The organism is Streptomyces sp. NPDC104581, from assembly GCF_055583685.1.
The window spans coordinates 58825-116171 of sequence record NZ_JBVJNN010000009.1 but is presented as its reverse complement, the minus strand read 5'-3'; the positions used below and the strand labels follow the sequence as shown (position 1 = coordinate 116171).

The following is a 57347-nucleotide window of genomic DNA, read 5'->3' as shown; positions in this document are numbered from 1 at the left end:
CACACGGCGTCCGGTTCGGCGACCGTGTCGCGATCATGAGCCGCACCCGGTACGAGTGGACGGTCTTCGACTTCGCGCTGTGGTCGGTCGGCGCCCACTCCGTGCCTGTCTACCCGACGTCCTCCGCCGAGCAGGTCTTCTGGATGCTGTACGACGCCGGGGTGTCGGCCTGCGTGGTCGAGCACGAGGACCACGCGATGACCGTCGGCTCGGTGATCGACCGGCTCCCCCGGCTGAAGCGGCTGTGGCAGCTCGACGCGGGCGCGGTCGCCGAACTGAACGCCGCCGGCGCCGACATCGACGACGACGTGGTGCACCGGCACCGCCGCGCGGTGACACCCGACTCGACGGCCACGGTCATCTACACCTCGGGCACCACCGGCCGCCCCAAGGGCTGTGTGATCACGCACGCGAACTTCATGTTCGAGACGGACACGATGATCGCCCGCTGGGAGCCGGTCTTCCACTCCAAGCGCGGTGACGAGGCGTCGACACTCCTCTTCCTGCCCCTGGCGCACGTCTTCGGCCGCATGGTCGAGATCGCCGCGATCCGGGGCCGGGTCAAGCTCGGCCACCAGCCGGTGATGCGGGCGGGCGAACTGCTGCCGGATCTGGCCGCGTTCCGGCCGAGCTTCATCCTGGCCGTGCCGTACATCTTCGAGAAGATCTTCCACGCCGCGCGCCGCAGGGCGGAGCGCGAGGGGAGGACGGGGCCCTTCGACAAGGCCGTCGACGTGGCGGTCAGACACGCGGAGGCGATGGAGCACAGGGCGTTCGGGATCGGTCCCGGCCCGTCGGCGGCGCTGCGGATCCAGCACCAGTTCTTCGAGAAGGCCGTGTACTCCAAGGTGCGCGCCGCGATGGGCGGCAGGGTGCGGCACGCGATGTCGGGCGGCTCGGGCATGGACCGGCGGCTCGGCCTGTTCTTCGAGGGCGCCGGTGTGACGGTCTTCGAGGGGTACGGCCTGACGGAGTCCAGCGCGGCGGCGACGGCCAACCCGCCGGAGCGCACCCGGTACGGGACGGTCGGCCTGCCCATTCCGGGGACGACGGTGCACATCGCGGAGGACGGCGAGGTGTGGCTGCGCGGCGCGCACGTCTTCGCGGGCTATCTGAACGATCCGAAGGCCACCGACACCGTCCTGCGGGAGGGCTGGCTCGCCACGGGCGATCTCGGTTCGCTCGACGAGGACGGCTATCTGACCATCACCGGGCGGAAGAAGGAGATCCTGGTGACGTCGGGCGGCAAGAGCGTGTCGCCGGCCGGCCTGGAGGAGCGCGTACGGGCCCACCCGCTGGTGGCGCAGTGCATCGTGGTCGGCAACGACCGCCCGTACATCGCCGCGCTGGTGACCGTCGACCAGGAGGCCGTGGACCACTGGCTCGCGATGCGGGGCAGGGCGCCGCTGCGGCCGGTGGACCTGGTACGCGACCCGGACCTGGAGCTGGAGGTCAGGCGCGCGGTGGTGGCGGCCAACACGCTGGTGTCGCAGGCCGAGTCGATCCGTACGTTCCGGATCCTGGCGCACCCCTTCAGCGAGGAGCACGGGCTGCTGACACCGTCTCTGAAGCTGAAGCGCAAGGCGATCGAGACGGCGTACACGGTCGAGGTGGACGCGCTCTACCGCTGACCGGGGCGCGGCCGCAATCCGTACGGACATACGGGTGGGAAGACGGGAATGCGGGCGCCCCCGCGTTCGTTGCGCCCCTGAGAGCCAACCGACGACGTAAGGATCGACCGCACGTGAGCAAGGTCCCCTCCCGCACCCTCAACAACGGCGTCGAGATGCCCCAACTGGGCTTCGGCGTCTGGCAGGTCCCCGACGACGAGGCGACACGAGCGGTGAGTACGGCCCTGGAGGCCGGTTACCGCAGCATCGACACGGCGGCTGTCTACCGGAACGAGGAGGGCACGGGCAAGGCGATCGGCGCCTCCGGGATCGCCCGCGAAGACCTCTTCGTCACCACCAAGTTGTGGAACGGCAAGAAGGAGACCTGGACGCGGGACGCGGTCCTGCGCGCGTTCGACACGTCCCTGTCGAAGCTCGGTCTCGACCATGTCGACCTGTATCTGATCCACTGGCCGCGCGCCGTGCGCGACGACTACCTCACGATCTGGCGCGCGTTCGAGGAGATCGCCGGGTCGGGCCGCGCGAGGGCGATCGGTGTGTCCAACTTCCAGCCCGCGCATCTGCGGCGGCTGCTGGCGGAGACGTCGGTCGTCCCCGCGGTCAACCAGGTGGAGCTGCACCCGCTGTTCCAGCAGGCCGGGGTCCGCGCGGCCAACGCGGAACACGGCATCGTGACGGAGGCGTGGTCGCCGCTCGGCTCCGGCAGGGGGCTGCTCGACGTCCCGACGGTGCTGGCGATCGCGCACAAGCACGGGCGGACGGCCGCGCAGGTCGTGCTGCGCTGGCACCTGGCGCTGGGCAACGTGGTGATTCCCAAGTCCGTGACACCGTCCCGGATCAGGGAGAACTTCGAGCTGTCCGGCTTCGAACTGGACGCGGAGGACCTGGCGGCGCTCGCGGCGCTGGAGTCCGGTACGCGCCTGGGCTTCGACCCGGACACCTACGACGGCTGAGACCGCGGCTCAGTCGCCGGGCGGGCCGGGCACGCGGCCCGTCCGGTGTTCCTGCGGGCTGATACCGCGTACCCGCTTGAAGGCGGCGCTCAGCGCGAACGAGCCGCCGTAGCCGACCTGCCGGGCGATCGACTCGACCGTGGCGTCCGTCTCGCGCAGCCGGTCGGCGGCCAGCGAGAGCCGCCAGTCGGTGAGATACGCCATCGGGGACTCGCCCACCAGCGCGGTGAAACGGCGGGCCAGCGCCGCGCGGGAGACCCCGCACTCGGCGGCGAGCGAGGCCACGGTCCAGGGACGGACCGGTGCGTCCTGGAGGAGCCGGAGCGCCCTGCCCACCACCGGGTCGCCCATCGCCCGGTACCAGCCGGGTGCCGCCGCGTCCGGGCGGGAGAACCATGTCCGCAGCGCGGCGATCAGCAGCAGATCGAGCACCCGGTCGAGGACGACGCTCTGACCGGGTCGTCGCGTGAGATCTCGTCGTCCAGGACCGCCGGCAGCGGGCAGTCCCAGGCGTCGGCGGGCAGCCGGAGCACCTCGGGCAGCGCGTCGAGGAGCCGCCGGCTGACCTCGCCGTCCATCCCGTAGGTGCCGACCAGCATGGTCGACGACCCGTTGGAGGCGTTGCCCCACGTCCGCACGCCCAGGTTCATGGACTCGGCGAGCGGTTCGCCGCTCAGGGTGTGGCAGGTGCCGCCGGGGCCGATGAGGGCGTGCGGTGCGCTGCCGGGGGCGTCGGTGACGGTGTACGCCCGCGGCCCCCGCACGATCGCGATGTCGCCGGGGCGCAGGACGACGGGCTCCGTGCCCGAGTCGTGGACGAGCCATGCCTCACCGCGTGTGACGCACATCAGACAGAGCGGCGCGTGGTCCTCGATCCGTACGGACCACGGCGGTTCCATCACCATGCGCAGCAGGAAGGCCCCTCGCGCACGGGGTCCGTCGAGAAGTCCGGCGAGCGCGTCCACAACGACCAGACTAAGGGCTGTCCCGTAAGCCCCGGCGGGCGCGGGGCCCGCCTCAGCTCGCGCCGTGCGTGGGCGCGATCTCCTCGACCCGGGCGGCCAGATCGAAGTCGCGGTCCGTGATCCCGCCGACGTCGTGCGAGTTCACGGCCAGGTCGACGGTGTTGTAGCCGAGGGTGAGGTCGGAGTGGTGGTTCAGCTCCTCCTGGATCCGCGCGACGTGCACGACCATCGCCGTCGCCGCGAAGTGGTCGGCGAGCCGGTAGCTGCGGGCGATCTTGCCGTCCTCGACGGACCACTCGGGCAGCGCCTTGAGCCGGTCGTCGATCTCCTGGGACGTCAGGGAGTCCTTCGCCATGGGTCACTCCTCACGGGGTCCGCCGGGGACCCTCGCCAGTTCGGGGGACGCGGTGTCGAGCGGCACGGTGTAGGAGCGTACGAGTCCGAGCTGTACGCCCTGCCGGGGCAGTACCGCGTCCAGTATCCAGTCCGCCGCCACCCGGATCCGGTTCCCCGGCATGGCCGCCAGATGGTAGCCGCGGGTCACCGCCCCGGCGAGCGGGCCGGAGAGCGGCACCCCGAGCGGGTTGGCGGCGGCCTTGACCCCGCCGAGGTCGACGAGGAAGCCGAGGTCGTGGTGCGCGTACGTGCGCGTCTCCCCGTGCCCCAGGGACGCGGCCACGTTGTGGCCGGCCACCCTGCCCTGGCGGGACGCGTGCTGCGCGGTCATCGGGGTGCACTGCCCCGGTCTGGTCAGATCCGGTACGGCGGCGGCGTCGCCGCACGCGAAGACCTCGGGGTGGCCGGGGACGCCCAGGCGCGGGCCGACCCGCAGCCTGCCGTGCAGGACGGGCAGCCCGACCTCGCTGACCAGGGGGTCGGGCCGGACACCGACGCACCAGACGAGGGTCCGTGTCCCGACGAACTCGCCGTCGTCGAGCCGGACGCCCCTCCGGGTGGCCTCCGTGACGGATGTGCCGGTGCGGACGTCCACGCCCCGTGCGCGCAGTACCCGGTGGGCGGTGGCGGAGAGCCGGGGGTCCAGTTCGGGCAGGATCCTGGGCGCGATGTCGACGAGGAGCCAGCGCGGGGCGGGGCGGCGTCCGCGGCCGGGCTGTTTGCGTACCAGGGCGTCGGTGTAGAGCTTGCCCTGCGCGGCGACCTCGGTGCCGGTGTAGCCCGCGCCGACCACCACGAAGGTGGTGCGCGCCCCGCTGACGGCGGTGTCGTCGGCGGCGGCGAGTTCTATCTGACGGGTGACGTGGTCGCGCAGGTACAGGGCCTCGGGCAGTCCCCGGAAGCCGTGGGCGTTCTCGGTCACGCCGGGGATCGGCAGCAGTTTGTTGACGCTGCCGACGGCGAGGACGAGCCGGTCGTAGGCCAGCTCGCCGCGCTCTCCCTCGGGGCCCGTGTACCGCACGAGCCGCTCCGCCAGGTCGACGTGGTCCGCCTCGCCGAGTACGACCCGTACGCGGGGAAGCGCCCCCGGCAGGGAGACGGTCACCCGGCGCGGCTCCAATATCCCGGCGGCGACCTGGGGCAGGAGCGGGAGGTAGAGGAAGTAGTCGGTCGGGTTGAGCAGGACGACCTCGGCCGTGTCCCGTAGCTTCCGGCAGAGCGTACGGGCGGCCTCGAACCCGGCGAATCCGGCTCCCACGACGACGACGCGCGGACGGCTTGCTCGGCTCACGTTCGGCTCCGAACTGTGGCTGTCTGCCCCGTCCGCCCCATTATCCTCGCGTGCGCCGGTACTGCGACATGATCTCGGCGGGTGTGAGCACCCGGTCGAAGAACATCAGGTCGTCCATCCGGCAGTCGCAGGGATTTCCCTCCCCGGTGTTCTGCGGATAACTGCCGCCGATCTTGATACCGCGCGGATCGGTGGGCGATGTGGTGTCGGGCTCCGGCGGTCCCTCCACCGCCCAGGGGTCACCCGCCACGACGTGCCGGCCGGGCAGCGGGCGGCCGTCGCGGTACAGCGCCATCGTCCCGGTGTCGAAGTCGAACGTCGCCGCGAGTGAGACCCAGGTGTCGGGCGGCAGGATCTCCCGCCAGTCGGCGTCGGCGGCGAACGTCTGCGAACTCCCGTCGTCCACCCGGCGGCCGAGCGCGACGACCTTCATCTCCCCGTCGACGGTGATGAGTTCGAGCAGGGCGCGCACATCGTGGCCCTGCGAGGTGCCGGAGAGGATCCCGGCGAGGCCGATCGCGTTGTAACGGTCGTCCGGATCGGGGGTGTTGGAGTTGGGCGCGGGATTGCCCGCGCCCATCCTGAACCAGCCCATGACGGTGGTCTCCCGCGCGCCGTTGAAGGCCCGCAGGGTCCGGACCCCCTGCGGGCCCCACACGCCCGCCTTCCAGTCGTCGGTCCCGGCGCTCCCGGGTGAGACCTGTCGTGTCCGCAGGACCCGGCCGGGCCGCTCGTCGTCCCTCACCCGCGACTGGGCCCCGCCGTTGACCAGTTCGAGCGTGGTGCCCGACCGGCCCCGGTCCCGCTCACGGGCCGGGTCGCCGGGAACGGGGTGCTCGAAGTCGTACGCGGCGACCGGGCGCGGCGCGTGCGCGGACCCGCCCGGGGCCCGGTCGGCGGGCGCGTCCGCCGGGGCGAACGCCGTGACCAGGAGCGTCGAGGTGAGGGCGAGGACCAGGGCGAGCCTGCCGCGCCCGGCGGTGTCAGCGCGCATCGGTCACCTTCCAGATCTTCCCGTTGGCCTTGGCGAGCACGTACAGCTCGCCCGCGCGGTCCGTGCCGAACCGGAGGTCGACCCGTTCGTCGCCCGACAGTTCCGCCATGGAGGTCGCCGCGCCCGACGCGTCGAGGACCTTGAACTGGTGCACCTCGGCGAGCGGCCCGCCACGGCGCATGTCGGCCACCTCGGAGTAGAAGATCCGGCCGCCGACACCCTCGCCGTAGACGTACTTGCCCCGCAGCTCCGGTATCCCGGCGCCGCGGTAGACGAAGCCGCCGATCAGCGCGTTGCCGCTGTCGGCGCACGGCGTGGCCGGCGGTGGCACGTGGTCGAAGGCCGCGACCGGATAGGTGTAGCCGTACTGCTCGTCGTTGTCGGGGAGTTCGTAGACGCCACAGGTCGGGTTCCCCTCCTTGCGGTACTCGAAGGGCCCCTCGCGGTCGCTCCAGCCGAGGTTGTCACCGGCCTCGACGTCGTAGACGGACTCGACGCGGTGCTCCCCGATGTTCCCGACGAACAGCTGTCCGCTGCCCGCGGAGTCCCAGCTGAAGCGGTGCGGGTCGCGGAAGCCGTACGCCCAGATCTCGCCGAGCACGTACTGCCGGTGCGCGAAGGGGTTGGAGGGCGGGATGCCGTACTTGCCGCCGGGGCCGTCGTGACCGCTCGGGTCGATGCGCAGGATCTTGCCCTGCGGTACGTACAGATCCTGCGGTACGGAGCTGCGCCAGCCCGCTCCGCCGTCCCCCGCCGCGATGTAGAGCAGCCCGTAGTCCTCGTCGCCGGGGCGGGCGTTGGGGTTGAAGTTGATCTCCTGGATGTCGTGGATCGTGCTCTGGAAGCCGAGCCGCATCACCTCGCGGCGCGAGCCGTCGAAGGTCGCGGCGGACGGGTCGTCGGCCGTCCACTCCGTGACCACGCTGTGGACGACGGTGACTCCGCCGGAGGGCAGGTCGGGGCGTTTCCTGAGCGCGTCCCTGGCCTCGGTGTGGACGGTGTAGAACCTGCCGTTGTCCGCGAACTCCGGGTGGAACGCGACGAATCCGAAGCCGGAGCCGAGTCCCTGGTGGGACCAGAAGTCCGGGCCGAACGCCGCGCCGACGTCCAGATACTCGGTGGGGGTGCCCGCGCCGTCCAGCAGATACATCGTGCCGTTGAGGTCGGGGACGTACAACCGGCCCGATCCGTCCGGGACTTCACCGACGAAGTTGATCCGGGCCCAGCGCTTCAGCCGGTCGTCGGTCGGCGGTGGGACCGGTTCGGACTTGGGGAGGGTCGAGAACTCGTCAAGAACCAGGCCAATTTCGGAGAGCGTCGGATCGGGCAGCGGATCGGCGATCGGCCCGTCCTCCCGCGCCTCGGCCGGTGGCACGAAAAGCGCCATCAGCAACACCCCCGCCACGACGGCCAGTCGGCTTCTGCCGGTAGTTCCGGGCTTGGGCATCCCGCTCACCTCATCGGCTCGGACGGTGCGGCCCGGAAAGCGATCCGGACCACGCAGAAAGCGCTTCCTACGAAGCATCTGCGCCAAGTTACAAACGAGGCAGGGGGACGGCAAGGGGCCGGGGGCGAGCAAAGTGGCGTGGGCATCGATTTCGGGCACAACAGCCCCATGGGACGGTCAAGTCGCCAGGGGTGCGTGCGAAGTGGAGCTCGAATGGCGGTACTGTGCGCGCGCGCCGCCATCCCGGTCGGCGCAGTTCCCGCGGAGGATTTCAGTGACTGTATTCAACAGATCGTGGCGACGCCCCGGGGCGCTCGTGACGGTCGCGGCGGCGAGCGCGCTCGGCGTCGGCCTCTTCGCCGGCCCGGCGGTGGCGCACACCCCGGCCTGGGCCGTGACCTGCTCGGAGGTGAGCGTCGATCTCGTCAACTACACCGCCGACGCCGAGAACACGGTGACCCTGACGGTCGACGGCAAGGACCTGCTGCCCATCGAGAAGTTCGGTGGCGAGTTCCACAAGAAGATCGAACTGCCCGAGCACACCAAGGAACTGTCCCTCCGCCTCGTGGTGGTGGACGGTTCGGGCAACGACGGTTCGCTCGACGACACCAAGACCGCGCCGGTCTGCGAAGGCACCGAGCCCGAGCCCGAGCCGTCGACGACGCCTCCGGGCGAGCCCACGCCGACGCCGCCCGCGGAGGAGCCGGAGCCGGAGCCGAGCAAGACGACCGGCGCCGCCGTGCCGTCGTCTCAGCCGAGCCCCGCCGGTGACGACCTCGCCGAGACGGGTTCCTCCAGCACCACCCCGCTGATCGCGGGCGCCGCGGCCGTCATACTCGTCGCCGGTGCGGGCATCACCTGGGCCGCGCGCAAGCGCCGCACCGTGAACGGCTGACCCACCGCGACCACCGCCGACGACTGCCGACCGAAGGCCGAACCACCGCCGACGGACGCAGAACCGCCGTCGGCCGACGGGCACTTGACCACCCGTCGGCCGGCGGCGGTGCCGTCGGGGCGGCGCGCCGCGGTCAGGACTTGACGCTCTCGGGCAGCCGCTCCAGCAGCCCGCGCAGGTCGTCCGCGTGCTCCTCCTCCTGCGCGAGGAGGTCCTCGAAGACCCGGCGCGTGGTGGGGTCACCGTCCCCGAGCCACTGCGCGATCTCCGTGTACGCCGCGATGGCGACCCGCTCGGCGACCAGGTCCTCCTTGATCATCTCGATCAGGTCCAGGCTCGCGTCGTACTCCGCGTGCGAGCGCTTGGTCAGCGTCTCCGGATCGAAGTCGGGCTCGCCGCCGAGCTGTACGATCCGCTCGGCCAGCTTGTCGGCGTGCTGCTGCTCCTCCCCCGCGTGCTCCAGGAATTCCGCCGCGACCGGCTCGGCGTACAGCCCGGTCGCCGTGTAGTAATGCCTCTTGTAGCGCAGGGTGCAGACGATCTCGGTGGCGAGCGCCTCGTTCAGGACCTGGATGACCCGGCCGAGATCCGCCCCGTAGGCGTCCGTCACCGGGCCTTTCTCGATCTCCTTGCGCGCGCGTTCGCGAATCGTCCGGATGTCCGTGAGGAATTCGGCCATGCCGTTCACGCCCTTTCTCTCCGGCCGCCGCTGTTGTCGGCCGGGCCTCAGAATTCGCCGGCTCCGGAGATCTCGGTCGCCCCGGCCGTCCGGGCCGCTCCGCGCGCCCGGACACCCCGATGACCTCTGCCGAGATACGACTCCGCCGCCCGGATCGCCTCGTGCGCCGTACGGTGCCCCATCAGCACGCACAGGGTGTAGGCGGCGTCGTCCAGCCGCCGCCTGCGCACCGGGTCGTGCGGCTCCTGGAGGACCAGCTGCTCCCAGATCCGGTAACGGCGCAGAAGCTGGGCGAGCCTGGCCTTGTCCGGCAGAAGCATGCTCGTCTCCCGATCACGAGGTCGGCCCGGCCGACCGGGCGGACGCCCGACAGACGTTGTCCGGCTCGTCCACATTGCGCCGTTCGCACGGCGTACGCAAACGGGCACGCACCGTGACGGGAGCGCTCAGGAGTCGAAGACGTCGATGAAGACCGAGTCGAACGCCTTCAGATCGTCGGGCCTGCGGCTGGTGACGAGGGTGTTCGGGCCGTCGGTGCAGATCTGGACCTGCTCGTCCACCCAGGTACCGCCCGCGTTGCGGATGTCCGTCCGCAGGCTCGGCCAGGAGGTCAGCGTCCTGCCGCGCACCACGTCGGCCTCCACCAGGGTCCAGGGGGCGTGGCAGATCGCCGCCACCGGCTTGCCCGCGTCGAAGAACCCCTTCACGAAGGCGACCGCCTCCTTGTCCGTCCGCAGCGCGTCGGGGTTGGCCACACCGCCGGGCAGGACGAGTCCGTCGAAGCCGTCGACCGCGCTGTCGGCCACCGTCGCGTCCACCGGGAAGGTGTCGGCCTTGTCCAGGTGGTTGAACGCCTGCACCTCGCCCTTCCGGGTCGAGACGAGGACGGGCTCACCACCGGCGTCGACCACCGTCTGCCAGGGCTCGGTCAGCTCGACCTGCTCGATTCCCTCGGGTGCCATCAGGAACGCGACGCGCATGGGGGCTCACTCCTTCTCTGGTCTCTGTCATCTCTGTCGGGCGTTCTTCCGCGGCCCCGGCCGGCCGGGGCCGCGCGGTCCGCGTCAGCGCACGACGGCGGTGCCGGTCAGCAGCTTCACGGCGGCGGCGATCGAGTCGGCGTCGATGCCCGAGCCGCGCAGCTGCTCGGCGGGGGTGGCGGAGCCCGGCATGTTCCGCACCCCGAGCCGCACCAGCCGCGGCGCCGGCCTGCCGTCGGAGAAGACCTCCGCGACGGCGTCGCCCAGGCCCCCCTGCGGGTGGTGGTCCTCCACCGTGATCAGACAGCCGGTGTCGGCCGCGGCGGCCTGGAGGGTGACCTCGTCGGCCGGTTTGATCGAGTACATGTCGACGACGCGCACGGTGATGCCCTCGGCCGCCAGCAGATCGGCGGCCTTGAGGCACTCGTGCACGGTGATCCCGGAGCCGACGAGCGTCATCCGGTCGTCGATGGAGTGGCGGAGCACCTTGCTGCCGCCGACGGGGAACTGCTCGTCGGGGCCGTAGAGGACCGGTGTCTTCCCGCGCAGGGTGCGCAGATAGCAGACGCCCTCCAGTTCGGCCATCGCGGCGACGAGCCGGGTCGTCTGGTTCGCGTCGCACGGCTGGAGCACCGTACTGCCGTGCAGGGCACGGAACATGGCGAGGTCCTCCAGGCCCATCTGGGAGGGCCCGTCCTGGCCGATGGAGACCCCGGCGTGCGAGCCGACGACGCTGATCGACGCCCGGCCCACCGTGGCCATCCGCAGGAAGTCGTGGGCGCGGGTGAGGAAGGCCGCGAAGGTGGAGGCGTACGGGATCTGTCCGCACGCCTGCATCCCGACGGCGGCGGCCACGAGCTGCTGCTCGGCGATGTAGAGCTCGAAGTACCGCTCGGGGTGCTCCTTCGAGAAGTACTCGGTACGGGTCGAGTCACCGACCTCGCCGTCGAGCGCGACGATGTCGCCGCGTGCGGAGCCGAGCGCGGTCAGGGCCTGCCCGTAGGCGTCACGGGTGGCGATCTCGTCGCCCACGTCGAAGCGCGGCAGGTTCAGATGGCCGACCTCGGTACGGGGGTCGGTGGCCGCCGCGTCGGGCTTGCGCACCTCGACCCGCAGATTCCGCCGGCCGCCCAGCTCCTCGATGGCCGCCGCCGCGTCCGGCAGGGGCTTGCCGTGCTTGCCCTCCTTGTCCTCGACGGAGGCGACTCCCCGGCCCTTCCTGGTGGCGGCGATGATCGCCGTCGGCTCCCCGACCGTCGAGCGCGCCTCGTTGCAGGCGGCGTCGATCGCGTCGATGTCATGGCCGTCGACCTCGATGGTGTGCCAGCCGAAGGCGTGCAGCCTGCGGGTGTAGGCGCCGAGGTCGTGTTCGTGGCGGGTGGGACCGCGCTGGCCGAGCCGGTTGACGTCGAGGATCATCGTCAGCGAGTCGAGATGCTGGTACCCGGCGTGCTCGGCGGCCTCCCAGATCGAGCCCTCGGCCATCTCGCTGTCCCCGCAGAGCACCCAGACCCGGTACGGGACCCTGCCCAGCCGCTGTCCGGCGAGCGCCATGCCGACACCCACCGGCAGGCCCTGCCCGAGCGAGCCGGTCGCCACGTCCACCCAGGGCAGCCGGGGCGTGGGGTGGCCTTCGAGCCTGCTGCCCTGCCGGCGGTAGGTGCGGAACTCCGACTCGTCCACGGCACCGGCCGCGAGATACATGGAGTACAGCAGGGGCGAGGCGTGCCCCTTGGAGAAGATCAGCCGGTCGTTCCCGGGGTGGTCGGGCCGGTCGAAGTCGTACGTGAGGTGATTGGCCAGCAGGACGGCGGCGAGATCGGCCGCCGACATGGACGAGGTCGGATGCCCGGAGCCCGCCATGTCGGCGACCCGGACCGAGTCCACCCTGAGCTGCTGCGCCAGTTCTGTCAGTAGTTCGCTACGCATGTCACTCCTCACCGGATACGACCGGGTGCGGCCGGACGGGCGGACGGCGGACTTCCCGGCTGCCCCGGTGCCCGGGGAGTGCGGCGGCAAACGGAAGTCATGCCTGTTTCGCCCCTTGACAACCAGATTGCCCCACCCGGGAGGAGCGCGCAGAACACCGGGGCCGGGGCGGGCGCCGGACCGGATCCGGCTACCGTCCGGGTATGACATCTCGCGCGTCGGACACCGGGGTCGGTCCGCTCCTCAGGGGCTGGCGTGAACAGCGCAGGATCAGCCAGCTGGAGCTGGCCCTGCGCGCCGACTCCTCCGCCCGTCACATCAGCTTCGTCGAGACGGGCAGGTCCCGGCCGAGCGAGGCGATGGTCCTGCGGCTCGCGGAGCATCTGGACGTACCGGTGCGGGAGCGCAACACCCTGCTGCTGGCGGCCGGTTACGCGCCCAGGTTCACCGAGACCGCGCTGGACGACCCGTCGATGGCGGCGGTGCGGGAGGGGCTGGAGCGGCTGCTGCGGGGGTACGAGCCGTATCCGGCCCTCGTCGTGGACGGAACGTACAGGCTGGTGGCGGCCAATCGGGGCCTCGCCCTGCTGATGGAGGGCGTGCCCGAACATCTGCTGGTGCCGCCGGTGAACGCGATGCGGGCCGTCCTGCATCCGGAGGGAGCCGCGCCGCGCATCCGCAATTTCCGGCAGTGGCGGCTGCACCTGCTGCACCAGATGGAGCGGCAGATCGCGCTGGCCCGCTCCGAGGAACTGCGCGCGCTGTACGAGGAGGTCGCCGCGTATCCGCCGCCGCGGGGAGCCGGTCACGGGCCGGAGGACGGCGAGGACGCGGAGGGGTTCACGCAGGGGACGTTCGCCCTGCCGCTGCGGATCGAGCACGGCGGGCAGGTGCTGACCTTCCTGTCGTCCATCTCGACGTTCAACACACCGATGGACGTGACGGTCGCCGAGCTGGCGATCGAGACGTTCCTGCCGGCCGATCCCGCGACGGCCAAGTACCTCATGTCGGCGCTCGGCTGAGCGCACCGCGCCCGGCCCCCGGCACCGGGGAATCCGGCACCGGGGGCGGCCGATCCGTTTCGGACCCTAGACGGTGGTGTCCGGCCCGGACAGGCGCGGGCGGGGCTCGGTGGCCGGGGCGCCGTCGGCGGTGGCCGGGGGCCCGGCGGGATTGGGCGCGGGGGCCTTGGTCTCGTGCTCGGCGGAGCGCGCCGCCTCGGCGCGCAGCAGGGCGTTGAGTACGGCGAAGGGGTCGATGGGCATGGCTGTGTCCTCGCGGTGCGATGGGGGTTGACCGGCTGGATGGGGCCGACGGGCACGCGGGCGTGCCGGACCTCTCAGCAGCGCATCACCGGACGGCGGACGGGCGGCGCCGCGAGAGGCCCGCTCCTGGACGGGGCGGCGGCGGATCCTCTGTACGGAGGCCGCGCCGGGCGGCCGGCCCCACCGGCCCGGGGCCCCGCCGCCCGGCGCCCGGCCCTGGACGCGGCGGGCTGCGCCGCCATCGCCGTGTCGTGGTGCCCCTCTCCCGCGGGCTCGGGCGGTGCGGACGCGGCCGGCCGGGGCTCCGCTCCGCGCGCGGCCGACGCGCACGGGTCGAGCGACATACCCAGGAGGGCGAGCAGGGCCAGCAGCGGTACGAGGGCGCGGGCGGGGGGACGGCCCGCCGTGGCGGGCCGGTCACCGCGCGGTTCCGGGGCGCTGTTCACTCGGCACGACCTCCTGATCGTGCATCCTGTGCCCGCGGACGCCGCCCCGCGCGCCGGGCAGGCGAGAACCGCTCTCCTGGCGGACGCGGATTACGCCGACCCGGGCAGGGCCGTGCCCGGACGCGGCAGCGGGGCCGGGGCGGGCCCGGCCGCCCGGGCTTGCCCGGGGCTCAGGCCCCCTCGGGGCTCGGCTGCGTCGCCTCCCGGGGCACGGCGCCCGTGGCCGGGGTCGGGCCGAGGGGGACCTGCGGGCCCAGACCGTCGTACAGCCAGCGCTTCAGCACGGTGTGGACCTGCTCCGCGCCCACCAGTTCACCGCCGCCCGGCACGGGCGCGGGCAGTGTCAGGGGCGACAGCAGGAAGGCGTTCGACTGCTCGCCGCCGAGTCCCCCGTGCGAGCCGATCTGCTCCTCGAACGCGTGCACCCGGCCCGTCGCCGGGTCGTACATCGAGTTGACCATGATGTCCGCGACGTGCGGGAAGGTGTCGGTGCGCCGGACGGCGTCGGCGGCGCCCGGCCCCATCGTGGCCAGCAGCCCCGTGTCGTCCAGCTTGTCGACCGGGATCTCCGCCCCCGCGGGGCCGAGCACGACGGAGCCGCTCGCCTCGCTCCGTACCAGGAGGAAGCCGATGCCCGGATGGTTGGCGAGGGTGCGCAGCAGCGCGGGGTGGCGTTCGTCGATCTGTTCGCGGCTCATCCGCTCAGGCACGTCCGGGAAGGAGATCAGCCCCAGGTTCCCGGAGGCGAGCACGATCGGGTCGGAGTCCCGCGCGGACCGCTTCGCGTCGCCCTCCTCGCCCTCGTCGACGGGGCGGTGGAGCGCGGTCCTCACGGCGTCACGGGCGGCGTCGCGCGCCTCGGCCCCGCTCTTGGTGCGCACGGCGCGGCGCGGTACGGGCAGTCCGCAGCCGGCCCGGACGAGATCGCGGAGCGTGAGCCCGTAGCCGCCCAGGAAGGTCTCGCCGGGGCTCTGGCCGTGGTCGGAGAGGAGCACGAGCCGGTACGAGCGGGGCGCGTGGTCGGCGACCTTGGCCAGCAGCGCGATCGAGCGGTCCAGCCGCTCCAGGACGTGGATGGCGTCGCGGCTGTGCGGTCCCGAGTGGTGGGCGACCTCGTCGTACGCGACGAGGTCGGCGTAGACGGCGGCGCGGCCGGCCAGCATGTCCCCTATCACCGCCGCGACCACGACGTCCCGTTCGACGACGGTCGCGAAGGCCCGGATGAACGGGTAGAGGCCGCCACGGGCCACCCTCGGCCGGTCGCCGCGGATCCGCGCGTGTGTGGACTGGCCTATCTCCCGGCAGACCTCGGCGACGAAGGAGACGGCCGTGCGGACGGCGTTGGCCGGGTCGCTGAAGTACGCGAAGTAGCCCGCCCGTGAGCGGGTCGCCCTGCCGCGCCGCGCCGCCATCGACAGGACCAGTGCGAGCTGGTCGGCACCACCGCTGAAGAGGTTGCCGCGGCTGGCGCCGTCGAGGGTGAGGAGCCCGGCGTCGCGGGTGTGCTCGACGGCCCTGCGCTGGAGTTCGGCCGCGCTCGCGGGGCGGTTGCTGACCATGATCCGCCCGCTCTCCTTCTCGTACCAGCGGAAGGCGGGGACATCGTGGTTGCTGCCGTGCAGGATGCCGAGCTGGCTGGCGCCGGTCTGGCTGGACCAGTCGGTGCGCCAGGGGGTGAGCCGGTGGGTGGGGCGTTCGCCGAGCCAGCCGGCGACGGTGGGCATGTGGCCGTCGGCGACGGCGTCGAGCAGGACCTGGTGTCCCACACCGTCGAGTTGGAGGAAGAGCGTGCCGGGCGACGCCGTGTAGCCGCTGCGGGCACTGTCCTCACCACTGCGGCGCCGGCGGCGTTCGGCGAGTCGCGAGAGCCTGCGGCGGTAGGCGTTGTCGTCACGTACGGCGAGGGCGGTGGAGGTCGCCGACGCGACGGCTGACATGACGGCGGCGACCACGATCGCGTTCTCGGGGTCGGCCGAGCCCCCGCCGTCGGGGGTGGACTTGAGCGCGACCAGCAGCAGGGAGCCGTTGAGGAAGAAGACCAGCAGGCCGAGGACGAGGGCGGGGACGAGCAGCAGGGCGCGGACCAGGAGCGGCCAGACGAGTGCGCTGAGGAGGCCGAAGGCGCCCGCTCCCCAGGCGGCGGTGAGCGCGGTCCTGGTGAGGCTGTCGTCGGCGCCCTGGACCTGGAAGTCGGGCAGGATGCCGGCGAGCGTCAGCATGGTCAGGGTGGAGACCGCCCATACGACGATGACCCGCACCAGGGCCCTGCCGGCCGTCCGCCATCGCCCCTTGAACACCGCTTCTTCACCTCACGTCCGGGCCCGCACACATCCGCGGGCTCGCTCCACAGCCTGACACAGCCGGCGGCGGGCCCGGTCTTCTTCAGGAGGCGGAGGCCGGCGAGGGGTGCGGCACCGGGTGACGGGCGGGTGCGTCAGCAGCCGTCGTACCCGGCGGTGGGCATGGAGAGCCTGCGATGGACCCTGGCCTTGGACGTCGCGTCGTAAAGAGGTTCGTCGGTGCCCACGGTCTCCACGGGGACGCCTCGCCGCTCGCACTCGGCGTAGAAGGCCGGGACGGAGGCGAGCGCCCGGTCGAGCACCCGCTCGGTCGGGACGACGAACGCGTCCACCAGGCCGGCGTCGACGTCGACCCAGAGCCCGTAGTGGTCGGAGCGCATCCCGTAGAGGAGCAACTGCCGTGTGACGACGTATCCCTTGCCGGCGGCCCAGCGGGCGCACATCGCCTGCTGGCCTCGGATGTCCACCAGGAACGGCTCGCGGTCGAGTTCTTCGAGCGGGGTGAGGCTGGCTATCGCCGCCACTCGTAAATCGCCCATGTTTCCGGCCCCCCGCTCAGCTGCACCCGACCGCTCCCCCGAAGCCGCCCCCTGTCCCCCGGTGTTCGACGACCCTACTCCGATCGCGCCCTCTTCAGGAGGCGCGTACCGGGCAGAGGTGGGCGCACGGATGTCCTACGGGCGCACGCCCTCGGGCGCGCGGGGTCAGGCGCGCAGGCCAGGGGCGCGGGGCCGGGGGCCGCGAGCCGTCTCCTGCCGGTACGGCACCCGTGCGCCGTGCGTCCGCCGTAGGCTGAAGACCTGCTACGGACGGAGCTGAGGTCCCGCGTTGGGAAATGTGATCACCTGGTGGGGTCATGCCACCTGCACCGTCGAGGACTCCGGCGTCCGGGTGCTGACCGACCCCCTCTTCGCGCGCCGGCTGGCGCATCTGCGCCGCAGGCGCGGTGACGTGCCGCCGCCGGAGGCCGCCGTGGCCGACGCCGTGCTGGTCTCGCACCTGCACTCCGACCATCTGCATCTGCCGTCGCTGGCGAAGCTCGCGCCGGGGACCCGGCTGATCGTGCCGCGCGGCGCGCGGCGGGCGGTGCCCGGACTGCGGCGGCTGGACGCCGTCAGACGGACGGGCGGTCTGCGGATCACCGAGGTCGGGGCGGGTGACGAGGTGGAGATCGGGCCCCTGTGGGTGCGGGCGGTGCCCGCACACCACGACGGGCGGCGGCTGCCCTTGGGGCCGCAGCGCTCCCCCGCGCTCGGCTATGTGATCACCGGTGAGCGCCGGACGTACTTCGCCGGCGACACCGGGCTCTTCGACGAGATGGCGGACGTCGTGGGCACGGTCGACGTGGCGCTGCTGCCGGTGGGCGGCTGGGGGCCGCACCTGGGCCACGGTCATCTGAACGCGGACCGCGCGGCCGAGGCGCTGACCCGCCTCGCCCCGGGCGCCGCGGTGCCGGTGCACTACGGCACGTTCTGGCCGATCGGGCTGGACGGGGTCAGGCCGCACGAATTCCATTCGCCGGGCGACGAGTTCGTCCGCCTCGCGGCCCGGCGCGCGCCCGGAGTCGCGGTGCACCGGCTTCAGCACGGCGAGAGTGTGCGACCGGGAGCCACCCTGTGATCGACCAGCTCATGAGCCAGTTGCCGTCGGAGTCGGCGCAGCAGGCGGTGACCTATCCGTCGCTGTTCCTGCTGGTGGCGCTGGGCGCCCTGGTGCCGGTGGTGCCGACGGGCGCCGTGGTGAGTTCGGCGGCGGTGGTGGCCTTCCACCAGACGGCGCCGCTCGCGCTGCTCTACATATTCGTCGTCGCCTCGTTCGCGGCGTTCCTCGGCGACATCGCGCTCTACTGGCTGGGCCGGCGCGGGGTCAACTCGAAGAACGGCTCGCGCTGGCTGGCTGCGCTGGAGCGGCGCGTCTCGGACGACACTCTTGAAGAGGCGCAGCGCAAGTTGGGGGAGCATGGCGTGACGGTGCTGGTGCTGTCGCGGCTGGTGCCGGCGGGCCGGATACCGGTGATGCTGGCGTGTCTGGTCAGCAGGTGGCCGACGACCCGGTTCATCAAGGGGGCGCTGCCGGCGTGTCTGGCCTGGGCGGCGACGTACCAGCTGATCGGGATCCTCGGCGGGTCGCTCTTCGCGGAGCCGTGGGAGGGCGTGCTCGCGGCGGTGGCACTGACGGTGCTGATCAGCGGTGGGCCGGCGCTGTGGCGCAGACTGCGGGGACGCGGCAAGGGCACGCCGGGCGGCGAGGACGGCGCGGCGAAGGGCGGCCCGGCTGCGGCGGGCGGTCGCCCGGTCGCCGACGGTCCGACAGAGCCGGAGGGCCGGCAGGCGTAGGGCGCGGTCGCGGTGCGGAGGCGCGGCAAGGTGCTGAGCCGAGTGCCGTCATCATGGCTCGTCCACGCCGTGCGATGGTGGTTCACCGCACAGCCCTCCACGGCGGTACGCGGACGGCCGGCGGGCTCCCCGCGACGGTTCGCGCCGCTTCCCGGCCCGCGGCCGGGTTCAGCGCGGTTCGCGTGCCTCTTCCAGAGCCGCCGTCAGCGCGCCGAGGGCCTCGGCGACATGCGGCAGGGCCGGCGGGTCCGCCGCGGTGAGGGACTCCATCCGCTCCTCCGGGGTCGACCCGAGCAGCGGGCCGGTGGCGAGCCGGACCCGCAGCGCGCCCAGCTCGTCGCCGAACCGGTGCCCGCCGGGGACCTGGACGCCCAGCCGCTCGCCCAGGAACTCCTCCAGCTCCATGGAGTCACCGACCCCGTGCGCGGCCAGGCCCCGGCGCGCGGGCCCGAGGTCCGCGTAGAGATGACGGCCCGCCTGCGGCGGCCTGGTCAGCGCTCCGGCGCTGAGCACGGCGTGGTGCAGGGCGCCCGCCACGCGCGCGTGCAGCGCCGTGGCGGCGGCGGTCCGCCCGGTCACGGCCGGCGGCTCGTCCAGGGCGTGGGCGGCAGCGGCGGCGACCGGCCCCGCGACCAGCGCGCCCAGCGCGGTGAGACGGTCCAGCGTCCTGGCCCTGCGCACGGCGCCGCCGGACGTGGCGGGGAACCGCGCGACGGCGGCGGGCCACGACGCCGGGGTGAACGCGCCCGCCAGGTCGAGGAGGACCGTGACGTCGTCGGGCCACATCTCGGCCGGGCTGAGCGGCACCGTCTCGTGCGGCCGGTGCAGGGTGTCGCGCCAGGTCTCGTCGCTGATGATGTGCAGACCCTCGCCGACGGCCGCCTCGCACGCCTCCCTGAGAAGCTCCGGCGGGGCGACGGTGCCGGTCGGGTCGTCGGCGATCGAGAGCAGCAGCAGCCGTGGCGTACCGCCCTCGGCCCGTATCCGGCGCACCGTCTCCAGAAGGGCGTACGGATCGGGTACGCCGCCGCACTCGGCGGGCGTCGGCACCTGGAAGACGGGCTGCCCCAGGAGTCTGGCCTGCGGCGCCCAGGAGGCCGGGTGCGGGCGGGGCATCAGGACGTCGCCGCCGTCCGCGGCGAGCAGCGCGAGCAGCAGTGGCTGCGGGCCCGCCGCGACGGCGGCCTCCTGTGGATGCGTGGGCAGGCCGCGTCTGGACCAGTAGCCGCAGGCGGCCTCGCGCAGCACGGGGCCGCCGCCGGGCGGCTCGGGCTCTGTGCGGCCCGCCGCGTCCGCGAGTACGGCGACGAGTTCGGGCAGCGCGGGCAGGCCCACGTCCGGGGCAGGCGGCCCGTACCGTACGGGACCGTGCCCCTCGGGGACCCGCCCAGGGCCCTCCGCCGTTCCCGCTTTCCCCGCCGTCCCCACGCCCGTCACCTCCCGCACTCACCGGCCACGATCCGGCCGCCCGGCCCGCCGGCGCCGCCCTCAGCCGCCGGACGGGCCGGACTCGCGGCCGAGCATCGCCAGCAGACGGGTCTGTGCGTCGGCCCCCGGGGGTGGTTCCAGGGGCGCGTCGAACAGACCGCTGCCGGAGAGGCCGCCCGCGTACGGCTCGACCTCCGCCAGCGCGAAGTCCACCAGCCGGCCCGGCAGCCGCGCGTTCGCACCGATCCCGCGCGACAGGTCCCAGGTGTGGACCACGGCGTCCAGCACCATCTGCGAGCAGTAGGCGGCGACCGGGGTGGCGCCGTAGGAGAGCTGCACGGTGCGGTCCAGCGCGCCCCGCTCGGCGAACGCGGCGCGCGCAGCCGCTGCGGCGCGGTCCCAGGTGGCGACCGGGTCGTCACCGAGCACGTCGCCGTCGAAGGCGTCTCCCACCTCGGCCATGGTCCGGCCCTCGCTCACCAGCGGGGGCACCCAGAGCTGCTCGGACGCCAGATGGTTGACCAGGTCGCGTACGGACCATTGCGCGCAGGGGGTCCCCGCCTTCCACTGGTCGGCGCCGACGGCGTGCACCCGGTCCGTGAAGAGGTCGAGCGCCTCACCGTGCCGGTCCAGCAGTGGATCATCCATGTCCCCCACTCTCCTCGGCCGCCCGGCCGAACGCGAATCCGGCCGAACAGACGACCGGGCGGACGACCCAACGACCGAACGAACGGACGGGCGGACGGGCGGACGGGCGGACGGGCGGATGAACAGACGAGCGGGCGTTCGAGAGTCGGTACCGAACAAACAATCGGCCGGACTCGACCGGCCCAGGTCACTGCGTGGCGCGACGCCGTACGGGGTAGCCGCGTTGCATGTCTGACATCTACGCGGGCCGCACCCCGGCCGATCCCGGCGCCCGGCGCCGGATCGCCGCCCTGCTCACCGGCTGGGACCACCGGGTCTTCAGTTCGGCGGCGGACCGGCACTGGCCGGGCGCCGGCCCCGTGCTGCCCCGGCTCAGCCGCTCGGCCAACCACGGCCTCCTCTGGTTCGGCGCCGCCGCCGGAATCGCCCTCATCGGGCGCGGGCAGCGCTCCCGGCGTGCCGCCCTGCGCGGCGTGGCGTCACTGGCCGTCGCCTCGGCGGCCATCAACACCGTCGGCAAGCGGTCGGTTCAGCGCCGGCGGCCCGTCCTGGACGCGGTGCCGGTGATCAGGCAGCTGAAGCGGCAGCCGATCACCACGTCCTTCCCGTCCGGGCACGCGGCGTCGGCCGCCGCCTTCGCCACGGGCGTCGCCCTGGAGTCGAAGGGCTGGGGCGCGCTGATCGCGCCGGTCGCGTTCTCCGTCGCGGCGTCCCGTGTCTACACCGGCGTGCACTACCCGAGCGACGTGCTGGTGGGCGCCGCGCTGGGGGTGGGGGCGGCGTACGCGGTACGGGGCATCGTGCCGACCCGCTCACAACTGCCCTCGCCCGGCCGGCCGCACGCGCAGGCCCCGGCCCTGCCGGGCGGCGAGGACATGGTGATCGTCGTCAACCGCGCGTCGGGCTCGGCGGACGCGGCGGGCGTGCTGCGCGACGCGCTGCCGCGGGCGGAGTTCGTGGAGTGCGATCCCGACGAGGTGAACACGGAGCTGGAGAAGGCGGCGCGGCGTTGCAGCGCGCTGGGCATCGTCGGCGGTGACGGCACGGTCAACCGGGCCGCGGTGGTCGCCGTCCGGCACAGGCTGCCACTGGCGGTGTTTCCCGGCGGCACGCTGAACCACTTCGCTTACGACCTGGGGATCGAGGACTTCCACGACACGTGCCGCGCGCTGGCGGAGGGTGACGCCGTCCGTGTCGACCTCGGGCGGTTCACCGGTCCCGACGGGGTCACCGGGCACTTCCTCAACACCTTCAGCCTGGGGGTGTATCCGGAGCTGGTGCGTGTAAGGGAGCACTGGGGGCCGCGGATCGGCGGCTGGCCGGCCGGGGTGCTCGCGGCGGTGAAGGTGCTGCGCGGCCAGCACCAGCTGGAGGCGGAGTTCGAGGGCCGGCAGCGGCAGCTGTGGATGCTGTTCGCCGGGAACGGCATCTACCAGCGCTTCGGGTTCACGCCCGGTCACCGGCTGGACCTGGCGGACGGTCTGCTGGACGTCCGGGTCGTGCACGGCGGCAGCTTCCCGAGCCTGCGGCTGCTGGCCGCCGCGGCGGCCGGTCCGCTGAGCCGCTCGCCGGTGCACGCGGCGGAGCGGATGCGGCGGGTACGGATCAAGGGGATCGCGCCCGGCACACCGCTGGCCTTCGACGGTGAAGTGGCCGAGGCGCCCGCCGAGTTGACGATCGACAAGACGAACGAGGGGCTGACGGTCTACCGCCCGCGCACCTTCCAGTGACATCGGGTCGTGTCCCGGGAGGTCCCGCCCGGCCCAAATGAGTGGCGCGGTCCGGGGTCCTCGGCCGAGGATCCCGGACATGGACTCCGAGACCCCGCCCTTTCTCCGGACGCCGCGGCTGCGGCTGCGCGACTGCGTCGAGGCCGACCTCGACCGTCTCCTCGCGCTGGACAACGACCCCGGCGTGAAGCGCTTCATCGACGGCGGTGTGCCCGCGGAGCCCGGGACGTTCCGGGCCGAGGCCCTGCCCCGGCTCCTCGGTCGCGGCTTCTGGGCGGCGGAGGATCGGTCCACCGGCGAGTGGCTCGGCTGGTTCGAACTGCGGCCGCTGAACGACGCCGGCTGGGAGGTGGTGGAGCTGGGCTACCGGCTGCACCGTGCCGTGTGGGGCCGGGGTTACGCGACGGAGGGCGCTCGCGCGCTCGTGCACAAGGCGTTCACCGAACTGGGCACGGAGCGGGTCACGGCGAACACGATGACGGTCAACACGGGGTCCCGGCGGGTGCTGGAGAAGGCCGGGCTGCGCTGTCTCCGTACGTACTTCGAGGAGTGGCCGGAGGTCATCGAGGGCTCGGAACAAGGGGACGTGGAGTACGCGCTCACGCGTGAGGAGTGGCGCCGCACGGCCGCCGGATGAGTCCCGCGCCCGGCCGCCCGGCCACCCGGCCGCCCATTCGGCCGATGACCACATCACGAGACGCGGGTCTCATATTACGAAATGGCGGCGTACCGTGGCGGGACCACTTCACGACAGGGAGCCCGGTCATGGCACGAGAGACCGCCGTCTACACCCACGGCCACCACGAGTCGGTGCTGCGCTCGCACAGCTGGCGTACGGCGGCGAACTCGGCGGCCTATCTGCTCCCCGAACTCCGCTCCGGGCTGGACGTGCTGGACGTGGGCTGCGGTCCCGGCACCATCACGGCCGACCTGGCGGAGCTGGTGGCGCCCGGCACCGTGACCGCGGTGGACGCGGCGGCGGACGTGCTGGAGCGGGCCGCGGAGACGGCCGCGGCCCGCGGCCTGGCCCATGTCCGCTTCGCGGTCGCCGACGTCCACGCGCTGGACTTCCCGGACGACTCCTTCGACGTCGTCCACGCCCACCAGGTGCTCCAGCACGTCGGGGACCCCGTGCAGGCGTTGCGCGAGATGCGCCGAGTGTGCAGGCCTGGTGGTGTCGTCGCGGCGCGTGACAGCGACTACGGCGCGTTCACCTGGTTCCCCTCGTCACCGGCGCTGGACGGCTGGCAGGAGCTGTACCGCCGGGTCGCCCGCGCCAACGGCGGCGAACCGGACGCGGGCCGCGTGCTCCGTTCCTGGGCCCGCCGCGCGGGCTTCAGCGACATCACGTCCACGGCGACGGCCTGGTGCTTCGCCACCCCGGAGGAACGCGCGTGGTGGAGCGGCCTGTGGGCGGAGCGGACGACGGCGTCGGTCTACGCGGAACTCGCGGTGCGCGGCGGCCACGCGACCGGGGAGCGGCTCACCGCCGTCGCGGAGGCGTGGCGCGCGTGGGGCGCCGACCCCGACGCGTGGTTCATGGTCCCGCACGGCGAAGTCCTGTGCCGGGTCTGAGGGTTGGGTCCTTCGAGATCATGGTCGCGGACGAGGGTGCTTCGATACCCTCGTCCGTATGGAAATCCTGGGAACCACGCTGCGCATCTGCGTCGACGACCTGGAGACCTCGGTCGCGTTCTACGAACGGCTGACCGGTAGCCCCGCGCTCCGTTTCGAGCGCGGCGGGGTCTCCGTCGCCGCCGTCAGTTGCTTCCTGTTGATGAGCGGTCCTGCCGAGGAGATCGAGGTGCTGCGCAAGGTCACCGCCACGATCGCGGTCAAGGACGTCGACGAGGCGTACGCCTCGCTCACGAGCGTCGGCGCCCAGGTCGTCGCGGGCCCGGTGCCCACACCGGCCGGCCGCAACCTGATCGCGGTCCACCCGGACGGCTCGATCTTCGAGTACGTGGACCGCAACCCGGTCCAGAACGGCTGACACCCGGGGGCCCGCCGGAGCAGCCCGGCGGCCCCGGGCTGCTCCCGTGCGCCGCGCCCGGCGATGCGGAACCCTTCGTCAACACCGTCTCCGCGGGCGACACTTGGGAGGCAGTGTCGAGCGTGGCTCAGGGAGGACAGATGGAACCGGTGGTGTTGATCACCAGCGCGCTGGCCGCGGGGGCCGGCGCCGCCGCGCAGGACGTGGCCTCGGCCGCAGCGCTGGACGCGTACGGCTCGCTCCGGGGCTCCGTCCAGCGGCTGTTCACCGGGCGACGGGACGCCGAAGAGGCCCTGGAACAGCACGAGTCGGACCCCGAGACATGGCAGGACGCACTCGCCGCCGCTCTGGTGGAGGCGGGCGCCGCCGAGGACAGCCGCGCGCTCGCCGCCGCGCGGGAGGTGTTCCAGCTGCTGGGCCGGGACCCCGGTGAATCGTCCGAGCGGCCCGTCGTCGATCTGCGCGACGCCAAGGGCGTGATGGTCGGGGACCGAAACGTGCAGCACAACACGTTCTCCTGAGACATGGGTGGGGACGATCGGTCCTACGGGACACCGGGGACGCCCGGCGCACCCTGGGCACCCGGAGAGCCGGGGAATGCCGGGGATTCCGCCGTACGGCAGGATCTGCGGCACTCGCGTGGCGTGATGTTCGGCGACAACGGCGTCATGAACAACACCTTCGTGCTGCCGGCCCACGAGGTGAGCTGGCCGCATCAGGTCGGCGCGGTGCCGCCGCCCGCCGAGGGATTCCATGTCCGGGGCGCCCGGGCACCGTTGATCTCATCCGGTGCGGCGGACAGGGAGACACCCGTCGCGGCACTCGTGCTGACAGGGCTGGGTGGGGTCGGCAAGACGCAGTGGGCGGCGCACCTGGCACGTTCCGCACAGGCTGACGGCTCGGTCGACCTGCTCGTATGGGTCCCGGCTACTACTCGCCAGGCCGTCGTCGCGACGTACGCGGAGGCAGCCGCCGATGTCTGCCCCGGTGAGGTGGCCGACGCCGATCAGGCTGCGGCCCGCTTCGTGGCCTGGCTGGGGCGCACCGAGCGCCGCTGGCTGGTGGTGCTGGACGATGTGACCGTGCCCGGCGACCTGCGTGATCTGTGGCCCCCCGCGAGGTCCGGCGGCTCTACCCTGGTCACCACCCGCCGCCGGGACGCCGCTCTCGCGGGCCAGGGTCGCAGGCTGGTGGAGCTCGGGCTGTTCAGCGAGCGTGAGGCCGCGTCGTATCTGGCCCGGCGGCTCGGCGATGACCCCCGGATGCTCGACGAGGCCGATGAACTGGCCGCCGCTCTCGGCTGGTTGCCGCTCGCCCTGGCGCAGGCGTGCGCATACATGCTGGACCAGGACATGGGCTGCCGCGCCTACCGGGCCCGGCTCGCGGACCGGGCGCGCCGCCTGGACGGCCTGCTGCCCGAGAGCGGGGCCCTGCCCGACCAGCAGCGGGTGACCGTGGCGGCGGCCTGGTCACTCTCGGTCGAGCTTGCCGACCGGCTCAATCCCGTCGGTCTGGCCCGCCCCGCACTGGAGCTGGCGAGCGTGCTCAGCCCGAACGGCATCCCGCCCGAGCTGTTCGCCGCCACCGCCGCGCGGAACCTCCTCGCCGGGCGGGTCTCCGCGGGGGAGGTGGACGCCGACGACGCGCGGGGCGCGCTGCGCTCGCTGCACCGGCTCAGCCTGGTCAGCTCGGCGCCGGGCCGCCCCGTACAGGTCCACGGGCTGGTGCAGCGCACCGTGCGTGAACAGCTTGCGCCGGAAGTGCTGGCCCGGACCGTCCGGGCGGCGGCCGACGCACTGGTCCAGAGCTGGCCGGAGGAGCGTGACTTCGCGACCGGCCAGCGGTTCCGGGCCAACGCCGAGACGCTGCGTTCCCATGACGAGGACCTGCTGTGGTCGGACCGGGATGTGCACGACGTGCTGCTCCGGGCCGGCCAGAGCCTCGCCCGCGCGGGACTCTACAAGGCGACGATGGACCACTACCGGCGGCTGGCGGCCACCTCGGCGCGGAAGTACGGCGCCGGCTCCACCCGTACCCTCGCCTGCCGCGGCAACTCCCTGCGCTTCCTGGCCATCGCCGGGGACCCGGCGGAAGCCGTGGCGGCCTACGCGGACCTGGCCGCGGACTGCGCCCGTCTGCTGGGGCCGGACGCCTTCGCCACCCTCGACGCGCGCCGCGCCCTCGCCGACGCCCGGGGCAGCGGAGGTGACCTGTCCGGCGCGCTCGCCGCCTACGAGGAGTTGCTCGTCGATCACCGGCGCGCTCTGGGCCCGCACCACCGCGACACCCTGTCGGTCCGCAACCGGCTCGCGTCCGCGTACGACGACATGAGAGACCGGCGGCGCGCCGCCGACCTGTACGAGGAGCTGCTCGTCGACTGCCGGACGCATCTGGAGCCCTTTGACGAGCTGACCCTGGACATACGCAGAAAGCTCGCGCGCCTGCGGGGTGAGGCGGGAGACCCCGCCGGGGCGCGCGGACTGTTCGAGGAGCTGCTCGCCGAACACCTGACGGAGCTCGGCGGTGACGACTACCGCACGCTGCTGGTACGGCACGAACTGGTCGAGTGGCGCGCCGCCGCCGGAGATCCGGCCGGAGCCGCCGCGGAGCTGGCGGACATGATCGACGACGCGGTGCGGGTCCTGGGCGCCCACCACATCGATGTCTCCCGGGCCCGCTACACACTGGGGTTGCTCCGCAACGAGGCGGGAGACACCACCGCGGCGCCGGTCGGCCTGGACGAGTCGACCCGCGCGCTTGAGCAGATGTTCGGGCCCGACCACCCGCTCGCCGTCGGTACCCGTGCCGTGCTCATGGGGTGGCAGCACGCGCTGATCGAGAGTGACCCGGCGGCCGCCGCCGAGGTCATGGCGGAGTCGGTGGCCGCCCTGAGTTCGGCCCTGGGCCCCGGCCACCCACAGGTGCTGGAGTCCCGGCGTTTCCTTCTCGGCATCATGGGCGTGATCGGCGACCCCGACCGGACGGCCGAGGAATTCGCGGTACTGCTGGCCGACCATCTGCGGGCCGTGGGCCCGGAGCACCCCCACACCCTGGCGACCCGTGCCGACCTGGCCGACGCGCGGGGCGAGGCGGGTGACCACTCCCGAGCGGTCACCGACCTCCGCGACCTGCTGGAGGACATGGCCCGGGTGCTGGGTCCGGACCACCCCGACACCCTGCGCACACGCGAGCTGCTCGCCAAGAAGCTGTACGCCGCGGGAGACACGGCGGCGGCGCTCACCGCCTACGAGGACCTGATCTCCGTGCACCGCCGGGTACTGGGCCCCGACCACCCGGACATCCTCCGGCTGCGCGGCGGCCGCGCAGACCTCCGTTCGGACGACGAGGAGGCCGACGTGATGGTGCCGGTCTACAGGGAACTCCTCGCGGACTGCGTGCGGATTCTGGGCCCGGACCACCCGCGGACGCTCGACACACGCGTACGCCTGCTCGACTGCCGGTCGGAAGCGGGCGATCCGTCCGGAGCGGCAGAGGAGTGCAGGGAGTTGCTCCGTGACTACGAGCGGGTCATTCCGCCCGACCATGTCGAGACCCTGCCCGTCCGCGCCACGTACGCCAAGCTGCTCGCGGACAGCGAGGACTTCGCCGGGTCGGTCACCGCGTACGAGGACCTGCTGCCGGTGGCCCTGCGTATCTGGGGCCCCGACCACTTCGGATCATTGATGTTCCGCGGCTGTCTGGCCGAGGTACGGATCCGGCGCGACGGGGCCCCGGCAGACGGTCCGACAGCTTTCGACGCGCTCCTCGACGACTCCTCGCGCGTTCTGGGGCCCGGCCACCAGGTCACCAGGGCCACCCGCGCGTTCCGGGACGCACTGAGCGAGAGCCGGCCGGCGCTCCCGTCCGTCACGTACAACGAGTTGCTGTCGCGGTACGCGAAGGCCGAGCGCTCCGGCCGCGCGGGGCCCGCCGCAGAGTGATGACATCAGGGGGCTGCCGGACAGCCCGGCGGCCGGCCGGACGCCGGCCGGACGTCGGCCGGGAACGGGGTCGCCCCCGGCCGTGGTTCGTTCAGGAGTCCGGCCGCATCCGGTAGTCGTACTCCTCCGGCAGCGGATCGTCCGTCAGGGAGGACCAGACCTCGTTCAGTGTCTCGGCGCCCTCCCGGAGGTCGGCAACCTCGAAGCCCGCGTCGAACACGGCGCGGGCCGCCGACTTGTCGCCCTCGGCGATGAGCAGTTGGGCCTCGATCAGCCGGAACGCGCCCCGCTCGCGGGTCTCCTCGGAGAGCCGGTCCCAGACATGGCGCGCGTCCCGCGGGCGGTCGGCGGCGAGCAGCGCGGCGATCGCCTCGCGTGCCAGGGCGGCGGTGGCCGCCGTCCAGGGCTCGTCGTCGCCGCGCTCGCGGCAGAGGTCGTCGAAGGCTTCCGCGTACTGGTCGGCGGCCCGTTCCGGGTTGCCGCCCTCGCAGTCGGCGAGGGCCAAGCAACGGAGCAACGGCCAGCGGGACGGGGCGAGTTTGAGGCCGCGTTCCCAACTGCGCACCGCCTGGGCCAGATCGCCCGCGTGCCACTGGGTGACGCCGAGGTGATACTCCGTCAGCGGCTCCGCGGGCGCCGTCTCCAGCATGTCGCGCCAGTGCGGCGCGACGAGGGTCGGCCCCGGCGGCACGCTCCCGTCCGGCTTCGGGAAGGTCCCCTGGGTGAACAGCTCGACCCACGGCTCCTGTTGCTCACCGAGCATGGACTCGTCGAACGGTGTGCCGTGGAGCCGGTATCCGCCGCGCATCTCGCCGCGCAGGACTTCCAGCGCGCCCCAGCCCGAGCCGGTGGCGAGCCGTTCACCGGGCTCGTGGTCCGCGTACGGCAGCCACGCCTCGTACGCGGCGTCGACGTCGGCGCGCGGCAGGGCGCGTTCGAGACGGTCGGCGACCTCGGCGCGCGCCGCGGCCCAGTCGGCGCCGTGCACCGCGGCCGGGTCGGCTTCGAGCGGGCCGTACGACTCCAGCCAGCTGAAGTCCTCGTGGCCTTCGAGTTTGACGTGTTCGAGCTGGGTGCGGGCGAGTCCGGCCTGGATCTCGGCGTAGCCGGGCGTGCCCGGTTCGGTGAGCCAGCGCTGCCAGCGCCGCCCGCCGCGCCCCGATCCCCAGACGAACAGCTTGCGGCCGCGCAGGGTGTCCGTGGAGGTCTGGACGAGTCCGTGGCCGTCCGCGTCGAGGGAGGTGATCCACTTCCGGGAGTCGACGGGGACTTCGTAGAAGTAGTCCGCGGGGTACTCCGACCGCAGCGGGTACGTGCGGTCGGCGCCCTTGTGCCCGGGCACCGGGACCCGGCGCAGGCTCCGCTCGTACCCGAAGTGCCAGGCTTCTTCGGCGGGTGCGAGGACGCGGGTGCGCTCGTCCTCGGGCACGGCGATGTTGGACCACCAGTAGACGGGCGCCGGGCCTTGGTGCGGGTTGCGTATACGGACGCCGACGTGCAGGAAGTCGGAGTCGTCGGGCAGCCAGAGATCGACCTGGAACGGCAGGCCGCGCAGGGGTTCCCACTCCCAGAGCCGGACCATCTCGCCGCCGTCGGGCGCGGGGACGAGGGCGGCGTGCACGGGCGCGCAGGAGAGTGTGGTGTGGCCGGTGGCGCCGATGTTCCACTCGATGCCGCCGGAGAACCAGGCGCCGTTGAGCGCGAAGTCGGCGGGCTGGAACACCGGGTTGCGGTAGAGCAGTTCGCGGCCGGTGGGCTTGTGGTGCAGCGAGTGGACCCGGCCGCCGAGGCCGGGCAGGACGGTGGCCCGCAGCCGGTCGTTCTCGATGACGATCGTGTCGAGGTCGGTGGGCTCGCGGTCGCGTCCGTAGCCGTCGAGGACGCGGGCCGGCAGCAGGGTGCGCAGCGGTTCGTAGCCGATCTGCCGTGCCATGTCGCGGGGCAGGTCCCGCTTGGCGCGTTCGTCGATGGAGTGCGTCTCGTCGAGCGGCCGGAGCGCGGGCAGGGGGTTCTCCGGCCCCAAGGGGGCGGCGGGCAGGGTCAGTACGGCACGTCGCACGCTCGTGGCCACAGGCAAACCTCGCTTCGGTCACTGGGGCCGCCGGGGCTCGGTTGGCCGGCGCGCACCCGATGACCATGGAACACGGTTGAGTGCGCGCCGAACAGAGGACCTTGGGATCAGTCTTGGGTGAGGGCGGCCACAACGATGTCCGCGAGCAGCGCGCCGGCGGTGCCTTCGGGGTCGAGGTCGGGGTCGTAGATGGTCAGGTTGAGCCCGGCGCAGCGGTCCGAACGCACCAGGACCGTCAGCAGCGTCCGGAGTTCGCCGGGGAGCAGCCCACCGGGGTCGGGGGCGTCGACGGCCGGCATCACCTCGGGGTCGAGGACGTCCGCGTCGAGGTGTACCCAGAAGCCCTCGGTGACGGGCCGTTCCAGCGTCCGGAGCGCGGCGCCGGCGATCTCGGCGGTGCCTCCCGCGCGGAGTTCGCCGACGGAGACGGCGGGGATCCTCAGCCGGGCCAGTTCCGCCCGGTCCGGGTCGCCGTCGCGGATGCCGAAGAGACGCACGTCCTCGTCGCGGACGTAGGGGCGCAGCCCTTCGATGTCGCTGAGGTCGCTCTGTCCGCGCCCGGTGGCGATGGCCAGCTCCTCGCCGCCCGCGGCGCCGACGGACGGGGAGTTGCCGGTGTGCCGGAAGTCGGCGGACCCGTCGATCGCGGCGATGCCGTACCGGCCGATCCGGCGCAGCGCGAGGGAGGCGCCGAGCTGGATGGAGCAGTCGCCGCCGAGTACGAGGGGGAAGTCGCCGGCCCGTACATGGTGCTCGATGCGGTCCGCGAGCCGGGGTGTGTACGCGGCGATGGCGGCGGCGTTGAAGACGCCGTCACCCTCCTTCCAGTCGCCCCGGTCGTAGCGGGGCGGGACGACGACTCCGCCCTCCGAGGCGCCGAGCCGCTGCACGACGCGCTGTTCGCGCATGGCGCCGGCGAGCTTGTAGCAGCCGGGGACGGTGCCGGGGGCGGGTGGCCGGAGGCCGAGGTTGGAGGGGGCGTCGATCACCACGATATTCCGCATGCGAGCCATCCTCGGCGTCGTACTCTCGTTCTTCAATCTGGTTACTCGGAGAGAAGGCGGCACGTTCCATGACCACGCAGCACACGTATCGGGTGATCGTGCGCGGGACTTTCCAGGAGCTGACGGACGAGGCGCGGGCGCGGTTGCTCGGCGAGGTCGAGGAGCACGGGCTGAGCCGGATGCGGTTCACGCCCGAGGGGTCGTTCACCTACGACCGGGTGCTCAAGCACTTCTCCTTCCGGTTCGTGGTGGTCTCCGACGCCGCCGACGGCGAGGAGATGGCGGCGGCGCTCGCCGAGGACCGTGCGGAGACGGCGCTGAAGGCGTTCGGCGGCGCGGGGGTCGGCTTCGGGGAGCTGCGCTCGTCGGTGACGGACATGGACACGATGAAGATCAACCGCAAGGGCCGGTGAGACCCTCCCGGCAGGGTGCGGCGGTTGGGTGCCGCGGTTGGGTGCCGCCGTGACTCGCGGATCGTGCCCGCGCTGATCGCCGCGGCGTTCGCGGGCGCGCCGGGCCCGTCGAGGCGAGGAAGTCCGACGCGTGGCCCTCGTGGCGGAAGCCCACGCGACGAGCGTGCGCGGGCGGCGCGGGCCGGCGGCTGTACGTCGGCCCGCGCCCGGAGCGGGCCGAGTGGGTCGCAGGAGGGCGCGCCTATGTCAGCGCCGGGCCCTCCAGGGTGAGCGTGGCCCCGCCGGCCGTCGCCTCCAGGACGGCGGGGACGCCCAGCGGCACCGTCAGGTTCGTCGGGCCGTGGCCGAAGCCCAGCTCCTCGACGACCGGGACGCCGAGGCCGCCGAGGCGGTCGAGCATCAGGGTCCGCACGTCTCCGTACGGGCCGCAGCCAGCCCAGGAGCCGAGCGCGACGCCGGCGACCCCGTCCAGCAGGCCGGAGCGCAGGAGCTGGGTGAGGATCCGGTCCAGCCGGTACGGCTCCTCCTCGATGTCCTCGATCAGCAGCAGCCCGCCGCGGGCGGCGGGCCTGGCGTGCGGCGTGCCGAGGTCGGCGGCGAGGATGCTGACGCAGCCGCCGAAGGTGATCCCGCGGGCCCGGCCGGGGACGAGTGCGCGGGCGGTGTCCGCGCCGATGACCCGGACGGTCTCGGGTTCGAGGAGCGTCGCGCGCAGCGACTCCTGGGTGGCGGGGTCCTTGAGGAAGGTCAGCGCGGCGACCATGGGGCCGTGCAGCGTGGAGACGCCCGCCCGTACGGCGAACGCCTCGTGCAGCGCGGTGATGTCGCTGTAGCCGGCGAAGACCTTGGGGGCGGCGGCGCGTACGGCGTTCCAGTCGAGCAGGTCGACCATGCGCTGGACGCCGTAGCCGCCCCGTGCGCACAGGACGGCCTCGACCGTCGGGTCGCACCAGGCGTCCTGGAGGTCGCGGGCGCGTGCCTCGTCCGTGCCCGCGAGGTAGTCGAACTCCCGGTGCGTGTCCAGGACATGGGGCGCCACGACGGGATCGAGGCCCCAGCCGCGCAGGATGTCCAGGCCCGCTTCGAGCCGTTCGGCGGGCAGCGGGCCGCTGGGCGCGACCACGGCGACCTTCGCGCCGGGCCGCAGCCGGGGCGGGCGTACGAGGGGCGCCAGGGGCGCGGGGGCGGGCCGGCCCGGCCTCGGGGTCACTTGGTCAGCTCCAGTACGGGAACGTCGGGGCGGTCGATCCCGAAGGTCTGGGCGTACAGGGACAGTTCGGCCTCCAGCGCGCGGACGATCGTGTCCGTCCTGCGGAAGCCGTGGCCCTCGCCCTCGAAGGTGAGGTAGGCGTGCGGGATGCCGCGCCCGGCCAGTCGTTCGAGGAAGCGTTCGCACTGGACGGGCGGGCAGATCACGTCGTCCAGGCCCTGGAGCAGCAGGAACGGGGCGGTGATCCGGTCGACGTGGTTGATCGGGGAACGGTCGCGGTAGCGGGCGGGGACCTCGGCGGCGGGGCCGACGAGAGATTCGAGGTACCGCGACTCGAAGTCGTGGGTGCCGTCCTCGGTCCAGGTGGACAGATCGAGGATCGGATAGATGACGGTGCCGCAGGCGTAGATGTCGGTGCCGGTGAGGGACGCGGCGCTGGTCCAGCCGCCCGCGCTGCCGCCGCGTACGGCGAGCCGGGCCGGGTCGGCGGTGCCTTCGTCGGCCAGCGCGCGGGCGACGGCCGCGCAGTCCTCGACGTCCACGACGCCCCACTGTTCGCGCAGCCGTTCGCGGTACTGGCGCCCGTAGCCGGTGGAGCCGCCGTAGTTGACCTCGGCGACGCCGAAGCCGCGCGAGGTGAAGTAGGCGATCTCCAGGTCGAGTACGAGCGGGGAGTGGCTGGTCGGACCGCCGTGCGCCCACACGATGTACGGCGGCAGCTCGTCGCCGGGCGAGCTGTGGTCGGGGCTGTGCGGCGGGTAGATGTGGGCGTGGATCTCGCGGTCGTCCGGTCCGGTGAAGGCGCGGATCTGCGGCTCGGGGTAGTAGACGGGGTCGACCGGGTCGTCGTGCGCCGAGCCGATCACGCGGGCCCGTCCGGTCCTGGTGTCCAGCTCCACGATCTCGTACGCGCTGCGCGGGCTGGCCCCGACGCCGATGACCCGGGTGCCGCGGACCGCGAGGGTGGCGGCCCATTCGGTCCAGGGTCCGGCGGCGTCGGCGAGCTGGCCGGTCTCGGGGTCGAGTATGCCGAGCGTCGTGGCGCCCTTGCCGTGGACGACGGCGATCATGCCGTCGTCCATCGGGCGGAACCACTGGAGGCCGATCTTCCACAGCGGGCCGCCGAACTCCTCCTCGACGGCGGGGCTCAGCAGGTCCGGGCCGCTCACACCGAGGGGCGCCGACGCGTCGGGCCGCAGCCGGTGCAGCTGCCACCAGTCTCCGGGGTCGGAGACGTAGAGGAGGGAGCCGTCGGCGGCCCAGTCGGTCTGCGCGACGGATTCCCCGGGGCCCCCGGCGACGGTCCGCACCCGCTCGAAGGGGCCCTCCCCCGTGATGTCGGCGAGCAGCAACTCGGTGCCGTCCCACGGCATTCGGGGGTGGTCCCAGGCGATCCACGCGACGTGCCGGCCGTCGGGTGACACCCGGGGTCCGGTGACGAAGCGGTGGCGGTCGTCGGAGAGTTCGGTCACGGCGCCGCGGTCGTCGGCGGCCGAGCCGTCGAGCGGTACGGCGGCGACGACGCGGCGCACGTCGGTGGGCGCCTCGCCGGTGAACTCCTCCAGTACGCACCAGACTTCGCCCCTGTCCGGGCGGAGCAGCGGATCGGCCCAGCGCAGGGTGCCGGTCAGCCGGCCGTCCGGCGCGGGGGCCGGGGTGAGCGGGCGCGGGGGCGCGTCGCCGTCCGGCTCGTAGGCGTAGAGGCGCTGGTCGGGGAAGTGCGTGAAGACGACGAGGGCGGAGCCGTCGGCGCGCACCGCCCCGTCCCAGGGTTTGCCGCCGTACTCGATGACCCGGCTGCGGACGTTCCACGGGGCGGGCAGGACCGATTCCTCACGGCCGTCGTCCAGTCCGCGCACGAGTACGCGCCTGCCGTCCTCGGCGGGTCGTGGCTCCGTCCACCAGACCTCGTCGCCGACGGTGCCGACGAACTCGGGCCGTCCGTCGCGCGAGGCGGCGAGCGCGGCGTCGATCGGGGACGGCCACGAGCCGTAGGGCCTCGGCTGCTCCATGCCCAACTCCCTCTACGCGGTCTGGAGATAGTGGTCGAGGACGCGTACCCCGAAGTGCAGGGCGTCCACCGGGACGCGCTCGTCGACGCCGTGGAAGAGGGCCTGGTAGTCGAAGCCGGCGGGCAGCTTCAGCGGTGAGAAACCGTACCCGGTGATGCCCAGGCGGGAGAACTGTTTGGCGTCGGTGCCGCCCGACATGCAGTACGGCACGACGTGCCCGGCCGGGTCGAACCGTTCGACGGCCGCCCGGAGTTTGGCGAAGGTCGGCGAGTCGACCGGTGCCTGGAGGGCGACTTCTCGGTGGTGGAACTCCCAGTCGACGTCGGGCCCGGTCAACTGGTCGAGCGTGGCGCGGAATTCGTCCTCGGTCCCCGGCAGCATCCGTCCGTCGACATAGGCGACGGCCTGACCGGGGATCACATTGACCTTGTAACCGGCCTCCAGGACCGTCGGGTTGGAGCTGTTGCGCACGGTCGCCTCGACCAGGGCGGCGGCCGGGCCGAGCTTGGCGAGCAGGGCGTCCGCGTCGAAGTGTTCGGAGTGGACGTCGGCGTCGATGCCGTGCAGCGCGGCGATCTCCTTCAGCGCGGCGCGGACGGTCGGGGTGAGCCTGAGCGGCCACTCGTGCCCGCCGATACGGGCGACGGCGGCGGCGAGCCTGCTGACGGCGTTGGCCCGGTTGACCTTCGATCCGTGGCCCGCCCTGCCGCGCGCGGTGAGTCTGAGCCAGGCGGTGCCGCGCTCACCCGCCCCGACGGGGTAGAGCGCCATGCCGGGTCCGGCGTGGAAGGTGTAGGCCCCGGACTCGCTGATGCCCTCCGTGCAGCCCTCGAACAGCTCCGGGTGCCGGTCGGCGAGGAAGCCGGAGCCGTCGACCGCGCTGGCCTCCTCGTCGGCCGTGTACGCGAGCACGATGTCACGGCGCGGCCTGACGCCGGACCGGGCCCAGGCGCGGACGACCGCGAGGACCATCGCGTCCATGTTCTTCATGTCGACGGCCCCGCGGCCCCAGACGACACCGTCCCTGACCTCGCCCGAGAAGGGGTGCACGGACCAGTCGGCGGGCTCGGCGGGGACCACGTCCAGATGGCCGTGGACCAGGAGCGCGTCGGCGTCCGGGTTGGTGCCCGGGATGCGCGCGACCACGTTGGTGCGGCCGGGGGTGCGTTCGAGGAGGGCGGGCTCCAGTCCGGCCGCGGCCAGCCGCTCCGCGACGTACTCGGCGGCGGGGCGCTCCTGGCAGTCGCCACCGCCCCGGTTGGTCGTGTCGATGCGGATCAGCTCGGAGGTGAAGGACACCACCTCGTCCAGGGCCACCTGGTCGATGGCGTCGGCGCGGTCGGTACGCGCGTCCTCGGGCGTCGTGCCGGGCGCACCGGCGGGCGTCTTGTCGGGCGTCATGTCAGCCATACTGCTCCTCCACCGCTGCCGAGACGATCGTGGTGACCGCCTTGAAGGCGCGGATGCCGTCGTACATCGTCCCGGTCGTGTAGGCGACACGCCGTTCGCCACTGCTCACCACTCCGGGCACGACCGTGGCGGCGCCGGCGAGATGCTCGGCGTCGAACTCCAGCTCGACGGTGAACGGACCGCCCTCGACCGGTTCGTACCGTACGGCCAGCGCGGTCGCCTCCCGGGCCGCCGCGCGGATGTCGGCCGCCGTACGCGCGGGGGTGCGGCAGACCGCCGCGTACCGGGAGACGTAGTCCTTCACCGCGACCTTGCGGGCGCCGGGCGCGTAGCCCTCGGCGTCCCGGCAGGTCAGGTCGTCGCCGGTGACGAGGACCACGGGGACGCCGTACTCGGCGACGACATGGGCGTTGAGGAGTCCCTCGCTCGCCCGCTCGCCGTTCAGCCAGACCCCGGTGACGGAGTTGGCGAGATACGTGTGCGCGAGGACGCCCTCGGTGCCCGCGCCCGTGTGGTAGCCGATGAAGGCGATGGCGTCGACGTCTCCGTGCTGGACGCCTTCGACCATGCTCAGCGTCTTGTGCCGCCCGGTGAGCAACTGGGCCCGGTCGTCGAGTTCTTCGAGCAGCAGGTTGCGCATGGACCAGTGCGCCTCGTTGATCAGCACGTCGTCGGCGCCGCCGTCCAGGAATCCGAGGACCGCGGCGTTCACGTCCGAGGTGAAGAGGGTGCGGCAGCGCTCCCACTGCGGCGTCCCCGGCAGGACGTCCGCCGGCCAGGTCACACCGGTGGCGCCCTCCATGTCGGCGCTGATCAGGATCTTCATCTCGCCCACGGTACCCGTCGCCGAATTGCCGGGCCAAGGACCTTTTCGCACAGGTCGCGGGGCGCGTCAGGCAGGGCTCAGCACGAACCATCTGGCGGGCAGGTCGATCCGGGCGCCGTCGGCCAGATACTCGGTCTGCGGCAGTGTGGTGTCCCCGCTGTCGATGATCCGCAGGCCCGCCTCGCCCAGCAGCCGCGGCACTTCGTCGTCGGCGGCCCCGGCCGGTCGCAGTCCGTGCTCGAAGACCCGCCGCAGCTTCGCGGGCGGTCCGCCGGGATCCCCGGCCGCCCGCTGCAACAGCGCCCTGGACCCCGAGGTCAGCTCCACGACGAACGCCCTGCCTCGCTCACCGAGCAGCGCGGCGACCGACCCGGCGACGGCGGGCCGGTCCTGCGGCTCGCTCTGGTGGATGACGGCGCGCATGTAGACATGGGTGTCGCCGACCCGCGCCGCCAGCGCCCGGACCGCTTCGTGGTCGACGAGGCTGAGCTGTTCGAACTCGGCCACCTTCGCGGTGTCGGCACGCCGGGCGTGCTCGATCGCCGCGTGCGACAGGTCGACGCCGACGGCGCGGGCGAACCGGGTGGCGAGGTAGCGGGTCTGGGTGCCGTTGCCGCAGCCGAGGTCGGCCACGGGCAGCGACGGGTCGGCGTGCGGCAGGAGTATGTCGCAGTGCGGTTCGGCGGTCAGGGACGGGTCGGAGTCCCAGATCGCCTCGCCCGGCGCGTCGGAGGTCTCGCGCCAGTAGCCTTCCCACGAATCCCGGTAGCGCTCCGAAACGCCCATCTTCGACCCTCCCGAACACGGCCCCGTGCAGCAGCAGTTGACGGCACGTCACCTCCGTGCCACTACGCCTCCCTTCCCGCCAGGGCCTGTTCGAACCACACCGTCTTGCCGTGCGCCGAAGTGCTGCTCCCCCAGCCGCGCGCCAGCCGGCTCACGATCCTCAGCCCCCGCCCGAACTCGTCGTCGGCCGTCGCGCCGAGCAGCGTCGCCGGGGCTGGTTCGTCGTCGGTGACCTCGCAGAGCAGCGCGTCCGTACGGACCAGCCGCAGCCCGACATGGCGGACCCGGGCGTGCCGCACGGCGTTGGTGACCAGCTCGCCGACCATCAGCTCCGCGTTCTCCACCGCGCCCGGCAGATCCCAGTCACAGAGTTTGCCGCGCACCAGACGCCGGGCCCGCGCCACCTCGCGCGGATCGAGCGCGAGCTGCCACTCGGCGACGTCACCGTCCGGTATGCCGTTCAGCCTGGCCATCAGCAGGGCCACGTCGTCCTTGCGTCCGCCCTGGGTGTTGAGCGCGCGGATGATCGTGTCGCAGGCGCGGTCCATGGAGGCGGCCGGATGAGCGGCCGACTCGCAAAGCGCGGCGAGACCGTCGCCGATGTCCTGGCCCCGCACCTCGACCAGGCCGTCGGTGCACAGGACCAGCCGGTCACCGGGGCGCACCCGTACCGTCGTGGTCTCGAAGGGCACACCGCCGACGCCGATGGGGGCGCCGGTCGGCAGGTCGAGCAGTTCGCTGCGGCCGTCGGCGGCGCGGACCAGGACGGGCGGGATGTGTCCGGCGTTGGCGATCGCCAGCTCGGAGCGGATGGGGTCGTACACGGCGTACAGACAGGTCGCCAGATAGTTCTCGCCCAGCCGCTGCGCCAAATCGTCCAGAGTGCGGAGCAGTTGGGCGGGCGGCATCTCCATCGTCGCCATCGTCTGCACGGCCGTCCGTAACTGACCCATCATGGCGGCCGAGTTGAGGCCGTGGCCCATCACGTCGCCCACCACGAGCGCGGTGCGTGAGCCGGGCAGTTTGACGGAGTCGAACCAGTCGCCGCCGATCCGTCCGAGACGGGCGCCGGGCAGATAGCGGGTGGCGATGTCGCAGCCCGCCATGCGCGGGGCGACCTGCGGCAGCATGCTGTCCTGGAGGGTGTCGGCGACGTTCTCCTGGTACGTGTACATCCGGGCGTTGTCGAGGACGAGACCCGCCCTCGCGGCCAGTTCGGCGCCGGTGGCGCGGTCCATGTCGTCGAAGGGCCGTCGGCCCTGACGGCGCATCAGGACCATGAAGCCGAGCACCACGTCACGCGCCTTCAGCGGTACCAGCAGCATGGAGCGGTTGTTGATGAGCGGGCGCAGGTCGCGCTTCTCGAACTGCGCGGAGATCCGGTCGCCGTCCTCCTCGCTGAGCCGCGGGATGAGGACCGGTTCGCCGGTGACCATGCACTGGAAGAAGGGGGTGTGTTCGGGGAAGGCGATGGCCTCGCCGACCGGCACCGTGTCGTCCCAGCGGCCCGGCTCGTCGTTGTGCTCGACCCAGACCCGGTGCCAGATGGTGGTGACGTCGGGGCGCCCGGTGGGGAAGCCCTCTCCCGCCAGCACGGCGGCGCGCAGATGGGTGCCCGCGAAGTCGGTGAAGCGGGGCACGGCGGCGCTGGTGACCTCGCGGATGGTGCGCGCGAGATCCAGGGAGGAGCCGATCAGCCCGCTGACCTCGTTGAGGAACTCCAGCCGCTCGCGGACCGCCGCGTACTCCAGATCGAGTTCGGGGTCGGGCGCGGGCACTTGCGGGCCACCGGGGTGGCCGACAGCGCGACCGGCGTCCGGGGCGCCGGGTTCGGCCGTAGCGGGTGCGGTGGCCGGTCGCCCCGCCGCACGGCGCGGCACACCCCAGTCGGGGGTGACGAGGACCCGGTCGTGGTGGCTGAACTCCAGCACGGGATAGCCGAGTTCGAGGACCTGGGCGACGATGCGCCCCGACTCGGCGACGCTCATGTTCGGCAGGATGTGCGGCAGTTGGCCGGCGAGCGACCGGGAGTCGGCGAACTCGGTGTGCAGCGAGAAACTCGGCGCTATCCGGGCGCTGTCGGCGTCACCGACGTCGCCGCGGAACTGGTCGACGTCCGCGGCGAGTACGAGATGGCGGCCGGCTCCGGGCCCGGCGAGCGGGTAGGCCCACCACAGCACGTCGAGCCGGGGGCGTCCCGGGTCGGAGAGCTTGGCCCGGCCGGCGGTCGGGTAGGAGCTGCGCCCGTGCAGTTCCGGGCCCAGTTCGTCGTCGGCGCCGCAGATGTCGTGGGCGCCGTTGACCCGTCCCGTGCGGTCCTCGGTGAGCGCTCCCGTGACCGGCATCAGATCGTCGGCCGGCTGGCCGACCGCGGCCTCTCTGGAATGGCCGAAAAGCCGCCGTGCGCCGCTCGACCAGTGCGACACGAGACCGTCGGCGTCCACGACGACCACGGCAAGCGGAATCCGGCCGGTCGCCGCGCGCCCGGGCCGGGAACGGAGCGGCGGAGTGCCACTGTCCATGGGTGGAAGGCTCCTTCCCCGCCGCCGGGATCTGCGGCTGTGCACCCACGGTACGGCTCCGAACACGCAATGCGCCGGGCAATGAACGATTAGATCGTGCGCCCGCGTACGCCGGAAAGTTGACTGAAATTCAGTCAGTGACCGGGCCGTTGATCCACTCGCGGCTCCGGTCAGTCGGCGTGGCCGAGCTGCAGGTCTCTCTCGGTGCGTCCGCCGCCCGCCATCCGCAGCACGGTGGCCACCGGCGGATAGCCCGCGGCGATGACCGTGTACTCGCCGGACGACAGATCGACGAAGCGGAATGCCCCGTCGGCGCCCGTCGTCAGCGTGTCGACGACATTGCCCGCCGCGTCGAGCAGGGTGACGCGCGCGTCCTCGACCGGACGGCCGCCCCCGGCGCGTACGGTGCCGCGCAGCACCGCCCCGCCGGCCAGTTCGATGTCCTGCCGGGTCTCGCGCGAGGGCTGGACACTGACGAGGAGCGCGGCGGGCCGGAAGGCGGGCGCGCTGGCCGCGAGGGTGTACTCCCCCGCCACCAGCTCCGAGATCACATAGCCGCCTTCGCGCCCGCTGCGGGTGGAGGCGACCACGTCCCCGCGTACGTCGGTGAGGGTGACGGCCGCGTCGCGCACGGGCGTGCCGTCGGCGGTCAGTACCGCTCCGGCGAGGCGGCCGGCGCCGCCGAGGACCACGTCCAGCTCGATCGGGCGCTCCCCGACGGTGACGGTGACGGCCTGCGGCTGGTGTCCGCCCGCCGCGGCGATCATCACGTACGAACCGGCCCCCGGCACGCTCAGCGCGTACCGCCCGTCCTCGCCGCTGGCCCCGCGCCCGATCTGGGTGCCCTGTACGTCGATGAGGGTGAGCGCCGCGCGCGGGACGGTGCTGCCGTCGTGGTGCTGGACGGTGCCGCAGACGGGGACCCCGGCCGGGTACGCGTGCGGGGCCGCGCCGTTGGCGGCGGCGGGGGCGGAGCCCGGGGTGCGGGCGGGCGGGACCGCGGTGGACTCGGCGGCGGAGGTGTTGTGGGACACCAGAGGTTTCTCCTTGAGGAAGCAGGCGATGAGCAGGCCGACCAGAAGCACCGGCACGAGATAGAGGAAGATCCGTGGCATCGCGTCCGCGTACGCCTGGATGTAGCCGTCCCGCAGCTCGGGGGGCATCGCGTGCACCATCTGCGGCGTGATGGATTCGGCGCTGGGCAACCCGGTACCGGACGGGACGCGGTCGACGAGCGCGTCGGTGAGGCGGTCGGCGAACAGGGTGCCGAAGACGGCGGCGCCGACGCTGCCGCCGATCTGCCGGAAGTAGTTGTTGGCGCTGGTGGCGGTGCCGAGGTCGCGGGGGCGTACCGAGTTCTGCACGGCGAGGATCAGGACCGGCATGACCAGGCCGATGCCGGTGCCGAGGACGGCCTGCCAGAGGCTGTATTCGAGCCGGGAGGTGTCGGTCTCCAGCCGGGACAGCAGCCACATGCCGACGGCGGAGACGGCGCTGCCGAGGACGGGGTAGATCCGGTAGTGCCCGGTGCGGCTGATCAGCTGGCCGGAGAGGACGGAGGCGGCGACGATGCCGCCCATCATGGGCAGCATCAGCAGGCCGGACTCGGTGGCCGAGGCGCCGTCGACCATCTGGAGGAAGGTCGGCAGATAGCTGGCGGCGCCGAAGAGGGCGATGCCGACGACCGCGCCGACGAGTCCGGTGATGTTGAAGATCGAGTCGCGGAACAGCCGCAGCGGGATGATCGGTTCGGGCGCGAAGTGCTCGACGACCAGGAACAGCGCGGCCGTGACGACGGCGCCGGCGGCGAGGCCGAGGATCTCGCGCGAGCCCCACTCGTACTCCGTTCCGCCCCAACTGGTCAGCAGGACCAGGCACGTCGAGGCGGCGGCGAGCAGCACGGCGCCCATGACGTCGAGCCGCGCCTTGGCGGTGGGCCTGGGGAGCCGGAGTACGACGGTGACGACGGCGAGGGTGACGAGACCGAACGGCACGTTGAAGTAGAAGCACCAGCGCCAGGAGACGTGGTCGGTGAAGAAGCCGCCGAGCAGGGGTCCGGCGACCGAGGCGAGGCCGAACGCGCCGCCGATGAGGCCCATGTAGCGCCCGCGTTCGCGGGGCGGCACGATGTCGGCGATGATCGCCTGGACGCCGATCATGAGGCCGCCGGCGCCGACGCCCTGGAGGGCGCGGAAGGCGATCAGCTCGTTCATGGTGCGGGACCAGCCGGCCAGGGCGGATCCGACGACGAACACGACGATGGCGAACTGGAAGACGCCCTTGCGGCCGAAGAGGTCGCCGAGCTTGCCGTAGATCGGCAGGCCGATCGTGGAGGTCAGCAGATAGGCGGTGATGGCCCAGGGCATCCGGTCGAGGCCCTGGAGTTCCCCGACGATCTTCGGCAGGGCGGTGGCGACGATCATCTGCTCCAGCGCCGCGAGCAGCAGCGCGAGCATCAGGCCGGTGAAGACCAGCCGCACGCGGCGCGGGGAGAGTTCACCGCCCGGGGTGGCGGCGCCGGTGGCGGGTGGGGGCGGTTCGGTCGCGGCCGGAGCGGGCACGGGGGCCTGCTCGTCGTCCTTCACCAGCGTGATCCCACCCACGAATTGCTCCCCTTCGTCGCGTCTGCGCGGCGTAATTCTTCACATTGCACGCAGAGCGGGAGCAAGCCGGGCGCTTCACCGGGAAGGGGTACGGCGCGCGACGGCAAGGGGTTGTGAGGAGCGGGCGGGGGCGCTCATCAGCGGCTTTCCCGCGACGCGTGGTGCGCGGGCGCACGTCACGCGTCGCGGGGGAAACCACTCGAATCAGTGATGCCGGGGGGTGGCCCTTCGACGTTCAGGACGCCCCGGTCCGGGGGGACTTGACGGTTCAGGAGGTCTCGGTGGCCTTCTCCGTCTCCGCCGCGAGCTTCGCGAGCAGCTCGTCGTGGATACGGACGAGGCCCTTGGGTGCGAATGTGCGCTCGAAGAAGCCGCCGATACCGCCGGCGCCGTCCCAGACGGTGGTGACGACGGTCTTCGAACGGCCCTCGCCCGCCGGGGTGACGACCCAGGTGGTGACCATGGAGGAGTTGCGGTCCTTCTCCACGAGCTGGCCGTCCGTGGGCTCGGTGACCTCCAGGAGGCAGTCACGGACGCGCTTCTTGGTCGCCTGGAGCTTCCAGTGGACGAGGGTCCCCTCGCCGTCGCCGCCCTCGCGGACCTCGTACTCACTGAAGTGCGCGGTCAGCACCTTCGGGCGGACGTCCTGGTAGTCCGCCAGCGCGTCGAACACCGTGTCCGCGCCCGCCGCGATGATCCGCTCCGTCGTGGCTTCGACCTGCGCCATGGCTTCCTCCAGCATTCGTGTCTCCGGGCGGCAAGCCAACCATCTCCGCCGGGCGCGCCCAAATCCGGGGTTGCATCGATCATGGGAACACGTGTTCTATTCTGTGGTCGGTACAACTGAGGAGGCGCGAATGCGCTGGGACAATCTGGCCGAGAACCCCACGTCGGCCCGCGACGCGGCGCTCTTCGGTACGGACGCGGTGACCACCAGGACCTTCGACACCCCCGAGTTCCGGGGGATCACGTTCCACGAGATCCGCGCCCGTTCGATCGTGAACCGGGTGCCGGGCGCGTCCCGGATGCCGTTCGAGTGGACGGTCAATCCGTACCGGGGGTGCTCGCACGCCTGCGTGTACTGCTTCGCCCGCAAGACGCACAGCTATCTGGACCTCGACACGGGCCTCGGCTTCGACTCGCAGATCGTCGTCAAGATCAACGCGCCGGCGCTGCTGCGCCGGCAGCTCGCCTCCCGCCAGTGGCAGGGCGCGCACATCGCGATGGGCACGAACGTCGACTGCTACCAGCGGGCGGAGGGCCGTTACCGGCTGATGCCGGGCATCATCTCGGCGCTGCGCGACCGCGCGAACCCCTTCTCGATCCTGACCAAGGGCACCCTGATCCTGCGCGATCTGGAGCTGCTGCGCGAGGCGGCGCAGGTCACGGAGGTCGGGGTGTCCGTCTCCGTCGGCTTCACCGACCAGGAGCTGTGGCGCACGGTCGAGCCGGGCACACCCTCGCCGCAACGCCGCCTCGACGCCGTCCGCGCCCTGACGGACAGCGGCATCGGCTGCGGGGTCCTGATGGCTCCCGTCATCCCCTTCCTCGGCGACGGCGCGGACCAACTGCGGGCCACGGTACGGGCGATAGCCTCGTCCGGAGCGACGTCGGTGACCCCGCTGGTGCTGCATCTGCGGCCGGGCGCGCGTGAGTGGTTCATGCGGTGGCTGCGGGAGCACCACCCGCATCTGGTGCCGCGCTACGAGCGGCTGTACGCGGAGGGGGCGTACGCGCCGAAGTGGTACCAGCGGCGCATCACCCGCCAGGTCCACGAACTGGCGGACGAGTTCGGGATCGGCCCGTCGGGGCTGGCGGCCCGACGCCGCGTACCGGCCCCGAAGACGCCGGCGCCGCCACCGGGACCGACACAGCTGACGCTGCTGTAGCGCCGGGGTGCGATCATCGGGCATGCCAGAGATCGAGGTCGTACGGGGCGACACCGGGTAGCCGGGGCAGGGCGACCGTGTCCGGCCCACCGGCCGCGGGCGCCCCGATCGGTGGACGGGACCGGGGCGCCCCGGCCGACGGGCCTTTCCGCGACCGCGGCCACCGCCGCGGAAAGGCCGGATCCGGACCCGGACCGTCACCCCAGGCGCCTCAGCGCCTCCGACGCGGCGGCGGAGAGGCGGGGGTGGGCGCGGGCGTTGCGGAGGAGGGGAAGCGCGCGCCGGTCGCCCAGGCGCCCGAGGCCCTCCACGCAGGCGAGCGCCACCCGCCAGTGCGTCTCGTCCGGTGCGAGCAGCCGCTCCAGGGTGGCGATCAGGGCCGGTACGGACTCCGGGGCGCGCAGGTCGGCCAGCAGCCGTACCGGGTGGAGCGCGTACGCGGTGCGCAGCACGTTGGTGGCGAGCGCGGCGGCGGCGCGCGGCGTACGGGGGTCGCCGAGTACGGCCAGCGCGTGGGAGGCCGACAGACAGCGTTCGGCGTCGCGGTGGTTGAGGAGCAGGACCAACGTCTCGAACGCCCGCCGGTCGCCCGCGCGGCCGAGCCGGAAGGCGGCGATCTCCCGTGCCCACAGGGGGTGTTCGGGCGCGACGAGCACAGCGGCCAGTTCCTCGTGGTCCTCGGTGGCGATCAGCCGCCGGAAGGTGGCCGAGTCGCCGGACTCGTCCCTCACCCGCTCGGCGAGTACGCGCGATTCCTCGTCGCCGGCGGCCCGTTCGGTACGGGCGGTGAACCGGGCACGGGGCCCGGTCGCTCCCACCGGCTCTCCCACCGTCTCGGTCGCCGCCGCCGTGTCCGCAGGCCCCGCCTGCCGTTCCAGCTCGCTCATGTCCGGCAGGGTATCGGCGCTCCGTGGCCGGAAGAACGCTCTGTGTGACCGCCCGGTGCCCGAACGGCCGGTTTCCGCCGGTGACGCACCGCACATCTCCCCAGGGCTGGCGCGCTCGTTACCCGCCGGTTAATCTCAAGTGAGCGGGAAACCCCCGCGGCTCCCGGTGGCCTGGTGACGCAGCCACCGTGAGTGCCCGTCGGTTCGGTACACGCACGGCGCGACTCCGGGACAGGGTCCGCCGACCTCACTCACCCCGACACCCACCCACGCCCGCGCGGCGCGCCCCACTCATGTGGTGCGGCGGCCCCGGCGCACGGAAACGGCAGGCAGGGCCTGCCCCCTCCTCAGTCGTCACTCATCCCCTGGAGTCCCGTGATGGACATCCCTCTCTCCACCATCGCCGTCGTCGGCCTCGGCACGATGGGGACCGGTATCTCCGAGGTCCTCGCACGCGCCGGCCGCGAGGTCATCGGCATCGACATCGACGAGATCGCCACCGCCCACGCGGTCGCCGCGCTCGAAGCGTCCACGGCACGTGCCGTCGAGCGCGGGCGGGTCACCGAGGAGGAACGGCGCGGGATGCTCGCCCGCTTCCGTACGTTCACCGATCTCCAGGCCGCCGCGGACGCCGATCTCGTCATCGAGGTCGTCCCCGAGTCGTACGAGATCAAGCAGCAGGTCTTCCGCGCGCTGGACGGGATCGTCGGCCCCGGCACGATCCTGGCGACCGGCACGAACGCGCTGTCGGTCACCCGCCTCGCCGCCGACTCCGCGCGTCCGGAGCGCGTGCTCGGCATGCACTTCTTCAACCCGGCCCCGGCGATGAAGCTGGTCGAGGTCGTGTCGTCGGTGCTGACCGCGCCGGCCGCTGTCACGGCCGTCACCGCGCTGGCGCGTGAGCTGGGCAAGGAGCCCGTCGCCGTGGGAGACAGGCCGGGATTCGTCGCCGACGGGCTGCTCTTCGGCTATCTGAACCAGGCCGCCGCGATGTACGAGGCGAAGTACGCCTCGCGCGAGGACATCGACGCCGCGATGCGGCTCGGCTGCGGACTCCCGATGGGCCCGCTGGCGCTGCTGGACCTGATCGGCGTCGACACCGCCCGTACGGTCCTGGAGGCCATGTACGCGGCGTCCCGCGACCGGCTGCACGCACCGGCGCCGATCCTGCGGCAGCTCAGCGAGGCCGGGCTCACCGGCCGCAAGTCGGGGCGCGGCTTCTACACCTACGAGGGGCCCGGCAGCGGCACGGTGGTGCGCGACGCGCTGACCCCGCTGGACGACGGGCGCGGCGGCGGGAGCGGTCGGACGGCGGTCCGGTCGGTCGGCGTCGCGGGCTCCGGGACGATGGCGAGCGGGATCGCCGAGGTCTTCGCCAAGGCGGGTTACGTGGTGGTGCTCGCCGCCCGCAGTCAGGAGAAGGCGGACGCGGCCAAGGCGCGGGTCGCCAAGTCCCTGGGCCGCTCGGTCGACAAGGGCCGGCTGACCGGGGAGGCGCGCGACGACGCCCTGGCGCGGATCACGCCCACCGGTTCGCTCGACGCGTTCGACGACGTGGAGCTCGCGGTCGAGGCGGTGGCCGAGGACCTGGAGATCAAGCGGCAGTTGTTCGCGGCGCTCGACAAGGTCTGCAAGCCGGGCGCGGTGCTGGCCACCACGACGTCGTCGCTGCCGGTGGTCGCGTGCGCCCGCGCCACGACGCGCCCGCGCGACGTGGTCGGCATGCACTTCTTCAACCCGGCCCCCGCGATGAAGCTGGTCGAGGTGGTCCGTACCGTCCTGACGTCGGACGAGGCGCACGCCACGGTCCGCGAGGTGTGCGCGACGATCCGCAAGCACCCGGTGGACTGCGGCGACCGGGCCGGATTCATCGTGAACGCGCTGCTGTTCCCGTATCTGAACAACGCGGTGAAGATGGTCCAGGAGCACTACGCGACGCTCGACGACATCGACGCCGCGATGAAGCTGGGCGGCGGCTATCCGATGGGGCCGTTCGAACTCCTGGACGTGGTCGGTCTGGATGTCTCGCTGGCCATCGAGAAGGTCCTGCACCGCGAGTTCCGGGACCCGGGGCTGGCACCGGCGCCCCTGCTGGAACACCTGGTGGCGGCGGGCTGCCTGGGCCGCAAGACGGGACGCGGCTTCCGCGAGTACGCGGCGCGGCGTCCGGACACGCCCCAGGGGGTGTCCTGAGCGTGCCGGGTGTCCGGACGCCGGGCGGGCCGCCTTCCGCGGCCCGTCCCGGCACGGGCCCCACGGGCGCGCCCTCCTGCGCCGATGCAGTACGTTCGGGTCATGGCTCAGCCCGCTGACTCCGCCCGACGGCCCGCCCGTACGAACCCCCCTGCCGACGCTCCGGAGAGCGCGGCGGGCGGACGCGCGGCGGCGCAACGGCTGAAGATGCGCCGGGAACTGTCGGCGGCGGCGATGGAGCTGTTCTCCACCAAGGGGTACGAGGCGACGACCGTCGACGAGATCGCCGCGGCGGCCGGGGTCGCGCGCCGCACGTTCTTCCGGCACTTCCGTTCCAAGGAAGAGGCGATCTTCCCGGACCACGACGACACGCTCGTCCGCGCGGAAGCGGTCCTGAACGCGGCGCCCGCGCACGAGCACCCCCTCGACACCGTGTGCCGGGGCATCAAGGAAGTCATGCGGATGTACGCGGCTTCGCCGACGCTCTCCGTGGCGCGCTACCAGCTCACCCGCGAGGTGCCCACGCTGCGCGAGGCCGAGATCGCCTCGGTGGCCCGCTACGAGCGGCTGTTCACCCGCTATCTGCTGGGCCACTTCGACGAGCACGAACACCCCGACGGCAACGACGACCCGCTGCTGGCCGAGGTGGCGGCGTCCGCCGTCGTCACCGCGCACAACCATGTGCTGCGCCGCTGGCTGCGGGCCGACGGCCAGGGCGATGTGGAGACCCAGCTCGACCACGCCTTCGCGATCGTCCGCGACACCTTCGGCTCGGGCATCGGCGCGGGCCGGACGATGGGCGGCCGTGCGGCTCCCGCCGCCACGGCGAGCACGAACGGCGAGGTCCTGGTGACGGTGGCGCGTACCGACGCGCCGCTGGACGAGGTCATGCGCACCATCAAGCAGGCGCTGGGAAACCGCTGACCCGCCTGCCCCCACGGCTCCGTGACGGACGGTCAGTTCGACGCCGGCCGGGGGACGGTCCGGGCGCGCGTCCCGTGAAGCGCCCGTACAAATGGGTACGGTCCCGGCTCCACACCGCACGCTGAGTCGCCACCGTTCACCCCTCGTGATCCCATGGCGCTCATGCGTGTCCGCCGGATGACAACTGAGAGAAATTGTTGGCACGCAGTGCCTTGTCCAATGACACGGCGTGCCATACGTTGGGTGTGTCCGGGCGACCGGCGCACCGAGACCTCTCGGACGCCGGCTGTCCCCGCGAGCCACCCGGCCCGTGTGCCCGGACGCCTGCGTCACAGGCATCCCACGCGCCCACCCGGCGTCGCCGAGCACCACCACGCGCCGAACCGACGGCACACCTCCACCGCACCACGCGCACAGCGCGACCCGTTGTCCCATCCCTCAGGGACCTGTTCAGCGTTCCCGCAACACGCTTCGCCGGAGGCCACATCGTGAAGGACATCCTGGACGCCATCCAGTCGCCGGAGAGCACCTCCGCCGACTTCGCCGCGCTGCCCCTGCCCGAGAGCTACCGGGCGGTGACCGTGCACAAGGACGAGACGGAGATGTTCGCCGGTCTCGAATCCCGCGAGAAGGACCCGCGCAAGTCGCTCCACGTCGACGACGTGCCGGTGCCCGAACTCGGGCCCGGCGAGGCCCTGGTGGCCGTCATGGCCAGCTCGGTCAACTACAACTCCGTCTGGACCTCGATCTTCGAGCCCATGTCGACCTTCGGCTTCCTGGAGCGGTACGGCAAGCTCAGCGAGCTGTCCAGGCGCCATGACCTGCCGTACCACGTCATCGGCTCCGACCTGGCCGGGGTCGTGCTGCGCACCGGCCCCGGCGTGAACACCTGGCGGCCCGGTGACGAGGTCGTCGCGCACTGCCTGTCCGTCGAGTTGGAGAGTTCGGACGGGCACAACGACACGATGCTCGACCCCGAGCAGCGCATCTGGGGCTTCGAGACCAACTTCGGCGGCCTGGCGGAGGTCGCGCTCGTCAAGTCCAACCAGCTGATGCCCAAGGCCAGGCATCTGACCTGGGAGGAGGCGGCGGCCCCCGGTCTGGTCAACTCCACCGCGTACCGCCAGTTGGTGTCGCGCAACGGCGCCGGGATGAAGCAGGGCGACAACGTGCTGATCTGGGGGGCGAGCGGCGGACTCGGCTCGTACGCAACCCAGTTCGCGCTCGCCGGCGGCGCCAACCCCATCTGTGTGGTCTCCAGCGACCACAAGGCCGAGATCTGCCGGCGCATGGGCGCCGAGGCGATCATCGACCGCACCGCCGAGGACTACCGGTTCTGGGAGGACCCGCACCACCAGAACCCGCGTGAGTGGAAGCGGTTCGGCAAGCGCATCCGCGAACTCACCGGCGGCGAGGACGTCGACATCGTCTTCGAGCACCCGGGCCGGGAGACCTTCGGCGCCAGCGTCTACGTCACGCGCAAGGGCGGCACGATCGTCACCTGCGCGTCGACCTCCGGCTACACGCACGAGTACGACAACCGCTATCTGTGGATGTCGCTGAAGCGGATCGTGGGCTCGCACTTCGCCAACTACCGCGAGGCGTGGGAGGCCAACCGGCTCATCGGCAAGGGGAAGATCCACCCGACGCTGTCGAAGGTGTACCCGCTGGAGGAGACCGGCCAGGCCGCGTACGACGTCCACAGCAACCGGCACCAGGGCAAGGTCGGGGTCCTCGCGCTGGCACCCCGCGAGGGGATGGGCGTGAGCGACCCGGCGACGCGTGAACGGCACATCGACGCCATCAACCGCTTCCGGGACGTGTGACATGCCGGAAGCGGAACGGGAAGCGGCGGGCGGCACGCGCCGCAAGGACCGGCCGTGGCTGATGCGGACGTACGCCGGTCACTCGACCGCCGAGGCGTCCAACGAGCTGTACCGGAACAATCTGGCCAAGGGCCAGACCGGTCTCTCCGTCGCCTTCGACCTGCCGACACAGACCGGTTACGACCCCGACCACGTCCTGGCGCGCGGCGAGGTCGGCCGGGTCGGCGTGCCCGTGTCCCATCTCGGCGACATGCGGCGGCTGTTCCAGGACATCCCGCTGGACCGGATGAACACGTCGATGACCATCAACGCGACCGCCATGTGGCTGCTGGCGCTGTATCAGGTGGTCGCCGAGGAGCAGGGCGCGGACAGCGACCTGCTCCAGGGGACCACGCAGAACGACATCGTGAAGGAGTACCTGTCGCGCGGGACGCATGTCTTCCCGCCGGTGCCCTCGCTGCGGCTGACCACGGACATGATCACCCACACCGTGGCGCACATCCCCCGGTGGAACCCGATCAACATCTGTAGCTACCACCTCCAGGAGGCGGGGGCGACCCCCGTCCAGGAGATCGCGTACGCGCTGTCGACGGCGGTCGCCGTGCTGGACGCGGTGCGCGACAGCGGGCAGGTGCCGGCCGAACGGTTCGGTGACGTCGTCGCCCGGATCTCGTTCTTCGTCAACGCCGGGGTGCGCTTCGTCGAGGAGATGTGCAAGATGCGCGCCTTCGGCCGCATCTGGGACCGGGTCACCCGCGAGCGGTACGGCGTGACGGACGGGAAGCAGCGGCGTTTCCGGTACGGCGTCCAGGTCAACTCCCTGGGACTGACCGAGGCCCAGCCGGAGAACAACGTCCAGCGCATCGTGCTGGAGATGCTGGGCGTCACGCTCTCCAAGGACGCCCGCGCCCGCGCCGTACAACTCCCGGCCTGGAACGAGGCGTTGGGGCTCCCCCGGCCCTGGGACCAGCAGTGGTCGCTGCGCATACAGCAGGTACTGGCCCTGGAGAGCGACCTGTTGGAGTACGAGGACATCTTCGCCGGGTCGCACGTCGTGGAGGCGAAGGTGGCGTCCCTCGTCGAGGACTCACTCGCGGAGATGGCGCGCATCGAGGAGATGGGCGGCGTGATGGCGGCCGTCGAGTCCGGCTATCTGAAGTCGCGGCTGGTCGCGTCGCACGCCGAGCGCCGGGCCCGTATCGAGTCGGGCGAGGAGAGGATCGTCGGCGTCAACTGCTTCGAGGCGACCGAGCCCAGTCCGCTGACCACCGATCTGGACACCGCGATCATGACGGTCGACCCGGCGAACGAGGCCCGGGTGGTGGCCGCCCTGCACGAGTGGCGGGCGGGCCGGGACGGCGCGCGGGTCGACGAGTCGCTGGCCGCGCTGAGGCGGACCGCGGCCGGCACCGGCAATCTGATGGCCGCGACCGTGGAGTGCGCGCGGGCCGGTGTGACGACCGGCGAGTGGTCCGGGGCGCTGCGCGAGGTCTTCGGCGAGTTCCGCGCGCCGACCGGGGTGGGCGGCGCGCCGGTCGCGGTCACCGCGGAGGCGGGGACACCGCTCGCCGCCGTACGGGAGAAGGCGTCCCGCACGGCCGCCGAACTGGGCTCCGGGCGGCTGCGGCTGCTGGTGGGCAAGCCGGGTCTGGACGGGCACTCCAACGGGGCCGAGCAGATCGCCGTACGCGCGCGGGACGCCGGGTTCGAGGTCGTCTACCAGGGCATCAGGCTGACGCCGGAACAGATCGTGAGCGCCGCCGTCGCCGAGGACGTGCACTGCGTGGGCCTGTCGATCCTCTCCGGTTCGCACGCCGCGCTGGTCCCCGACGTCCTCGGACGGCTGCGGGAGGAGGGGGCCGGGGAGATCCCGGTCGTCGTCGGCGGGATCATCCCGGGCGCCGACGCCGAGGCGCTGCGGGCCGCCGGAGTGGCGGCCGTCTTCACCCCGAAGGACTTCGGGATCACCGAGATCATCGGCCGTATCGTCGACGAGATCCGTCACGCGAACAAGCTCGAACCCCTGGAGGTCTCCGCATGACCACGTCGCCCACGCCCTCCGCGGCCCACTCGCCCGCGAACCGGCTCCGCCCCCGGCGCTCGTGCCTGGCCGTGCCCGGCTCCAACCCGCGCTTCCTGGAGAAGGCGCAGGGCCTGGCGGCCGACCAGGTCTTCCTCGATCTGGAGGACGCGTGCGCGCCGCTCGCCAAGGAGGGCGCCCGGCACACGATCGTGGACGCGCTCAACAAGGGCGACTGGACGGGCAAGACCAGGGTCGTACGGGTCAACGACTGGACGACGCACTGGACGTACCGCGACGTGATCACGGTCGTGGAGGGCGCGGGCCACAATCTGGACTGCCTCATGCTGCCCAAGGTCCAGGACGCGCAGCAGGTCGTGACGCTCGATCTGCTGCTGACCCAGATCGAGAGGACGATGGGCTTCGAGGTCGGCAGGATCGGTATCGAGGCGCAGATCGAGAACGCCAGGGGCCTGGTGAACGTGGACGAGATCGCGGCCTCCTCGCCGCGGCTGGAGACCATCGTGTTCGGCCCCGCCGACTTCATGGCGTCGATCAACATGAAGACGCTGGTGGTCGGGCAGCAGCCGCCCGGTTACGGCGCGGACGCCTACCACTACATCCTGATGCGGATCCTGATGGCGGCCCGTACGCACGATCTCCAGGCGATCGACGGGCCGTTCCTCCAGATCCGGGACGTGGACGCGTTCCGGGAGGTCGCGGGCCGCGCCGCCGCGCTGGGCTTCGACGGCAAGTGGGTGCTGCACCCGGGCCAGATCGACGCGGCGAACGAGATCTTCTCGCCGTCGCAGGAGGACTACGACCACGCGGAGCTGATCCTCGACGCGTACGACTACGCGACGTCCGAGGCGGGCGGCAAGAAGGGGTCGGCGATGCTCGGCGACGAGATGATCGACGAGGCGAGCCGCAAGATGGCGCTGGTCGTCTCCGGCAAGGGCCGGGCGGCGGGACTGCGGCGGACCTCGAAGTTCGAAGCACCGGAGGCGTGAACCGTGCGATTCGGACGCACCTTTGAGGAGTTCGAGGTCGGGGCCGTCTACAAGCACTGGCCGGGAAAGACCGTCACCGAGTACGACGACCACCTGTTCTGTCTGCTCACCATGAACCACCATCCGCTCCATCTCGACAGCAACTACGCGGAGAAGACCACCGATTTCGGCAGGAACGTGGTGGTGGGCAATTACGTCTACTCGCTGCTGCTCGGCATGTCCGTGCCCGACGTCTCCGGAAAGGCCATCGCCAATCTGGAGGTCGAGTCGCTGCGGCACATCGCGCCGACGTTCCACGGCGACACCCTGTACGGCGAGACGACCGTGCTGGACAAGACGCCGTCCCGGTCCAGGGACGACCGGGGAGTCGTCCATGTCGAGACCAGGGGCTACAAGCAGGACGGCACGGTCGTGTGCGTGTTCCGCCGCAAGGTGATGGTGCCGACCGCGACCTACATCGACAAGCGCGGCGGCGAACAGCCCGGCCGCCCCGAGCCGACGACGCAGGAGAGCTGACCGATGAGCCGTCTCGCCCAGACCGCGGACCTGACCGACATCCAGCGGGAGATCCTCTCCACGGTGAGGGACTTCGTCGACAAGGAGATCCTTCCGGTGGCCACCGAGCTGGAACACCGCGACGAGTATCCGACCCGGATCGTCGAAGGGCTGCGGGAACTCGGCCTGTTCGGGCTGATGATCCCCGAGGAGTACGGCGGTCTGGGTGAGTCCCTGCTCACCTACGCGCTCTGCGTGGAGGAGATCGCCCGCGGCTGGATGTCCGTCTCGGGCATCATCAACACCCATTTCATCGTGGCGTACATGATCAAGCAGCACGGCACCGAGGAGCAGAAGGACACCTTCCTGCCGCGGATGGCGGCCGGCGAGGTGCGCGGCGCCTTCTCGATGTCCGAGCCGGGGCTCGGCTCCGACGTGTCGGCGATCACGTCGAAGGGCGTGCGGGACGGGGACGAGTACGTGCTGGACGGCCAGAAGATGTGGCTGACGAACGGCGGCACGTCCACGCTCGTCGCCGTTCTGTGCCGCAGTGACGAAGGCCACCCCGAGGGCACGGCGCCGCACAGGTCGATGACGACGTTCCTGGTCGAGAAGGAGCCCGGCTTCGGTGAGGTGAGGCCCGGTCTCACCATCCCCGGCAAGATCGACAAGATGGGCTACAAGGGCGTCGACACCACCGAGTTGATCATGGACGGACTGCGCGTTCCGGCCAATCGGGTCCTCGGCGGGACCACCGGACGAGGGTTTTACCAAATGATGGACGGTGTCGAAGTGGGCCGCGTGAACGTCGCCGCGCGTGGCTGCGGCGTCGCGCAGCGTGCCTTCGAACTCGGCGTCTCCTACGCCCAGCAGCGCCACACCTTCGGCAAACCGATCGCCCAGCACCAGGCGATCCAGTTCAAGCTGGCGGAGATGGCGACCAAGGTCGAGGCGGCCCATGCCATGATGGTGAACGCAGCACGCAAAAAGGACTCCGGGGAACGAAACGACCTGGAGGCGGGGATGGCAAAGTACCTCGCGTCGGAATACTGCAAGGAAATCGTGGAAGACGCATTCCGTATCCACGGTGGATACGGCTTCTCCAAGGAGTACGAGATCGAGCGTCTGTACCGGGAGGCACCGATGCTGCTGATCGGCGAAGGCACCGCCGAGATCCAGAAAATGATCATCGGTCGCCGACTGCTGGAGGAGTACCGATTCCAAGGCTGATCACGGCCTTTGATCCCATTTGACCGCCCACAACATCACACCGCGTCATCGTCTTCCGGCCGCCGACTCGGCTTCTGCATTGCCCAGTTGCACCGGGCAACCGATACCATCGACGGAAAGCCGCCGTCCCCCGTTGCCCGTGCGGCTCCATCCGCTACGAAGGTCATCCATGCCCCACAGCCAAACCTCCGCACCTCGCGGCAGCGTCCGCCTCGCACGCGGAGCATCGCCGTGGCTTCTGCCGACCGTCGCCACCGCAGCAGTCAGCCTGGTCCGTGCGCGCCGATCGAGGCGCGCAGCCGCCGTCGCTGTGCCCGCCACCGCTCTCGCGGCAGGCATGCTGTGGTTCTTCCGCGACCCCGAGCGAGAGATCACACAGGGCCGGGTCATCTCACCGGCCGACGGAGTAGTGCAGAGCATCATGCCGTGGAAGGACGGGCGCACCCGCGTCGCGATCTTCATGAGCCCGCTGAACGTGCATGTGAACCGTGCCCCCCTCGCGGGCACGGTGACGTCCGTGGAGCACATCCCCGGCGGCTTCGTTCCCGCCTTCAACAAGGAGAGCGAGAACAACGAGCGCGTCGTCTGGCACTTCGACACCGAACTCGGTGACATCGAGATGGTGCAGATCGCCGGCGCCGTCGCCCGACGGATCGTGCCGTACGTACCGCAGGGGACCAAACTGGAGCAAGGCGAGCGCATCGGCCTGATCCGTTTCGGCTCACGCGTCGACATCTATCTTCCCGAAGGTGTCGAGGTAGCCGTCGAGGTCGGCCAGACGACGACCGCAGGGGTGACTCGAATTGACCGTGATTGATCCCGACACACCGGCCGGCTGGGCCGCCGACGCCGAGGAGGAGGACGAAGCCGAAGACATGCCGCTGTCCATGCGGCTGTCGATAGCGGACACCCTCACTCTCGGCAACGCGACCTGCGGCTTCATGGCCGTCTACTTCACGACCACCGGCATCCTGATCCCGCACCTCACGGGCAGCGAAGAGACCGGCATGGCCCGGCACTCCGCGGCCACCGCGGTGATCCTCATGCTCTGCGCGGCCGTCTTCGACCTCTTCGACGGGCTCGTGGCGCGCAAGCTGCGCAGCTCGCCGATGGGCGCGGAGCTGGACAACCTCTCCGACCTGATCAGCTTCGGGCTCGCGCCCGCCTACTTCGTGCTCGTGTACGGCATGGTCGCCGACGACGCGCATCAGCGGGTGTCGGCGCTGGCGGCGATCGTGGTGCTGCTGGCGGTGGTCCTGCGGCTCGCGAGATTCTCCTGTGTGACGCTGAAGGACGGCATGTTCCAGGGCATGCCGAGCCCCTTCGGCGCGCTCACCGTCGTCTCGATCGTGCTGCTCGAGCTTCCCTTCGTACCGACGCTGCTGGCGATCATCGGCGTCGCGTGGCTGATGGTGAGCCGGGTCGAGTACCCGAAACCGCGAGGCGTCCTCGCGGTGGCGATGCTCACCTGGATCGTGGCCGCGATGGGCCTCCTGGCGGCCTGGGCGTTCGACGCGCCGGGTGGGCAGCTCCTGCTCCAGACGGGCTGCGCGCTCCAGGTGGTGACGGGCGCGGTGATCCCGCTCTTCGCCACGGCGCGACGGGTGAACACCTTCCGCGACAACCGCCGCGAGGCGCGTGCCGCACAGCATCCGTAGCGGCGGACACCGGCACGGGGGGGGGGGGGGGGGGGGAGAGGGGGGGGGGGGGGGGTGGGGGGGGGGGGGGGGGGGGGGGGGGGGGGGGGGGGGAGGGGGGGGGAGGGAGGG

General features: G+C 72.3%; 48 protein-coding genes and 1 pseudogene (1 of these 49 running past the window's edge). 23 read left to right on the top strand and 26 right to left on the bottom strand.

The annotated features are described in order from the left end of the window. Window positions 1-1631, top strand: the 3' portion of a protein-coding gene (locus ACZ61E_RS10745; protein WP_469699220.1) for an AMP-dependent synthetase/ligase. 169 nt of this gene lie to the left of the window's left edge; 1631 of the gene's 1800 nt are visible here — the last part of the coding sequence; its start codon lies off the left edge, out of view; its stop codon occupies window positions 1629-1631. Window positions 1632-1744: 113 nt separating this feature from the next. Continuing rightward, entirely contained in the window at window positions 1745-2584 is an 840-nt protein-coding gene (locus ACZ61E_RS10740; RefSeq protein ID WP_469699219.1) for an aldo/keto reductase, read from the top strand. A 9-nt stretch (window positions 2585-2593) separates the two neighbouring features. Here ACZ61E_RS10740 and ACZ61E_RS10735 read toward each other — a convergent pair. From ACZ61E_RS10735 to ACZ61E_RS10715, 5 genes and pseudogenes are all read right to left on the bottom strand, one after another. Beyond that, a pseudogene (locus ACZ61E_RS10735) lies at window positions 2594-3549 on the bottom strand (AraC family transcriptional regulator). 52 nt (window positions 3550-3601) lie between these two features. Continuing rightward, a complete protein-coding gene (locus ACZ61E_RS10730) occupies window positions 3602-3904 on the bottom strand; it encodes a 4a-hydroxytetrahydrobiopterin dehydratase (RefSeq protein WP_469699218.1) in 303 nt (100 codons plus the stop codon). Window positions 3905-3907: 3 nt separating this feature from the next. Beyond that, entirely contained in the window at window positions 3908-5236 is a 1329-nt protein-coding gene (locus ACZ61E_RS10725; protein WP_469699217.1) for an NAD(P)/FAD-dependent oxidoreductase, read from the bottom strand. Between the two features lie 40 nt (window positions 5237-5276). Then, window positions 5277-6230 carry a LamG-like jellyroll fold domain-containing protein gene (locus ACZ61E_RS10720; RefSeq protein WP_469699216.1) on the bottom strand — a complete coding sequence of 318 codons (954 nt, stop codon included), beginning with the start codon at window positions 6228-6230 and terminating at the stop codon, window positions 5277-5279. After that, window positions 6220-7677 carry a PQQ-dependent sugar dehydrogenase gene (locus ACZ61E_RS10715; RefSeq protein WP_469699215.1) on the bottom strand — a complete coding sequence of 486 codons (1458 nt, stop codon included), beginning with the start codon at window positions 7675-7677 and terminating at the stop codon, window positions 6220-6222. Before ACZ61E_RS10715 ends, ACZ61E_RS10720 begins: the two co-directional genes overlap by 11 nt. Before the next feature lie 274 nt (window positions 7678-7951). Between ACZ61E_RS10715 and ACZ61E_RS10710 the strand changes: the two genes are divergently transcribed. Further along, entirely contained in the window at window positions 7952-8572 is a 621-nt protein-coding gene (locus ACZ61E_RS10710) for an LAETG motif-containing sortase-dependent surface protein (protein ID WP_469699214.1), read from the top strand. A 133-nt stretch (window positions 8573-8705) separates the two neighbouring features. Here ACZ61E_RS10710 and ACZ61E_RS10705 read toward each other — a convergent pair whose 3' ends face one another. The 4 genes from ACZ61E_RS10705 to ACZ61E_RS10690 all read right to left on the bottom strand — a co-directional run bounded on the left by ACZ61E_RS10705 (window position 8706) and on the right by ACZ61E_RS10690 (window position 12160). Then, window positions 8706-9251, bottom strand: coding sequence for a ferritin-like domain-containing protein (locus ACZ61E_RS10705; protein ID WP_469699213.1), 546 nt, complete (start codon window positions 9249-9251; stop codon window positions 8706-8708). Between the two features lie 47 nt (window positions 9252-9298). Further along, window positions 9299-9571: a DUF5133 domain-containing protein gene (locus ACZ61E_RS10700; RefSeq protein ID WP_469699212.1), complete on the bottom strand. Its 273-nt coding sequence runs from the start codon at window positions 9569-9571 to the stop codon at window positions 9299-9301. 126 nt (window positions 9572-9697) lie between these two features. Next, complete coding sequence (locus ACZ61E_RS10695; RefSeq protein WP_469699211.1) at window positions 9698-10231, bottom strand: type 1 glutamine amidotransferase domain-containing protein; 534 nt, start codon at window positions 10229-10231, stop codon at window positions 9698-9700. A gap of 84 nt (window positions 10232-10315) precedes the next feature. Further along, window positions 10316-12160, bottom strand: coding sequence for a transketolase (locus tag ACZ61E_RS10690; RefSeq protein WP_469699210.1), 1845 nt, complete (start codon window positions 12158-12160; stop codon window positions 10316-10318). 203 nt (window positions 12161-12363) lie between these two features. On the opposite strand from ACZ61E_RS10690, the gene ACZ61E_RS10685 reads away from it, so the two are divergent. Next, window positions 12364-13182 (top strand): helix-turn-helix domain-containing protein, encoded by an 819-nt coding sequence (locus ACZ61E_RS10685; protein WP_469699209.1) that lies wholly within the window; start codon window positions 12364-12366, stop codon window positions 13180-13182. Between the two features lie 66 nt (window positions 13183-13248). Here ACZ61E_RS10685 and ACZ61E_RS10680 read toward each other — a convergent pair whose 3' ends face one another. The 4 genes from ACZ61E_RS10680 to ACZ61E_RS10665 all read right to left on the bottom strand — a co-directional run bounded on the left by ACZ61E_RS10680 (window position 13249) and on the right by ACZ61E_RS10665 (window position 16710). Then, window positions 13249-13425: a hypothetical protein gene (locus ACZ61E_RS10680; RefSeq protein ID WP_469699208.1), complete on the bottom strand. Its 177-nt coding sequence runs from the start codon at window positions 13423-13425 to the stop codon at window positions 13249-13251. 74 nt (window positions 13426-13499) lie between these two features. Continuing rightward, on the bottom strand, window positions 13500-13871 hold the full coding sequence (locus tag ACZ61E_RS10675; RefSeq protein ID WP_469699207.1) for a hypothetical protein: 372 nt from the start codon (window positions 13869-13871) through the stop codon (window positions 13500-13502). Between the two features lie 170 nt (window positions 13872-14041). Then, window positions 14042-16168 carry a phage holin family protein gene (locus ACZ61E_RS10670; protein ID WP_469699206.1) on the bottom strand — a complete coding sequence of 709 codons (2127 nt, stop codon included), beginning with the start codon at window positions 16166-16168 and terminating at the stop codon, window positions 14042-14044. Between the two features lie 137 nt (window positions 16169-16305). After that, window positions 16306-16710, bottom strand: a complete 405-nt coding sequence (locus tag ACZ61E_RS10665; protein ID WP_469699205.1) for a hypothetical protein — start codon at window positions 16708-16710, stop codon at window positions 16306-16308. Window positions 16711-16999: 289 nt separating this feature from the next. On the opposite strand from ACZ61E_RS10665, the gene ACZ61E_RS10660 reads away from it, so the two are divergent. Together ACZ61E_RS10660 and ACZ61E_RS10655 are read left to right on the top strand one after the other, a co-directional pair. Further along, window positions 17000-17791, top strand: coding sequence for an MBL fold metallo-hydrolase (locus ACZ61E_RS10660; protein WP_469699204.1), 792 nt, complete (start codon window positions 17000-17002; stop codon window positions 17789-17791). 11 nt (window positions 17792-17802) lie between these two features. Then, window positions 17803-18507 carry a DedA family protein gene (locus tag ACZ61E_RS10655; protein WP_469699270.1) on the top strand — a complete coding sequence of 235 codons (705 nt, stop codon included), beginning with the start codon at window positions 17803-17805 and terminating at the stop codon, window positions 18505-18507. 168 nt (window positions 18508-18675) lie between these two features. Here the strand turns inward: ACZ61E_RS10655 and ACZ61E_RS10650 are convergent, their stop codons facing one another. Together ACZ61E_RS10650 and ACZ61E_RS10645 are read right to left on the bottom strand one after the other, a co-directional pair. Further along, complete coding sequence (locus tag ACZ61E_RS10650; protein ID WP_469699203.1) at window positions 18676-19842, bottom strand: aminotransferase class I/II-fold pyridoxal phosphate-dependent enzyme; 1167 nt, start codon at window positions 19840-19842, stop codon at window positions 18676-18678. Window positions 19843-19995: 153 nt separating this feature from the next. After that, on the bottom strand, window positions 19996-20583 hold the full coding sequence (locus ACZ61E_RS10645; protein WP_469699202.1) for a TIGR03086 family metal-binding protein: 588 nt from the start codon (window positions 20581-20583) through the stop codon (window positions 19996-19998). 227 nt (window positions 20584-20810) lie between these two features. Here ACZ61E_RS10645 and ACZ61E_RS10640 point away from each other — a divergent pair, with 227 nt between their 5' ends. From ACZ61E_RS10640 to ACZ61E_RS10615, 6 genes are all read left to right on the top strand, one after another. Further along, window positions 20811-22313, top strand: coding sequence for a phosphatase PAP2 family protein (locus ACZ61E_RS10640; protein ID WP_469699201.1), 1503 nt, complete (start codon window positions 20811-20813; stop codon window positions 22311-22313). Window positions 22314-22392: 79 nt separating this feature from the next. Continuing rightward, a complete protein-coding gene (locus ACZ61E_RS10635) occupies window positions 22393-22950 on the top strand; it encodes a GNAT family N-acetyltransferase (protein WP_469699200.1) in 558 nt (185 codons plus the stop codon). A 128-nt stretch (window positions 22951-23078) separates the two neighbouring features. Next, window positions 23079-23888, top strand: coding sequence for a class I SAM-dependent methyltransferase (locus tag ACZ61E_RS10630; protein WP_469699199.1), 810 nt, complete (start codon window positions 23079-23081; stop codon window positions 23886-23888). A 58-nt stretch (window positions 23889-23946) separates the two neighbouring features. Further along, on the top strand, window positions 23947-24306 hold the full coding sequence (locus ACZ61E_RS10625; protein WP_469699198.1) for a VOC family protein: 360 nt from the start codon (window positions 23947-23949) through the stop codon (window positions 24304-24306). Window positions 24307-24446: 140 nt separating this feature from the next. After that, window positions 24447-24827, top strand: coding sequence for a hypothetical protein (locus ACZ61E_RS10620; protein WP_469699197.1), 381 nt, complete (start codon window positions 24447-24449; stop codon window positions 24825-24827). A 126-nt stretch (window positions 24828-24953) separates the two neighbouring features. Next, window positions 24954-28247, top strand: a complete 3294-nt coding sequence (locus ACZ61E_RS10615) for a tetratricopeptide repeat protein (protein ID WP_469699196.1) — start codon at window positions 24954-24956, stop codon at window positions 28245-28247. A 91-nt stretch (window positions 28248-28338) separates the two neighbouring features. Here ACZ61E_RS10615 and ACZ61E_RS10610 read toward each other — a convergent pair whose 3' ends face one another. Together ACZ61E_RS10610 and ACZ61E_RS10605 are read right to left on the bottom strand one after the other, a co-directional pair. Next, window positions 28339-30318 (bottom strand): DUF5107 domain-containing protein, encoded by a 1980-nt coding sequence (locus ACZ61E_RS10610; RefSeq protein WP_469699195.1) that lies wholly within the window; start codon window positions 30316-30318, stop codon window positions 28339-28341. Window positions 30319-30425: 107 nt separating this feature from the next. Beyond that, on the bottom strand, window positions 30426-31322 hold the full coding sequence (locus ACZ61E_RS10605) for an arginase family protein (RefSeq protein ID WP_469699194.1): 897 nt from the start codon (window positions 31320-31322) through the stop codon (window positions 30426-30428). Between the two features lie 68 nt (window positions 31323-31390). Between ACZ61E_RS10605 and ACZ61E_RS10600 the strand changes: the two genes are divergently transcribed. After that, entirely contained in the window at window positions 31391-31735 is a 345-nt protein-coding gene (locus tag ACZ61E_RS10600) for a DUF6204 family protein (protein ID WP_469699193.1), read from the top strand. A gap of 241 nt (window positions 31736-31976) precedes the next feature. Here ACZ61E_RS10600 and ACZ61E_RS10595 read toward each other — a convergent pair whose 3' ends face one another. The 8 genes from ACZ61E_RS10595 to ACZ61E_RS10560 all read right to left on the bottom strand — a co-directional run bounded on the left by ACZ61E_RS10595 (window position 31977) and on the right by ACZ61E_RS10560 (window position 43831). Beyond that, a complete protein-coding gene (locus ACZ61E_RS10595; RefSeq protein WP_469699192.1) occupies window positions 31977-32945 on the bottom strand; it encodes a S66 peptidase family protein in 969 nt (322 codons plus the stop codon). Continuing rightward, entirely contained in the window at window positions 32942-34957 is a 2016-nt protein-coding gene (locus ACZ61E_RS10590; protein ID WP_469699191.1) for a S9 family peptidase, read from the bottom strand. The genes ACZ61E_RS10595 and ACZ61E_RS10590 overlap by 4 nt, the downstream gene beginning before the upstream one ends. A 12-nt stretch (window positions 34958-34969) precedes the next feature. Continuing rightward, window positions 34970-36367 carry a M20/M25/M40 family metallo-hydrolase gene (locus tag ACZ61E_RS10585; RefSeq protein WP_469699190.1) on the bottom strand — a complete coding sequence of 466 codons (1398 nt, stop codon included), beginning with the start codon at window positions 36365-36367 and terminating at the stop codon, window positions 34970-34972. Further along, on the bottom strand, window positions 36360-37193 hold the full coding sequence (locus ACZ61E_RS10580) for a M55 family metallopeptidase (RefSeq protein ID WP_469699189.1): 834 nt from the start codon (window positions 37191-37193) through the stop codon (window positions 36360-36362). Before ACZ61E_RS10580 ends, ACZ61E_RS10585 begins: the two co-directional genes overlap by 8 nt. A 66-nt stretch (window positions 37194-37259) precedes the next feature. Further along, window positions 37260-37979 (bottom strand): class I SAM-dependent methyltransferase, encoded by a 720-nt coding sequence (locus ACZ61E_RS10575; protein ID WP_469699188.1) that lies wholly within the window; start codon window positions 37977-37979, stop codon window positions 37260-37262. 62 nt (window positions 37980-38041) lie between these two features. Further along, the gene (locus ACZ61E_RS10570) at window positions 38042-40501 is read right to left on the bottom strand and encodes an ATP-binding SpoIIE family protein phosphatase (protein ID WP_469699187.1); all 2460 of its coding nucleotides are present in this window, start codon (window positions 40499-40501) and stop codon (window positions 38042-38044) included. Window positions 40502-40671: 170 nt separating this feature from the next. Next, window positions 40672-43104, bottom strand: a complete 2433-nt coding sequence (locus ACZ61E_RS10565) for an MFS transporter (RefSeq protein ID WP_469699186.1) — start codon at window positions 43102-43104, stop codon at window positions 40672-40674. A 268-nt stretch (window positions 43105-43372) separates the two neighbouring features. Beyond that, complete coding sequence (locus ACZ61E_RS10560; protein ID WP_469699269.1) at window positions 43373-43831, bottom strand: SRPBCC family protein; 459 nt, start codon at window positions 43829-43831, stop codon at window positions 43373-43375. Window positions 43832-43961: 130 nt separating this feature from the next. Between ACZ61E_RS10560 and ACZ61E_RS10555 the strand changes: the two genes are divergently transcribed. Beyond that, window positions 43962-44993 carry an Rv2578c family radical SAM protein gene (locus ACZ61E_RS10555; protein ID WP_469699185.1) on the top strand — a complete coding sequence of 344 codons (1032 nt, stop codon included), beginning with the start codon at window positions 43962-43964 and terminating at the stop codon, window positions 44991-44993. 197 nt (window positions 44994-45190) lie between these two features. On the opposite strand, the gene ACZ61E_RS10550 is transcribed toward ACZ61E_RS10555, so the two are convergent. Further along, window positions 45191-45880, bottom strand: coding sequence for a HEAT repeat domain-containing protein (locus tag ACZ61E_RS10550; protein WP_469699184.1), 690 nt, complete (start codon window positions 45878-45880; stop codon window positions 45191-45193). A 378-nt stretch (window positions 45881-46258) separates the two neighbouring features. On the opposite strand from ACZ61E_RS10550, the gene ACZ61E_RS10545 reads away from it, so the two are divergent. The 9 genes from ACZ61E_RS10545 to pssA all read left to right on the top strand — a co-directional run bounded on the left by ACZ61E_RS10545 (window position 46259) and on the right by pssA (window position 57236). Beyond that, window positions 46259-48073, top strand: coding sequence for a 3-hydroxyacyl-CoA dehydrogenase family protein (locus tag ACZ61E_RS10545; RefSeq protein WP_469699183.1), 1815 nt, complete (start codon window positions 46259-46261; stop codon window positions 48071-48073). 102 nt (window positions 48074-48175) lie between these two features. Further along, window positions 48176-48997 (top strand): TetR family transcriptional regulator, encoded by an 822-nt coding sequence (locus tag ACZ61E_RS10540; RefSeq protein ID WP_469699182.1) that lies wholly within the window; start codon window positions 48176-48178, stop codon window positions 48995-48997. 488 nt (window positions 48998-49485) lie between these two features. Further along, complete coding sequence (ccrA, locus tag ACZ61E_RS10535) at window positions 49486-50823, top strand: crotonyl-CoA carboxylase/reductase (RefSeq protein ID WP_469699181.1); 1338 nt, start codon at window positions 49486-49488, stop codon at window positions 50821-50823. A gap of 1 nt (window position 50824) precedes the next feature. Next, a complete protein-coding gene (locus ACZ61E_RS10530; RefSeq protein WP_469699180.1) occupies window positions 50825-52864 on the top strand; it encodes a protein meaA in 2040 nt (679 codons plus the stop codon). Beyond that, the gene (locus tag ACZ61E_RS10525; RefSeq protein WP_469699179.1) at window positions 52861-53853 is read left to right on the top strand and encodes an HpcH/HpaI aldolase/citrate lyase family protein; all 993 of its coding nucleotides are present in this window, start codon (window positions 52861-52863) and stop codon (window positions 53851-53853) included. Before ACZ61E_RS10530 ends, ACZ61E_RS10525 begins: the two co-directional genes overlap by 4 nt. Window positions 53854-53856: 3 nt before the next feature. Continuing rightward, window positions 53857-54369 (top strand): MaoC family dehydratase, encoded by a 513-nt coding sequence (locus tag ACZ61E_RS10520; RefSeq protein ID WP_469699178.1) that lies wholly within the window; start codon window positions 53857-53859, stop codon window positions 54367-54369. Window positions 54370-54372: 3 nt separating this feature from the next. After that, the gene (locus ACZ61E_RS10515) at window positions 54373-55578 is read left to right on the top strand and encodes an acyl-CoA dehydrogenase family protein (protein ID WP_469699177.1); all 1206 of its coding nucleotides are present in this window, start codon (window positions 54373-54375) and stop codon (window positions 55576-55578) included. Window positions 55579-55747: 169 nt separating this feature from the next. Beyond that, window positions 55748-56395: a phosphatidylserine decarboxylase gene (locus ACZ61E_RS10510; protein ID WP_469699176.1), complete on the top strand. Its 648-nt coding sequence runs from the start codon at window positions 55748-55750 to the stop codon at window positions 56393-56395. Continuing rightward, window positions 56382-57236: a CDP-diacylglycerol--serine O-phosphatidyltransferase gene (gene pssA, locus ACZ61E_RS10505; RefSeq protein ID WP_469699175.1), complete on the top strand. Its 855-nt coding sequence runs from the start codon at window positions 56382-56384 to the stop codon at window positions 57234-57236. Before ACZ61E_RS10510 ends, pssA begins: the two co-directional genes overlap by 14 nt. The last annotated feature ends 111 nt before the right edge of the window (window positions 57237-57347 follow it).

What these genes read in the sequence shown, in the direction of transcription:
- ACZ61E_RS10730 (WP_469699218.1), bottom strand. Translation starts at nt 3,904, where the DNA reads ATGGCGAAGGACTCCCTGACGTCCCAGGAGATCGACGACCGGCTCAAG.
- ACZ61E_RS10720 (WP_469699216.1), bottom strand. Translation starts at nt 6,230, where the DNA reads ATGCGCGCTGACACCGCCGGGCGCGGCAGGCTCGCCCTGGTCCTCGCC.
- ACZ61E_RS10715 (WP_469699215.1), bottom strand. Translation starts at nt 7,677, where the DNA reads ATGCCCAAGCCCGGAACTACCGGCAGAAGCCGACTGGCCGTCGTGGCG.
- ACZ61E_RS10705 (WP_469699213.1), bottom strand. Translation starts at nt 9,251, where the DNA reads ATGGCCGAATTCCTCACGGACATCCGGACGATTCGCGAACGCGCGCGC.
- ACZ61E_RS10700 (WP_469699212.1), bottom strand. Translation starts at nt 9,571, where the DNA reads ATGCTTCTGCCGGACAAGGCCAGGCTCGCCCAGCTTCTGCGCCGTTAC.
- ACZ61E_RS10695 (WP_469699211.1), bottom strand. Translation starts at nt 10,231, where the DNA reads ATGCGCGTCGCGTTCCTGATGGCACCCGAGGGAATCGAGCAGGTCGAG.
- ACZ61E_RS10690 (WP_469699210.1), bottom strand. Translation starts at nt 12,160, where the DNA reads ATGCGTAGCGAACTACTGACAGAACTGGCGCAGCAGCTCAGGGTGGAC.
- ACZ61E_RS10685 (WP_469699209.1), top strand. Translation starts at nt 12,364, where the DNA reads ATGACATCTCGCGCGTCGGACACCGGGGTCGGTCCGCTCCTCAGGGGC.
- ACZ61E_RS10680 (WP_469699208.1), bottom strand. Translation starts at nt 13,425, where the DNA reads ATGCCCATCGACCCCTTCGCCGTACTCAACGCCCTGCTGCGCGCCGAG.
- ACZ61E_RS10665 (WP_469699205.1), bottom strand. Translation starts at nt 16,710, where the DNA reads ATGGGCGATTTACGAGTGGCGGCGATAGCCAGCCTCACCCCGCTCGAA.
- ACZ61E_RS10655 (WP_469699270.1), top strand. Translation starts at nt 17,803, where the DNA reads ATGAGCCAGTTGCCGTCGGAGTCGGCGCAGCAGGCGGTGACCTATCCG.
- ACZ61E_RS10645 (WP_469699202.1), bottom strand. Translation starts at nt 20,583, where the DNA reads ATGGATGATCCACTGCTGGACCGGCACGGTGAGGCGCTCGACCTCTTC.
- ACZ61E_RS10640 (WP_469699201.1), top strand. Translation starts at nt 20,811, where the DNA reads ATGTCTGACATCTACGCGGGCCGCACCCCGGCCGATCCCGGCGCCCGG.
- ACZ61E_RS10635 (WP_469699200.1), top strand. Translation starts at nt 22,393, where the DNA reads ATGGACTCCGAGACCCCGCCCTTTCTCCGGACGCCGCGGCTGCGGCTG.
- ACZ61E_RS10630 (WP_469699199.1), top strand. Translation starts at nt 23,079, where the DNA reads ATGGCACGAGAGACCGCCGTCTACACCCACGGCCACCACGAGTCGGTG.
- ACZ61E_RS10625 (WP_469699198.1), top strand. Translation starts at nt 23,947, where the DNA reads ATGGAAATCCTGGGAACCACGCTGCGCATCTGCGTCGACGACCTGGAG.
- ACZ61E_RS10620 (WP_469699197.1), top strand. Translation starts at nt 24,447, where the DNA reads ATGGAACCGGTGGTGTTGATCACCAGCGCGCTGGCCGCGGGGGCCGGC.
- ACZ61E_RS10615 (WP_469699196.1), top strand. Translation starts at nt 24,954, where the DNA reads ATGTTCGGCGACAACGGCGTCATGAACAACACCTTCGTGCTGCCGGCC.
- ACZ61E_RS10605 (WP_469699194.1), bottom strand. Translation starts at nt 31,322, where the DNA reads ATGCGGAATATCGTGGTGATCGACGCCCCCTCCAACCTCGGCCTCCGG.
- ACZ61E_RS10600 (WP_469699193.1), top strand. Translation starts at nt 31,391, where the DNA reads ATGACCACGCAGCACACGTATCGGGTGATCGTGCGCGGGACTTTCCAG.
- ACZ61E_RS10590 (WP_469699191.1), bottom strand. Translation starts at nt 34,957, where the DNA reads ATGGAGCAGCCGAGGCCCTACGGCTCGTGGCCGTCCCCGATCGACGCC.
- ACZ61E_RS10585 (WP_469699190.1), bottom strand. Translation starts at nt 36,367, where the DNA reads ATGGCTGACATGACGCCCGACAAGACGCCCGCCGGTGCGCCCGGCACG.
- ACZ61E_RS10580 (WP_469699189.1), bottom strand. Translation starts at nt 37,193, where the DNA reads ATGAAGATCCTGATCAGCGCCGACATGGAGGGCGCCACCGGTGTGACC.
- ACZ61E_RS10575 (WP_469699188.1), bottom strand. Translation starts at nt 37,979, where the DNA reads ATGGGCGTTTCGGAGCGCTACCGGGATTCGTGGGAAGGCTACTGGCGC.
- ACZ61E_RS10570 (WP_469699187.1), bottom strand. Translation starts at nt 40,501, where the DNA reads ATGGACAGTGGCACTCCGCCGCTCCGTTCCCGGCCCGGGCGCGCGGCG.
- ACZ61E_RS10560 (WP_469699269.1), bottom strand. Translation starts at nt 43,831, where the DNA reads ATGGCGCAGGTCGAAGCCACGACGGAGCGGATCATCGCGGCGGGCGCG.
- ACZ61E_RS10555 (WP_469699185.1), top strand. Translation starts at nt 43,962, where the DNA reads ATGCGCTGGGACAATCTGGCCGAGAACCCCACGTCGGCCCGCGACGCG.
- ACZ61E_RS10550 (WP_469699184.1), bottom strand. Translation starts at nt 45,880, where the DNA reads ATGAGCGAGCTGGAACGGCAGGCGGGGCCTGCGGACACGGCGGCGGCG.
- ACZ61E_RS10545 (WP_469699183.1), top strand. Translation starts at nt 46,259, where the DNA reads ATGGACATCCCTCTCTCCACCATCGCCGTCGTCGGCCTCGGCACGATG.
- ACZ61E_RS10540 (WP_469699182.1), top strand. Translation starts at nt 48,176, where the DNA reads ATGGCTCAGCCCGCTGACTCCGCCCGACGGCCCGCCCGTACGAACCCC.
- ACZ61E_RS10530 (WP_469699180.1), top strand. Translation starts at nt 50,825, where the DNA reads ATGCCGGAAGCGGAACGGGAAGCGGCGGGCGGCACGCGCCGCAAGGAC.
- ACZ61E_RS10525 (WP_469699179.1), top strand. Translation starts at nt 52,861, where the DNA reads ATGACCACGTCGCCCACGCCCTCCGCGGCCCACTCGCCCGCGAACCGG.
- ACZ61E_RS10515 (WP_469699177.1), top strand. Translation starts at nt 54,373, where the DNA reads ATGAGCCGTCTCGCCCAGACCGCGGACCTGACCGACATCCAGCGGGAG.
- ACZ61E_RS10510 (WP_469699176.1), top strand. Translation starts at nt 55,748, where the DNA reads ATGCCCCACAGCCAAACCTCCGCACCTCGCGGCAGCGTCCGCCTCGCA.